48 protein-coding genes are annotated in these 40772 nt (G+C 60.5%); 19 read left to right on the plus strand and 29 right to left on the minus strand.

Annotated features, from left to right (window positions below; translation table 11 throughout):
• The 5 genes from ACIQTW_RS21390 to ACIQTW_RS21410 all read right to left on the minus strand — a co-directional run.
• Window positions 1-930: SCO6880 family protein (locus ACIQTW_RS21390; protein ID WP_402941410.1), on the minus strand; the 930-nt coding region annotated here is incomplete at its 3' end.
• A 1-nt stretch (window position 931) separates the two neighbouring features.
• A complete protein-coding gene (locus tag ACIQTW_RS21395) occupies window positions 932-2296 on the minus strand; it encodes a hypothetical protein (protein WP_402941413.1) in 1365 nt (454 codons plus the stop codon).
• Window positions 2296-3021, minus strand: a complete 726-nt coding sequence (locus tag ACIQTW_RS21400; RefSeq protein WP_402941415.1) for a hypothetical protein — start codon at window positions 3019-3021, stop codon at window positions 2296-2298. Before ACIQTW_RS21400 ends, ACIQTW_RS21395 begins: the two co-directional genes overlap by 1 nt.
• Window positions 3022-3036: 15 nt before the next feature.
• Window positions 3037-3336, minus strand: a complete 300-nt coding sequence (locus ACIQTW_RS21405) for a hypothetical protein (protein WP_402941418.1) — start codon at window positions 3334-3336, stop codon at window positions 3037-3039.
• A 13-nt stretch (window positions 3337-3349) separates the two neighbouring features.
• Complete coding sequence (locus ACIQTW_RS21410; protein WP_402941420.1) at window positions 3350-3967, minus strand: DUF6668 family protein; 618 nt, start codon at window positions 3965-3967, stop codon at window positions 3350-3352.
• 143 nt (window positions 3968-4110) lie between these two features.
• On the opposite strand from ACIQTW_RS21410, the gene ACIQTW_RS21415 reads away from it, so the two are divergent.
• From ACIQTW_RS21415 to ACIQTW_RS21450, 8 genes are all read left to right on the plus strand, one after another.
• Window positions 4111-4386 carry a helix-turn-helix domain-containing protein gene (locus ACIQTW_RS21415; protein WP_402941423.1) on the plus strand — a complete coding sequence of 92 codons (276 nt, stop codon included), beginning with the start codon at window positions 4111-4113 and terminating at the stop codon, window positions 4384-4386.
• Between the two features lie 24 nt (window positions 4387-4410).
• Entirely contained in the window at window positions 4411-5490 is a 1080-nt protein-coding gene (locus ACIQTW_RS21420; protein WP_402941425.1) for a CHAP domain-containing protein, read from the plus strand.
• An 11-nt stretch (window positions 5491-5501) separates the two neighbouring features.
• Window positions 5502-6017 (plus strand): hypothetical protein, encoded by a 516-nt coding sequence (locus ACIQTW_RS21425; RefSeq protein WP_402941428.1) that lies wholly within the window; start codon window positions 5502-5504, stop codon window positions 6015-6017.
• A gap of 6 nt (window positions 6018-6023) precedes the next feature.
• Window positions 6024-7439 carry a chromosome partitioning protein ParA gene (locus tag ACIQTW_RS21430; protein WP_402941430.1) on the plus strand — a complete coding sequence of 472 codons (1416 nt, stop codon included), beginning with the start codon at window positions 6024-6026 and terminating at the stop codon, window positions 7437-7439.
• Between the two features lie 69 nt (window positions 7440-7508).
• The gene (locus tag ACIQTW_RS21435; protein WP_402941433.1) at window positions 7509-7739 is read left to right on the plus strand and encodes a hypothetical protein; all 231 of its coding nucleotides are present in this window, start codon (window positions 7509-7511) and stop codon (window positions 7737-7739) included.
• Window positions 7740-7908: 169 nt separating this feature from the next.
• Window positions 7909-9054: a hypothetical protein gene (locus tag ACIQTW_RS21440; protein WP_402941436.1), complete on the plus strand. Its 1146-nt coding sequence runs from the start codon at window positions 7909-7911 to the stop codon at window positions 9052-9054.
• A 309-nt stretch (window positions 9055-9363) separates the two neighbouring features.
• Entirely contained in the window at window positions 9364-10287 is a 924-nt protein-coding gene (locus ACIQTW_RS21445) for a ParA family protein (protein ID WP_402941439.1), read from the plus strand.
• 155 nt (window positions 10288-10442) lie between these two features.
• A complete protein-coding gene (locus tag ACIQTW_RS21450; protein ID WP_402941535.1) occupies window positions 10443-10640 on the plus strand; it encodes a hypothetical protein in 198 nt (65 codons plus the stop codon).
• Between the two features lie 81 nt (window positions 10641-10721).
• Here the strand turns inward: ACIQTW_RS21450 and ACIQTW_RS21455 are convergent, their stop codons facing one another.
• The 3 genes from ACIQTW_RS21455 to ACIQTW_RS21465 all read right to left on the minus strand — a co-directional run bounded on the left by ACIQTW_RS21455 (window position 10722) and on the right by ACIQTW_RS21465 (window position 12274).
• Window positions 10722-11384 (minus strand): hypothetical protein, encoded by a 663-nt coding sequence (locus tag ACIQTW_RS21455; protein ID WP_402941441.1) that lies wholly within the window; start codon window positions 11382-11384, stop codon window positions 10722-10724.
• 248 nt (window positions 11385-11632) lie between these two features.
• On the minus strand, window positions 11633-11977 hold the full coding sequence (locus tag ACIQTW_RS21460; protein WP_402941444.1) for a hypothetical protein: 345 nt from the start codon (window positions 11975-11977) through the stop codon (window positions 11633-11635).
• Window positions 11978-12274: a hypothetical protein gene (locus tag ACIQTW_RS21465; RefSeq protein WP_402941447.1), complete on the minus strand. Its 297-nt coding sequence runs from the start codon at window positions 12272-12274 to the stop codon at window positions 11978-11980. It abuts the gene before it with no gap.
• A gap of 310 nt (window positions 12275-12584) precedes the next feature.
• On the opposite strand from ACIQTW_RS21465, the gene ACIQTW_RS21470 reads away from it, so the two are divergent.
• Window positions 12585-13181 (plus strand): recombinase family protein, encoded by a 597-nt coding sequence (locus ACIQTW_RS21470; RefSeq protein ID WP_402941449.1) that lies wholly within the window; start codon window positions 12585-12587, stop codon window positions 13179-13181.
• A gap of 305 nt (window positions 13182-13486) precedes the next feature.
• Here the strand turns inward: ACIQTW_RS21470 and ACIQTW_RS21475 are convergent, their stop codons facing one another.
• The 5 genes from ACIQTW_RS21475 to ACIQTW_RS21495 form a co-directional block, all read right to left on the minus strand.
• Window positions 13487-14140, minus strand: a complete 654-nt coding sequence (locus tag ACIQTW_RS21475) for a DUF6308 family protein (RefSeq protein ID WP_402941452.1) — start codon at window positions 14138-14140, stop codon at window positions 13487-13489.
• The gene (locus ACIQTW_RS21480; RefSeq protein ID WP_402941455.1) at window positions 14137-14619 is read right to left on the minus strand and encodes a hypothetical protein; all 483 of its coding nucleotides are present in this window, start codon (window positions 14617-14619) and stop codon (window positions 14137-14139) included. The genes ACIQTW_RS21475 and ACIQTW_RS21480 overlap by 4 nt, the downstream gene beginning before the upstream one ends.
• Window positions 14620-14632: 13 nt before the next feature.
• The gene (locus ACIQTW_RS21485) at window positions 14633-15166 is read right to left on the minus strand and encodes a type II toxin-antitoxin system VapC family toxin (RefSeq protein ID WP_402941458.1); all 534 of its coding nucleotides are present in this window, start codon (window positions 15164-15166) and stop codon (window positions 14633-14635) included.
• Window positions 15159-15827, minus strand: coding sequence for a hypothetical protein (locus tag ACIQTW_RS21490; protein WP_402941461.1), 669 nt, complete (start codon window positions 15825-15827; stop codon window positions 15159-15161). The genes ACIQTW_RS21485 and ACIQTW_RS21490 overlap by 8 nt, the downstream gene beginning before the upstream one ends.
• Window positions 15828-16047: 220 nt before the next feature.
• Window positions 16048-17163 carry a hypothetical protein gene (locus ACIQTW_RS21495; protein ID WP_402941464.1) on the minus strand — a complete coding sequence of 372 codons (1116 nt, stop codon included), beginning with the start codon at window positions 17161-17163 and terminating at the stop codon, window positions 16048-16050.
• A gap of 162 nt (window positions 17164-17325) precedes the next feature.
• Here ACIQTW_RS21495 and ACIQTW_RS21500 point away from each other — a divergent pair, with 162 nt between their 5' ends.
• The gene (locus ACIQTW_RS21500; RefSeq protein WP_402941467.1) at window positions 17326-18075 is read left to right on the plus strand and encodes a hypothetical protein; all 750 of its coding nucleotides are present in this window, start codon (window positions 17326-17328) and stop codon (window positions 18073-18075) included.
• 23 nt (window positions 18076-18098) lie between these two features.
• On the opposite strand, the gene ACIQTW_RS21505 is transcribed toward ACIQTW_RS21500, so the two are convergent.
• The 4 genes from ACIQTW_RS21505 to ACIQTW_RS21520 all read right to left on the minus strand — a co-directional run bounded on the left by ACIQTW_RS21505 (window position 18099) and on the right by ACIQTW_RS21520 (window position 21296).
• Window positions 18099-19649, minus strand: a complete 1551-nt coding sequence (locus ACIQTW_RS21505; RefSeq protein WP_402941469.1) for a hypothetical protein — start codon at window positions 19647-19649, stop codon at window positions 18099-18101.
• A gap of 62 nt (window positions 19650-19711) precedes the next feature.
• Window positions 19712-19906 carry a hypothetical protein gene (locus ACIQTW_RS21510; RefSeq protein ID WP_402941472.1) on the minus strand — a complete coding sequence of 65 codons (195 nt, stop codon included), beginning with the start codon at window positions 19904-19906 and terminating at the stop codon, window positions 19712-19714.
• An 87-nt stretch (window positions 19907-19993) separates the two neighbouring features.
• The gene (locus ACIQTW_RS21515; RefSeq protein WP_402941475.1) at window positions 19994-20275 is read right to left on the minus strand and encodes a multiprotein-bridging factor 1 family protein; all 282 of its coding nucleotides are present in this window, start codon (window positions 20273-20275) and stop codon (window positions 19994-19996) included.
• Between the two features lie 88 nt (window positions 20276-20363).
• Entirely contained in the window at window positions 20364-21296 is a 933-nt protein-coding gene (locus ACIQTW_RS21520; RefSeq protein ID WP_402941478.1) for a restriction endonuclease, read from the minus strand.
• A 114-nt stretch (window positions 21297-21410) separates the two neighbouring features.
• Between ACIQTW_RS21520 and ACIQTW_RS21525 the strand changes: the two genes are divergently transcribed.
• Both ACIQTW_RS21525 and ACIQTW_RS21530 read left to right on the plus strand, forming a co-directional pair.
• On the plus strand, window positions 21411-21890 hold the full coding sequence (locus ACIQTW_RS21525; protein ID WP_402941480.1) for a LysR family transcriptional regulator: 480 nt from the start codon (window positions 21411-21413) through the stop codon (window positions 21888-21890).
• Window positions 21891-21907: 17 nt separating this feature from the next.
• Window positions 21908-22927, plus strand: a complete 1020-nt coding sequence (locus ACIQTW_RS21530; RefSeq protein WP_402941482.1) for a zeta toxin family protein — start codon at window positions 21908-21910, stop codon at window positions 22925-22927.
• Window positions 22928-22936: 9 nt separating this feature from the next.
• Here the strand turns inward: ACIQTW_RS21530 and ACIQTW_RS21535 are convergent, their stop codons facing one another.
• From ACIQTW_RS21535 to ACIQTW_RS21545, 3 genes are all read right to left on the minus strand, one after another.
• Window positions 22937-23668, minus strand: coding sequence for an adenylate/guanylate cyclase domain-containing protein (locus ACIQTW_RS21535; protein ID WP_402941485.1), 732 nt, complete (start codon window positions 23666-23668; stop codon window positions 22937-22939).
• Window position 23669: 1 nt separating this feature from the next.
• Window positions 23670-24194, minus strand: coding sequence for a Pycsar system effector family protein (locus ACIQTW_RS21540; protein ID WP_402941487.1), 525 nt, complete (start codon window positions 24192-24194; stop codon window positions 23670-23672).
• Between the two features lie 445 nt (window positions 24195-24639).
• Window positions 24640-24957: a hypothetical protein gene (locus tag ACIQTW_RS21545; RefSeq protein WP_402941489.1), complete on the minus strand. Its 318-nt coding sequence runs from the start codon at window positions 24955-24957 to the stop codon at window positions 24640-24642.
• A gap of 164 nt (window positions 24958-25121) precedes the next feature.
• On the opposite strand from ACIQTW_RS21545, the gene mobC reads away from it, so the two are divergent.
• From mobC to ACIQTW_RS21565, 4 genes are all read left to right on the plus strand, one after another.
• Window positions 25122-25574, plus strand: coding sequence for a plasmid mobilization relaxosome protein MobC (gene mobC / locus ACIQTW_RS21550; protein ID WP_402941492.1), 453 nt, complete (start codon window positions 25122-25124; stop codon window positions 25572-25574).
• Window positions 25574-27133 (plus strand): relaxase/mobilization nuclease domain-containing protein, encoded by a 1560-nt coding sequence (locus ACIQTW_RS21555; RefSeq protein ID WP_402941495.1) that lies wholly within the window; start codon window positions 25574-25576, stop codon window positions 27131-27133. Before mobC ends, ACIQTW_RS21555 begins: the two co-directional genes overlap by 1 nt.
• A gap of 17 nt (window positions 27134-27150) precedes the next feature.
• Window positions 27151-27939 carry a hypothetical protein gene (locus tag ACIQTW_RS21560; RefSeq protein ID WP_402941498.1) on the plus strand — a complete coding sequence of 263 codons (789 nt, stop codon included), beginning with the start codon at window positions 27151-27153 and terminating at the stop codon, window positions 27937-27939.
• Between the two features lie 113 nt (window positions 27940-28052).
• The gene (locus ACIQTW_RS21565) at window positions 28053-28355 is read left to right on the plus strand and encodes a hypothetical protein (RefSeq protein WP_402941501.1); all 303 of its coding nucleotides are present in this window, start codon (window positions 28053-28055) and stop codon (window positions 28353-28355) included.
• Here the strand turns inward: ACIQTW_RS21565 and ACIQTW_RS21570 are convergent.
• Both ACIQTW_RS21570 and ACIQTW_RS21575 read right to left on the minus strand, forming a co-directional pair.
• Window positions 28352-31651 carry a type ISP restriction/modification enzyme gene (locus ACIQTW_RS21570; protein WP_402941504.1) on the minus strand — a complete coding sequence of 1100 codons (3300 nt, stop codon included), beginning with the start codon at window positions 31649-31651 and terminating at the stop codon, window positions 28352-28354. The two genes, ACIQTW_RS21565 and ACIQTW_RS21570, sit on opposite strands and share 4 nt — an antisense overlap.
• A gap of 66 nt (window positions 31652-31717) precedes the next feature.
• Window positions 31718-31846, minus strand: a complete 129-nt coding sequence (locus ACIQTW_RS21575; protein WP_402941507.1) for a hypothetical protein — start codon at window positions 31844-31846, stop codon at window positions 31718-31720.
• 285 nt (window positions 31847-32131) lie between these two features.
• Here ACIQTW_RS21575 and ACIQTW_RS21580 point away from each other — a divergent pair, with 285 nt between their 5' ends.
• From ACIQTW_RS21580 to ACIQTW_RS21590, 3 genes are all read left to right on the plus strand, one after another.
• A complete protein-coding gene (locus ACIQTW_RS21580) occupies window positions 32132-32341 on the plus strand; it encodes a hypothetical protein (protein ID WP_402941510.1) in 210 nt (69 codons plus the stop codon).
• A 122-nt stretch (window positions 32342-32463) separates the two neighbouring features.
• Entirely contained in the window at window positions 32464-33150 is a 687-nt protein-coding gene (locus ACIQTW_RS21585; protein WP_402941512.1) for a hypothetical protein, read from the plus strand.
• Between the two features lie 140 nt (window positions 33151-33290).
• Window positions 33291-33596, plus strand: a complete 306-nt coding sequence (locus ACIQTW_RS21590; protein ID WP_402941515.1) for a hypothetical protein — start codon at window positions 33291-33293, stop codon at window positions 33594-33596.
• A gap of 24 nt (window positions 33597-33620) precedes the next feature.
• Here ACIQTW_RS21590 and ACIQTW_RS21595 read toward each other — a convergent pair whose 3' ends face one another.
• From ACIQTW_RS21595 to ACIQTW_RS21625, 7 genes are all read right to left on the minus strand, one after another.
• Window positions 33621-34418, minus strand: a complete 798-nt coding sequence (locus ACIQTW_RS21595; RefSeq protein ID WP_402941518.1) for a GIY-YIG nuclease family protein — start codon at window positions 34416-34418, stop codon at window positions 33621-33623.
• 472 nt (window positions 34419-34890) lie between these two features.
• Entirely contained in the window at window positions 34891-36099 is a 1209-nt protein-coding gene (locus tag ACIQTW_RS21600; protein ID WP_402941520.1) for a restriction endonuclease, read from the minus strand.
• Entirely contained in the window at window positions 36065-36232 is a 168-nt protein-coding gene (locus tag ACIQTW_RS21605) for a hypothetical protein (RefSeq protein ID WP_402941523.1), read from the minus strand. Before ACIQTW_RS21605 ends, ACIQTW_RS21600 begins: the two co-directional genes overlap by 35 nt.
• 96 nt (window positions 36233-36328) lie before the next feature.
• Window positions 36329-36742 carry a DUF4913 domain-containing protein gene (locus ACIQTW_RS21610; protein WP_402941525.1) on the minus strand — a complete coding sequence of 138 codons (414 nt, stop codon included), beginning with the start codon at window positions 36740-36742 and terminating at the stop codon, window positions 36329-36331.
• Window positions 36735-38504, minus strand: coding sequence for a type IV secretory system conjugative DNA transfer family protein (locus ACIQTW_RS21615; protein ID WP_402941528.1), 1770 nt, complete (start codon window positions 38502-38504; stop codon window positions 36735-36737). Before ACIQTW_RS21615 ends, ACIQTW_RS21610 begins: the two co-directional genes overlap by 8 nt.
• Window positions 38504-40096 (minus strand): ATP/GTP-binding protein, encoded by a 1593-nt coding sequence (locus tag ACIQTW_RS21620; RefSeq protein ID WP_402941531.1) that lies wholly within the window; start codon window positions 40094-40096, stop codon window positions 38504-38506. Before ACIQTW_RS21620 ends, ACIQTW_RS21615 begins: the two co-directional genes overlap by 1 nt.
• A partial coding sequence (locus tag ACIQTW_RS21625; protein WP_402941532.1) for an SCO6880 family protein occupies window positions 40096-40772 on the minus strand: 677 nt, incomplete at its 5' end. The genes ACIQTW_RS21620 and ACIQTW_RS21625, both read right to left, overlap by 1 nt.

Consider the following 40772-nt stretch of genomic DNA (forward strand, 5'->3'; position numbering starts at 1 on the left):
GTGGGCTTCATCGATCAGGCGCGCGGCGGCAGGATCGTAAGCGACCCGCACGACTTCGCACAGCTCCTGAGCATTCAGCGGCGCGCACGCGCCGGCTCCGGTGGATTCCAGACGTTCCGTCAGGCCGGGAAGACGGGAAGCGAGATCACGTGCGATCTCATCGGCAGTGCGGCGCTTGCCGCCGGCCCTGGCTGCTGCGCTGAACGTCAGTGCAACCCAGGCACGGATCGTGGCCGATCCCTGCGGGTACGTCTCCAGGGCTTCTCTTAGCATTGCCTTGGCAATGGCCGGTGCATCTTCATGGATATTCGACTCGACTTCCCGGCGCAGGCGCGCCCCGGAGTCCGGCGCGGTCTCTACCGTGACCGATGCGGCCACGACGGCCGGCTCATTCGACAGGGACGCCAGCCAGCCGCCCCAGTTGGCCACCCAGGCATCAATCTGCTCAGGATCGACCAGAGACGCACCGTCAGGCTGCGTGCCAAAGACCACCGTGTAGTGAGCGGTGGACGGAAGATGGATCAACGCGAATGGCCGGCCGTAGGAGTCCGCGAACTCGTAGAGCTTTGAGCCGGCAGCGATACCGGGCAGCTGATACTCGCCCCAGGGGGTCAGACCCAACGGCCCGGAACGGTAGAGGTTCGCCTTCTTCCGTCGCGCCGAGCGGAACGCCAGGCGTGCAAAGACTCTTTCGCCCACGGACTTGTTGTGCTTGTCCGTCACCGAGACAATGGCCAGCGCCATGCCTAGGACGAGCAAAGACACCAGGCCGGCGGACCAACCACCGACGAAGAAGCAGATCACCGTGACGATAAGGCCGATGAAAAGGCCCGCCGTGGCAAGGCCGCCCAGAGTGCCGATACCGGCCTTGCGCGGGCGACGCCAGTTGCCATAGGTCGGTTCCACGTATGTGTTTTCGATAGCCGCCATGTCAGGCACCCCCCGTTGATTCTTCGCTTATGTTCCTGACGGCCCCGGCGGCTGCCTGGCCAGCCTCAAGGCCTTTCTGTGCAGCCATGACGCCGACGCCCATCGGGCCGGCGGCCGCCGCCGCGCCACCAGCCGCCGCGCCACCAGCTGCGGCGCCACCGCCGGCAGCCGCGCCACCGGCCGCAGTTCCACCACTGCCAGCCGTAGCCGCTCCGGTTCCCGCCTGTGCGCCGCTTGCGGCGGGCGCTGTAGCGGAGGCGCCCTGCCCGCCCGTCTTACCAGCCGTGCCGGACGTCCCTGCTGTGCCCTGGTTCCCGGTGCCGGAAGGCCCCTGGGAGGCAGAAGACTGATTCGATGAGCTATTCGGCGTTGTGCTGGCTGTTCCACCGCCACCACGACCGGCGCTGCCCATGTTGATAGCACCAGAAGCCAGGCCACCGACAGCACCAGCTGCTAGGGCACCGCCGCCGCCGGCAACTGCTCCAACCATCGGCGTCACGAACCGCATGAGTGCTGGCATAGCGAACAGTGCAATGACCATCAGCGCAAGACCCGTAACTGTCGTCAACAGTGCAGAGCCGAAGTCCTTGCCGTCGCCACCGTTTCCGAAGATCTTTGCCCCGCTAAGACGAAACGCTGTTGCGTAGATGATTGCTGCCGCTGGCTTGTAGAGGATGAAGGCGATTAGCCAGGCCGTGCACTTCTGGAACCAGCTTTTGCCGGCCTCAGTGTTAGTGAAGGCTGCGGCCGTGGGGAATATCCCCGTGAGGACCACGAGCAGTCCGCCACGCACGATCATGAGCACGATCTGTAGGACGGAGGCCAGAATCGCAATCAGGCCCAGGAGGATGATCATAATTGAGCCGATAGGGCTGGTGGCCGAGAGTGCCAACATCCCAGTGATGTTCTGGTTGAACGATGTTCCATTCGTGGAGTTGGTGATGATCCAGGCAGAGAACTGATCTGCCGAGACGGTCAGCAGTCCGACCGCTGCCACGCCGGCCCCGGAGACGACGATCAGCGTTGCGAGCGAACGGGCGAGATCCCGCAAGGGCGCGCCCCGCCGTTCAATGATCATTTTGGCTGCGCCCACCAGTACAGATAGCACAGCAAGAGCAGCCGTCCAGAAGTAGAGGCTGTTTTGCAGGAACAACACGGGATCGCTTGCCGTGTAGCCACCTGGCACCGTCGTCAAGCTAGGCGTCCCCACATTTACCCAGAACGTCCCGAGTGTCTGAACGGTCTGTCCTACGGCATCGGCAATCGCCTTGGCCATGTTCTTGACCGAATCGTTCGCGGCATCCTCGATTGCCGCTCCCGCATGGCATAGAGGATTGAATGCGTTCCATCCTGAGCAGTCCGCCATTACACACCGGCCCACTCGATGTAGCCGCTCAGATCCGCGATCTGCCGCGCCCCAGTGTCCCCCGTGGCAGGAACGACGATCTTCCAATCCCCGCCGAACCATTGCAACGGAACGGGAATGGACACGAAAGCCCCGTTGGCTCCCTTGAATGCAAGATCAATGACGGCCCGGTCACCGTCATAGGAGCGAACCGTGAAGCCCGCGAGCTGCGCAGGAACAGATGCCGGCGCGGCGGTAGGAGACGACTTCAAAACGGCGTCACGTTCCGGTCCCGGAACAGCAAGCTGTTCGTAGACCACATTCGCTTTGCCTGATCCTGAGAGCGCAGCTACGTTTACAGCTGCGTACAAGGCCCCAGTGGGTGAGTGTGCAAAGCACGACCGAAGGCCGTTCGGTTCAGTCTTTCCAGGACCGAACTGCTTAGGCGACGTCGGTGCAGCAATCTTTCCTACCAGTTCCCACTTGGTGTCGGCCGGCGCGGTGGCCGGCTTAGCCTGGTCACCGGAGGGCAGGCCGCACACGCTGGCGGACGACGTAGCGCTGGGCTGGCTACTACCGGTACTAGCTCCGGCGTTGCTCGGCTCAGCTGACGGCGTGCCGCCACCTTTGGGAATCACGGCCAGAATGATCCCAAGCGCGACAATGATCGCCACGACAACAGCCGAGATGATGAACTTAGGCTTGGTCAACGGGCTTTGTTCTTCGTTCACTGTCGGTTCCGTCATGGCTTGGATTCCTCCTTAGACCAGGGCGCCGACGACGCCACCGGCGGAAGCTGCGAGGATGCAGCCACCCAGGACCCAGGCAAGGCGGCCGGCGTGCTCGCCGCCCTCACCACGACGGTTGTTGACCATCATCGTTCCGGCCGTGATCAGGATGCCGGCAACGGCCAGGCCGAAGACGATCCACGCGACCCACTTGAGGATCGTCAGCAGGCCCTCAGAACCTGGAGGAGCTGTGCCGGTGCCCGGGTTAGGGATCGTCGACGCTGGGATCTGGGCCATAACATCGCCCGCAATGTTGAGAAGTTCGAAGTGCATCCTTTTCCTCTTTCTAGTTAGCCGGGAGTCCGGCAGCGGTGTTTATTGCGATACGCACCTGGTCAAGCACGGTGCGAGCTTCCTTGGGAAGATCCTCAGGCAGGACGTCTTGATCCAAGCGCCACGCCTCGATCCACGGGAAATGCCACAGATGCGGTACTCCCCCGCCGACGACCCGGGCGAACTCACGGATCTCCTTCGGGAGGCGGCCAGGAGCGTCGGCCAGAACAACAAGGCCGGCAATGTGGATTCCTGGAACGGTGCCCGACGCCCATTCGGTGGCGGCCAGCTGGGCGGCGCGCAGTCCCGACATGTTGGACCTGGCCACGAGGACGACGGTGGAGCCAGCCCCTGTGATGGGCCAGTGGTGTTCGGCCGCCCTGGTGTTCTTGTCCAATCGTGCAAGCGACGTTTCGCCCGCTCCGCCGTGAACGCCCAGCCACCAGTAGTCCGGGGCGATTCCCGAGACGTTCCAGCGGGGAAGCCTATCCGCGAGGTCTGGCTGCGGAACGCTGAGCTGGGGCCTGGTGGCCCCAGTGGGGGTGAAGGCCGGCGGATCTTCAACGGCGGAAGTTGGTTCCTCCACAGTCTCGGCGCCGAAGGTCACCCATCGATTTTTAGAGATTGACATTTCACATCCCCCTGTCATGTCCGCAAAGATCGTATCTGTACCATCCGACACGAAAGGCCAAGAGTGACCCCCAACTACAACTTTAGTACCTTTCAATCACCTTTAGTACATCACAGTACCAATATCTGGGCTACGATGAACCTATGCTGTGGGACGGACTGAGCGTGGACCCTAAATATCTAGAAGCACTCTTCGCCAAGTACCCGGAGCGACTTACGCCCCAGGACCTCGAAGAGATCTTCGGGCTGTCCCGAAACACGGTCTATCGGTGGCTCCAGACGGGCGTGATTCCGGCCTACCAAGTTGAGAAGACATGGCTAATCGCCAGAGATCAAGTCAAAGACTGGGTGTGGGAGAACCGGAACACGCTTCGCGACGGTAAGACACCACGTGCTGGCGAGGACCAAGCCCAGGCATAGCAGCCGTAAATGTGAGGGGGACACATGCAGTATCAAAAGACCGGGCCGGTACTGGTCATTGGGGCGATTCTCGCCCCGATTGTGCTGGTTCTGTCCATCATCCTGTTCGGCGGCGGCTCCCAAGCTGCCGCCGACGTCTGTTCGCCCAGCGGCGGCAGCGTCAGCGTTGACGAAAGCAAGCTGCCCAAGGTTGCCGTTGCCGGATACCAGGGCGAACAGCTCAAGAACGCCGCCCTGGTCATCAACGCCGGCAAAGCCCTGGGTTTATCTGCCCGAGGCCAAACCATCGGCGTTATGACAGCCATGGGAGAGTCAGGCCTGCGCGTCCTGGACTACGGCGACGGCCCTGGCCCGGACTCCCGAGGCTTGTTCCAGCAGCGTGACAACGGCGCGTGGGGTTCCTACCAAGACCGAATGAACCCAACGGCCTCCGCAACGAACTTCTTCAAGGCCCTGCAGAAGGTCAGCGGATGGGAACAACTCGAACCCACCACCGCCGCGCACAGGGTCCAGCGCAACGCAGACCCCTTCCATTACCAGTCCTACTGGCCGGCAGCCGTGGAAGTCGTGGCCGCCCTGGGCGACGTCAAGACCACCGATGCCGGCGGCGAAAGCTCCTGCGGCATCCCAGGTGAATCCGGCAAGGGTGACGACCTGCCGTGGCGGACAGCCCAGATCTACCAGCCCTCTCCCCTGGGCATGTACAACCGCGAATGCGTCGACTTCGCCCTCTGGCGCGTGAACCAGCAGCTGGGCAGCAACAGCGCCCCCTACAAGGTGCTCAACGGCACCTTCCGGCCTGATGGTGCCGTGCTCGGCTCCGCGCTCACCTGGAAGGACGGCTGGGACGCCAAGGGCTGGCAAACCGGCAAGACGCCCCGCGTCGGCGCTGTCGTTTGGTACGCCCCCGGCGCAGGCGGCGCGGACAGCACCTACGGCCACGTCGCTATCGTGAAGGCCGTCAACGGCGACGGCAGCTACCTGGAAGAGGGCTACAACGGCAACCCCGCACCGAACGACCACACCTACTACACACGCAAGGTCCAGAACGGCACTCCCAGCGCCTTCCTGTACCTGCCAGGCCTACGGGCCAGCACCAACTAACCGGAGGAACCATGAAACGCGCTCTGACAGCCCTTGCGGCCGTGCTCGTGTGCACGGCCTGCGCCCCAGTGTCCAACACAACACCCGCGGAACCGTCCCAAAGCACGTCAGCCACCGCCCCGGCAACGCTCAGCGCTGGCGGCAAGTCCCAAGCTCCCGGAGGCACCGCCCCGGCCACCCTGGGCATTGCCTGGGACGAGCAAAGCAAGGCCGCCGCCCTGGAAACCGCAACCAAAGCCATGACGCTCTACGCCCGCCCCACCGTCACCGACAAGGTCTGGATCCAGGAACTGGGACAGCTCCTAACGGCCCAGGCTGCAGCTGATTACCAGTATGTTGACCCGGCCAACATCCCAGCCAAGAAGATCACCGGGGCCGGGCAACTCAAGATCGACGAAAGCAACGGCTTCGGCTGCCATGTCGTGTTCCCGACCAATGCCGGCGACTACGACGTGCAGCTGCTGCGCAGCGCGGCCGACAAGCCCTGGCAGGTCAACCGCTTCACACCCCCGAACGGCACCAAGTAAGGACAGATGATGGAAACCCAAGCACTCGACTTCCCCAAGATCGACGCCGTTCTGCGCGCCAACGGAACCGGCGAGGTCACAATCAACGGCACTTCCCACGCGATCCAGGCCGAGGATGAGGCGGCCGTTCTCAGTCAGGCGCTGCGGCTCATCACGGATACCGCCGCGCAGCTTGGCCGGCCTGTAAGGGTCAGTACCACTGATCCGGACGGCCAGGGCCTCATCGTCGTCTCCCCCGAGGGCATTGTCAGCGAGGCTGCCCCGGCCAAGCCCAGCGCCAGGAGGCAGAAAGACCCGGCGCCGGCCGCCAAGGAAAGGCCGGCACCGACTCCCGTAGTGCCTGCCGCCAAGGAAACGCCGGCGCCGACTCCGGTAGAGCCGGTCCCCGCTGCCCCTGTCACTTTTAACGAAGCTGTCAATCGCGGCCAGGAACCTTCGACGGCTGCAGCTGCCCCGGAACCTGTCACGCGCCGGAGCCTCAAAGAGACTTCGTTCCTGGTCAGCGCGCCCGTGCTGGAGCCGGCTACGCGCGGCTGGCGCGGCGCGCTCACCCGCCTGGGCTTTCGTATGGAACCGTCCCCCGACGAACTGGCCGAGCGCGAGGATATCCGCACGGTGAGCCAGCACTGGCCCGGCCCCCGCACGGTTGCCGTCGTCAACCGTAAGGGCGGAGCTAACAAGACTCCCACCGTCGTCATGCTCAGCGCGATCCTTGCTCGCTACAGCGGTGCGGCCACTGTCGCCTGGGACAACAACGAGTCCCAGGGGACACTCGGCTGGCGGACCGAGCAGGGCAGCCATGACAACAGCGTCCTTGACCTCATCGACTCATCCCAAACGCTGCTCTCCCCCAGCACCAACGCGGCCGAGATCGCCCGATTCGTTCACCACCAGACCGCCGACAAGTTCGACGTCCTGCGCTCGGACGAGAACGAGGAAGGCGACCACGAGGTGACCGCCGAGGAAGTGGACATCGCCCACCAGGTACTCACGCGCTACTACCGGCTGATCGTCATGGACTCAGGCAACACCGCCCGCTCTGCGAATTGGCGGCGGATGATTCACCACACAAACCAGCTCGTGGTCCCCGTGACAGCCATTGAGGATCGCGCCGAAGCGGCGCGCCTGACCCTCCAGACGCTGGAATCCCGGGGCGGCCACGACGCAGAGCTGGCCCGCAACGCTGTGGTGATCGTCTCCGAGTCCACCGACGCCAAGCGCAGCATGAGCGGCGACGCGCTCAAGCGCGCCAAGGACGAGGCTCGCCGGATCGCTGACGGATTCGCCCCGCATGTCCGCGCAGTCGTCCGTATTCCCTACGACCCCGCCCTGGTCAACGGCCCTATCCGCTATGACGCGCTCCAGCCGGCCACACAGCGGGCGTGGCTGGCCGCAGCCGCCGCTGTTGCAAAAGGTTTCTAAATGCTCTTCAAAGCGACACGCCGCACAGTATGCCCAGTTCACAGCGTTTCAGAAACTAACGTGATGGACATGGCAATTCAGAAACGCGCACGCGGAGGACGACCTTCTAAAGGGGACCGTCACGTTCTGACTACCCGACTCCCCGTGGCAGACGCAGAAAAGCTTTTCGCCGTAGCGGACCACCAAGGGCAGTCAGCTAGTGAGTTCATAGCTCACGCCGTTGCTGAAAAGCTCGCAGCCATTGACATGACTAAGCTAACGGGCCCGGAGGAACTGCCTATCGGCCGCATCGCCTCTTAAATGTTGAAGGCCCGCACTAGGCGGGCCTTCGTATCAAGTTATTCAGCTCTTCACCATCAGATCTTGGCGGGTCCTGGTGAAAGGCTCCAACTTCCACACCCTCTAGGAGGGTCCTTCTGCTATGCCCATAAGTGTACACGCACGTCCTCTCCCGTCCACGGAAACGGCCGTGTCCCCCGTTCGCCGCCGCCGTGTCAATCGCGGCCAAGAGACCGCCTCAGCGGTGGTCTTGGCGGCCGTGCCAGCCGGTATGGTCCGTGCCGCACACGGCCGGCAGACCATGGCTGCGCTCTTCACACATGAGAAGTTCGTGCTGCGGAATCGCAACGGCCGCGCGACCATCGTCGCCGTGCTCCGTGCGCTCATCGAGCGAGCCGACTACGAGAGCATGACGGCACGGCCGGGCTGGGAAGCCCTCATCGAGGCCACAGGGACGTCCAGGACGACCGTGGCGCGCGTTCTGCGTCTGTTGGCCGCCTGGGGCCTGATCGGCCGCGTAGCGTCCGGCAGGCAGGCTAAATACGCCGCCGCAGGCCCGGACGGCGAACGCATCAACGAAGCAGCCGTCTACGTTCTGTGCGCACCGTCGCCGCTGGCGCTTGTGAACAAAATTGGCACCCCTCCCGCCCTAGGCGGTTCTCACCTTAAAGAAAAAGAGTTAACCCATACACGCGCACGAGGAAAAAGCTCTCAACCCGACGTGGCTCAGCCACGGCTCATTCCTGCAGGCGCCGCAAGCGGCGCACCTGCCGCCCAAGTGCCATGGCGTCCAGAACTGCAGTGGCCAGCTCACCGGACGCCAAAACGCCATGGACAGCGTGTGGCCGCCGCGTCCGAGATCCGCTACCGGAGCTTTCCCCTGCGTTGCATGACGGCCAAGGACATCGCCAGCTCCTGCCGGGACTTCTTCCTGGCAGGCTGGACCGTTGCGGACATTTTGCACGCTCTCGACTGGCGGCCTGACGGCACGCTGTGGCCGCACAGCGGCGCACCAGACACCAAAGAGGCCTGGCGGATGCGCGGCTGGCTCAGGCACCGCCTGAGCGCCTGGCGCACCGAGGCCGGCGAGCCGCTGCGCTCCCGCGATCAGCAGACGGCGACCCGCGCAGCTGCTCTCCGCCGCGAACAGGAAGCCGAGCGCCGGCAGATCCTGGAACGCCAGGCCGAGCGCGCGGCCCAGCTCGACGCCAGCGACTCCCCCACCAAGGTCACCGCCATTGCGAAGATCCGCGCCATGTTCGACGCCAACAAGCGCCAGCACACCAGCCGGCGCGCGGCCGCACAGCCCAAGGGGCCAGGTTCCCTCGATGGGTAGCCTCTCGCCCACATGTGCACAGCAAAAGCTCTATCCTTCGGGCTTTTCCTGCACACATGATGGACGACAGGAACCAGCTGACCGCCTGCCCACAACCGCCAGGTCACCACACGAAGGAACCCCGCCCTACGCAACCGGCGGACATGCACAGGCTCCGCCGCGTCTTGCAGGCCTGCAAGCATTACTGTCAAAGACTTCAAAAAAAGCAATAGCGCTTTTGACAGTAATGCAGGCAATGCGTGTAAAGACTTTTTAGACACGACTGCTTTTAACGAAGGTAATGACAGTAAAGACAGTATGGTAGAGCCCATGACTATGAATCAGCCGTTCGACCGCACCGGGTTGGATAGAGTCTGCGCCTTCGTGAACGGCAAAGGCGGGGTCCTGAAGACTACCTTGACGGCAAACTTGGGTGGACTTTTGGCAGTTTCGGGGTGGCGAGTCCTCCTGGTTGACTTCGACCCGCAAGGAAACCTGGGCTTAGACCTTGGGTACCGTCACACAAGAACGGACGACGATGGCCTAGGCATGGCCCAGAGCCTCATGTTCGGAGCACCTCTCAACCCAGTAAAAGATGTTCGCCCTAATCTTGACGTGGTGCCCGGGGGATCGCACCTCGACCAAGCTGCTGCCGGTCTTGTTTCCCTTGCCGGCAAGGACGGTCGGAAAGCGAAGCTCGCTTTGGCGGCCGCGTTGTCACCTCTGGCTGAGCAATACGACATCATCTTTATCGACTGCCCCCCTGGAAATGAGCCCCTGCAGCTGGCAGCCCTGGGAGCGGCCTCGCAAATTATCGTCCCGACGAAAACCGACCGAGGTGGACGTGAAGGACTGTTGGGCGTCGCGAAGCGCCTCGACTCCGTGATCGATGTAAACCCCGGGATCGACCTCTTGGGCGTAATCATCGCGGCCACGTCATCTTCGGCCAGGTCTGTGCAACGGACCGTAAGAGAAGCCATTACAGAGGCCTTCGGCAGCGGGGATGTGCTGTTCGAGAACATGGTCCGCCACGCGGAATCTCCCGCCCAAGCTGTTCGAGAACGCGGAGTCCTCCTTCACGAACTCGAGGAACAGGTTAACTCCGGCCCGAAATGGTACGAAGTCCTGCGCGGCACGGCAAAGGGAGTACCAACCCAGCCACGGTCCGCGGGAAACGTCGCAGAAGACCTTCACCGCGTCGCACAAGAACTGGTAGCTCGACTTGAAGCCGCAGAACAAAGGAACGCATCATGACTACCCGCGAACCCATTGGCCCCCCGCCACGCCGACCATCCGCTGGCGTGCAAAACCTAATAAAAGCCAACCGCGAATCCGGCAACGAGGCCACCCAGACTCCTGCGACGCCAGCACCAGCGCGGACCTCGACTCGGGAACAGGTCACTTACTACATGCCTGGAGACTCTCGGAAACGGGCAAAAGCCGCATTCAACGCAACCCGGGGCCAGGAAGAGGACGCCAGCTGGTCAGAATTTGTCACCCGCGCCGTCATGAATGAGGTTTACCGCCGGGAGCGCCTCTACAACCAAGGCGAGCCATTTCCCGGCGGCACAAGGAATCTGTCTCCTGGAAGATCTCTCTCCTCGTAAAAATACTGTCATTGCTGGTAATGACAGTATTGCTATCGGAGTGCCGCACGTCGGCTAGGAAAGAGAGGACGGCGGTTTCCTTCAATGCAAGTCAGGATCCATTGAATCAAGCATTCTGCGCCGATCATCAGGGCCGGCCACACGCCACTCCTTAATAAAAAGCATCAGACCGTCGAGCCGATGTACCTGGAGCCGCAGATTTGCTTCGCGGGCAGCCGGCGAATCCATTTTTGGCTCAAGCTCTGCTTCTTCCGCGGCCGAGATCACTACCGCCGCACCGATCTCCAGCAGCTCTTCTTCTTCATCGCTACTGGCATCCAGCGCCGCGGCCGCGAACAGGGCGAGGAGCGAGGAGAGTGGAGGTTTGCTGGCCAACGCCACTTCGGGCTTGCCTGAAGAGGCAAGATTGAAAGCCACAGTTCTAACTACGGCGTCCTGTTCGACCAGAGCCTCAATACGGGCAGCGATCCCAAGATAAAGGCTTTTGAGAGCGGCATCGAATCTTAACGTGCGCTCGAAATCTTCTCTATGTGACTGGTCCTCGCGTCGGGCGGTTTCTGAATCCTCAGCGATTCGCTTCGCCCTAGACGCAATGCGGACCGAAATCGCCGCCACCAAGACGGATGCGACTGCAGCAGCAGCAGGAATGACTATGCCGGTCCAAGCGAGAAAAACGTCATCGTCAGAGAGCTTCAGAAAAACGGTCCCGGCAGCAAAAGCGGGAACAGTAGCCAGAACATGCATGCTGGCAACACTACCCAAGCCTGCTAAGTAGGGGGTTGTGAGGGCATCGTGGTTCCGTGGAACAGCGACCGTTGCTTCCGCATGTTCAGATGAAGGAAGTCCCCGGCGAGTTCCTCGCGGACCTCCTCCCTGCCTTCTGGTGAGAAGCGGGTAGTGGACAGGCCCAGCCAGACAGCAGTGCTTAGGAAGATGCCGCTGTTCACTCCGCGGGCAAACTTTTCCGCACGCAGTGGACCCGCGCCTTCGAATTACCTCGGTTCGTGGGCAGGAAGGATGTCCAAGACGAAGATCCCTCCCTTCCGTGCAACACGCTCCTCGAAACCTTGCTTCATCAGTTCCTCCGGGGACAAATCCCGGTACACGGCACGCAAGTCCCCTGACTTGAAGGACTTGTATCCCTGCTCACCGAGAGAGCCGGTAAGTAAGTGCGTTCCCTGTAGCGTTCCGGCCGCGAGACGCTTTAGTTTGGCCACCAATGACTTCTTCGCGCGCTCTTCAAGGTTGGCAAAATCATCGACAGCGGCACTGCTGAGCATCACAGGTCGTCGACGTCCCTCAGCAATGGACGTGCCTGGCACTCGGTGGTCCATCATTTAGATCACGTCCTCGATTTCGGGTAGTCGTTGAGTCTTCACTTCGATCTCAGCTTCCTTTATGGTCTCTGGGAGTGAAGCAAGGTTGAACTCGGCTCCGGTCAGACCCACTTTCTGACCGCCCTCCATGCGCGGGGCCATGACTCCGGCGACGCACAGGAAGATCCCACCAATAAGAAAGCCGCCCGCGAGAGCTTCCGAGCGCTCCAGGAAGAGGCCGATCCCAGCCACTACAAGGCAGACGACACCGAGCACAGCTAGGAACAGGTTGAAGGGCTGCCCTCCGTGGTTTGCCATGTGACCTTTCCCGGCGCGAGTTCACCCGCTCGCGCCAAAGACAATGGTAGACGGGAACAGCTCGAGGATTTCAGCGCCACCCGCTCTTACGCGACTTTGGACGCTCGGAGAGAACCGCGGCGGGTGTCACCCTGCCTCGAAACCCTTAGGATATGAGACGTCTCACTGGAGGTGTCCTCTAAGATCCTGCTGTTCGTGAATTTTCGCGACTAGCTCTGTGACCGGAGATTCTCAGAAGTATGTCTCGAAACCTCATGCTTGAATTGGCTTACTAATCATCAGTTATGAGACACATTTGGAGGAGGCAAGCGTGTCGAAACTTATTGGCTATGCACGGGTTTCGACCCGTCAGCAGTCCACGGACCGGCAGCAGGCGGACCTGCTGGCCGCCGGCGTTCGGCGCGATGACCTGTACGTTGACCAGGGTGTGTCCGGTGCGCGCGCGTCGCGACCCCAGTTCGATCGGGCACTCGACGCTCTCCTGCAGGGTGACACCCTCGTCATCACGACTTTGGACCGGCTCGGGCGCTCCACTCAGAACATGCTTGCCTTCGCCGACGAACTCCGCAATAGGGGCGCCGGCCTGCGCGTCCTGAACTTGGGCGGAGGCGACGTCGATACGGCAACTCCGATGGGCTCCATGTTGTTCACCATCATGGCCGCGCTCGCCCAGATGGAACACGAGATCAAGCGCGAACGCATCACTGATTCCATAATCAAGCGAAGAGAAGCGGGCAAGGACCTTGGTGGCCGACCCCGCCGGGTCACTGACAGTCAGATCAAAAGCGCCGTTCGCTTGGTCAAAGGCGGCGAGCCGGCTGCCCAGGTTGCCCGGGATCTCGGTATGTCCCGAGCGACCTTCTACAGGCGGTCACGAGCGCTTGCCACCTGGCAGGACGAAATCTAGCGGTGCTAGAAAGAACGCAGTGTATGGGAGGCGGTATTCGTTTTGCTTCCAAGAAGATGGCTAACTCGGCGTCAGTCGGCTCTCGGATTTTGACCGGAGTTATGGCCGGTGTTGCGGTGAGATGGTCATTGATGGACGTCTGCCCGTCTAGTTCGGTGGGCTGCTGGTGCTAAAAATCGGGGTACATGATGGCGTTTCGGTTGTTCTCCAGGGAAATCTAGCCCTGGGTGCAGACAGCGGTCCGGAAGCGACAAATGACCACTTTCAGTACTGGGCCGAGGGCGGGGCGACTCTGGCCCCTGTTCCTACCAAACCAAAATGTCCAGAATTCGTAGATCAGTTAGCCCGTCCATTAGCCGAACCTCCTGCTGTTTCTTCGTGTCAGCCGACGTGTAGGAGCGGATTCGGCCACGCAGTTCGTCCAGTGCACCGGAGGTTCTCGCAGCGAGTAGGTCCTTCCGCACAGCAAGCCAGGTGCGGCGCCGCCATCCAAGCTCGGGATGGTCCTTTCGAAGCATCTTCGCTACAGGTGCATAAGCGTGCGCTATGTGGCTGTCTAGGATCGGGAAAAGGCTTGGGTGCTTCAGATGCAGGACCTTCGATATCTTCGCGAAACTCACGCCCTTGGGAGCGCCTTCAGCGAAGTGCCAGTAAAGGTCTGTCATGGCGGTGAACAATTCGCCATCCGGGTCAGCGTCCGCCAAGTCGGCTGCGGTCCAAATCCACGGGGCCGTTTCAGAAGCCCCCAGGAAGTACGCCACTTCCTTGTTCGAGATTCGAGAACTGATTTTGCGTGTGCGGATCACTTCCTGGGCAGTGAGCTTTCCCACGTCCCCGGGGCCCAAGTAATCGAAAGCGGCCGGCGTCTTCCTTGGATATTGTTCAAGAACTCCCAGAGCCTCTTCTACAGTGCGCACGTGACCGCCCACAGTAAGTGCTTGATCCGTTCCTGGGGTCATTCGTCACCCTTCTTTCCGCCGATCCGGTTCGCGAACGGCCGCCGCCCACCATAGAGCTCTTTAAAAGCTTCGATCAGCCGGCTTTCCTCGATCTGCGGGTCTCGGTCCTGGGTGACCAGCCAACAGACCTTGAGGTCTTGAGCATCCTCCAGTTGCCATATGGCACGACCGCCGCTGTGCCCGCTGCTCTTGCCATCGCCGAAGCGACGGTATTTGTTGAGCCGTTCAAATACGCCTTGCTTGCATTGGGCTTTGCCGAAATAGAGAACTGCTGCCTCGGGAATCCAGGCATCCTGCAACATGCCTAGAGGGTAGTGGCTTCCCTTCCGCCCGGTGCCGGGCGTTACAAACTGCGGCTCATCGAAGCCTTCACGGATAACTGCGTAAACGCCGTGTTCTGTGGGCACTTTTTCGACCCGGATCGCGTCGAAGCGAATAAACCCGTGAAAACCATTGTCTCTAAGCCACTGAGGCGTCACACGCCACTTCTTCCTACGCAGATGCCTGATCAAATAGCGACTCTTGCCAAACGACTCGCGGCGTTTGAACCTGGACTTCCCGCACCTTGTGGTCCAAGGGAAATCCTCCATCGTGACTGAAGAAATAATCACAGCCCAGACGAACTGCGGCTGCAAGATGCAAGGCATCCGCGGAACCCAGTTTCTTGGCACGGTTGAACCTTAGGTGTCCGAAGTCCTTCAACAGGCCCACGGCGTCCCGTGTGAGGAACCTGTCGATGTCCGTCCATGCAGTGGACTCAGCTTGGAACCAGCCGCGAAGCAAAGTGCGAATTCGGTCTGTTTCTTTACGCGAGTTGCCGTTGCACAGGACCTCTGCTTCCAGAAGGGGCGAAGCAGCAAGGCGGATTTGTCCGCTTTTTGCTGCCTCGAATACGGACTTAGCGGCCGCCCACCTCGGCTGTCCGTTTACCGGCTCCGTATCCTCATTGCGGGTAAGGAGGTCTAAGTAAACGCAGGAGTCCACATAGATCAGTGGAACTGGAGCGCTTCGATTGTTCCTAGGCATCTCTGACACCTCGCATGTATTCGTCCACTGTCATTCCGTCCAGCCAATCCGAGCCAGCGCCCAGCAGTTCAAGAGGGGAGGGCATACCGAGATCATTCTCAGGAAGGCGTTCTATTCGGGTTATCTCGATGCGTATCGCTTGTCCGCGGGCATTACGGGTTACCAAACCACCGACTAGAACCCGATGGTTCCAGTGCTCCCGCAGCGATTCTGAAAGGGACGGAGCTGCGTTTCCGCTCACAGCGCGTTCCGTCTGGGAGTCGTACAACCGAACGCGCAGGATATTTCTTCGCGGTGTGGCCCCGACTGTATCCAGGATGCCGGAAATAGAACCATGAGTGACATCTTTGCCACGTACGGCTGAAGCGGCGTTTTCTTTTACTTCAGGGGAAAGGACCGCTACGGAGTTGACCTTGCCGTTGTACGTGGCCATCGAAATTTGACTGTATTCATCGCCGGCGGTGGCGATGCGTTGAATCCGTTCCACGGTTTCAGGGCTATACAACTTCGGGATTTCGGGTCGCTCAGACAGGCTGGCAATGCCGTCCACGAAAGCCTCTACAGGGCGAAGCATGTCTGCCACGTCCCGGGTGCGTGAGGAGGCCCGGGGTTCAAGCCGTATGACGGCGTCATTGGCTTCGTGCTTTAAAGACTCAATCACCCAGTCTGGCCGCGTCCCTCTTTGAAGGTAGAGGCGGTCAATCTCTTTTAGTGAAAGGACAACATCGTCCAAGGTTCTAGTGAACCGGTGAACTACGGCCTTTTCCCTGCCCTCTCGGAGCCGTACTTCTAGGCCGGTAGTTGTCATGAGTACAAGCTATCGGATGACAATGACTGTTGCGTGATCATGTCTGAGGATTTGAGGCGTGCAAATGGGCAATCTACACCTGCGAGGTGTCGACGGGCCAGATCTCCCATCTGTTCGCGCGGCCTCGCTTGACGATGGCGTCTGGGTGTTTGTTCTGCAGTTCGCTCAGCTTGGTAATTACTTCGGCGATGGGAAGCCCTGAGGGCAGGACAGCGATGGGACGCGGCTTCAGCTGATCTAGTTCCCTTTTCGCTTTTGGGCGTTCGGTTGCGGTGAAAAGGAGCGCCCGAGCGTGCTTCAACCGTTCTGCCCAGACGGGCCATGCTGGGCAGGGGCCGACGTAGGGTGGTGAGACCCAGCCGTGGTGTGATGCTGGTTGTGCGCATTCGGAACACATGTCGTCCCTGGTCAGCTGAGGTACTGACAGGATCGTTTCCAGGTTTGACTCGGTCGCTTGCAGCTCCCTTTGGAGTCTTGTGCGTTCAGTTCTATCTTCAGATTTCGCTGTTGCGTCCTTCAGTTCGGGGATTCGTGCGCGTAGCTCGCGTACTTTGTTTTCGCGGTGTAGTCGGTAGCGGAGAAGGTTCGCCTCCCGCCGGTCCCTTGGCAAGCGTCCGTACTTGTCGACAACGTCTTCGCGGTCCTCAACGATCGATGCCAGGGCTGTGATATGTGTCTCTCGGTCGTTGGTTGCGCGTCCGAGCTCTGCGATTTTCACTGCCCGACGGTCTTCGCTCATCGAGGGGTAACGGCCGGTCTGAAGCTCCACCATTTCTTCGTGTTGGTGACTCAGTATGGATTCCTGTTCAAGAAGTGAGAGACGAGCCTGTTCACGCTCCGGGTCGTACCGCTTCTTGTCCTGCTCCTGGCGGATAGCAGCGGCCGCGTGCTTCTCCTCGCTGCGCCGGCCAACCTCGTCTAGCCACTCCTCCATTTCCGGGACTGTCAGCTGACGGAAACCGGGCTCCGCTCGTTGCCACTGCTCCATTACTAACAGTGCGGAATGTTTCTCCGAGGCGCGATCGTCGTGGACCCAGGGGTTCCATTGGGCGTCGTTGTTGATATGGATGAGCGTGGCGCGCGCGGCTGCGTACTCCTCAAATGTGGATGTAGCCCCTGGACGCTGGGCTACGAGCATGCCCTCCAGCTCGTATACCTGCTCTGGCTGACAAGATGTCGAATCGGTCATAACCTCCACGATGGTTCATCTACCCGATAACCGCTAGACGGAATCTGGGCATGGACCTGAATTGATGTGGTGCGCCACGGCTGCAGAGCTTTTCAGATTTTCGGTGAGAACCCAGGGCTGCTTCGGGACGATTTTGTCTGTGATGGGTGCGAGCATGTGGGCATGACTGAGATTGCGTATATGGTCCGGGAAGATTGGGCACAGCATGGCACTTCGATGGTGTCTCAAAGCGCTGTTATTAGGGATTGGCTTGGCGAAGCTCCCTACCTCTTTGCTGTGTGCGACCCCAAGAGAGTCCGGGAACCAGGCAGCGCCGACATGGAGTTCATTGATTACGTGGCCGGAGTGCCCGGGTCCCGCAGGATCGTGAACCTTTCAGAGTTAAGGAATCTTGGAGATCAGGGCAAGCGATTGAACCGAACGCTGACGGTTCTCCATCCGTACAAGCTTGAGGATTGCGAAGTGCTCCGAGCCCTGGTCGAGCAGGATTTGGTTGAGCGCCTCTTCGTCATTGTTTGGTCGCCGGTGGATATGGTCAGGACTTGGCTTGAGGGGATGTGTGCCCAAGATTTGGCTACGGGTTTCACTCACGAAGCTCCAGATGCCGTGCAGTTGGAAGCAGCAAGGTGCATGGTTGATGAACAGTACAACGGTCTGTCGACGGGAAATGGGAAAGCTGCCGTCGTTCAGTTGGTCCGCGCCTTCAGCGAGGGCGGCTATCCCCTTGAGAAAAACACCTGGCTGAAAGCTTTCTTCGCTGCAGGAGGGCAGTTTCGGCATGCTGAGTCGATCAGCAAGCTGATTTCTGAGATGAAGAGGGGAACGAAACATAGGGTGCAATCACGGTACCGGCCCAACATCCTTTCCGTACTTCAAAGGCGCGCCGACACATCTTCGGACCGTTCTGATTAGCCCTGCAAGGACGAACGGGGCAGCTAGAACCCCCTGCTTCGGTCTGAACCGTACGGGCTCCAGCTGCCGAGGAAGGGTTTGAGGTCCTCCGGCGTGGGTTCGGGCACCTTGGGAAGGATGAGTGAAAGGTCGCGGAGCGGATCTATGGTGTCCAAGGTCTGACCCGCTTGATCGAGCTGCTGCAGAATTGCATCGCTGTCTCCGCCTGTGTAGGACTCTGCAGCAACCCTCGCAGCGTCAAGAAAGGATCGGTGCTGTTTGATTGCGGCCCAGGTACGCGAGTTCTCTTTGAAGTGTTCCCATCGGACGTGTTCAGAGTATTGTTCCTTGGCGGATGCCATCGCGGTCTCCCACCGGTGATGTCGTTCCTCTTTTTCGCGCTGGCGTTTCTGTTCCTTTGATGCAGTCCGGAGCTGATAGATCTCCAGCGATCGGATCAAGTCTGGGAGTTTGTCTTCGACGGTGCCTGATTTGGTGTCCCGGTATTGTGCGCCGTTGTACGGGGTTTCTGGTCCGTTGACAATTAGCTCGAGCTTTCCGGTGCCAACGAATTCCCAGCCGCGAGCCTCAACCCAGGCAGGTTTCGTTTTGGGCTCATCCCACCGTCGCGGTCTTGTCTTACTTGTCCCAGGTCCGGAGATTTCCTTGATCTTTACGGAGTACACGCCAGCAGTTGTCCGTAGGGCTAGGTGGCTTCTGGTCGCATATCTGGAATCTTTGGTGGCTTCTTGCGCTGTCAGCAGTTCCATCCCGCGTTTTGAAGCCTCTGCTGCAATAGCTTGGAGGATGCGGGCAGCACGAGATACGTGCTCGCTGCTGACGTAGTGCCACTCTTTGTTGCTGACGTACGCCTTCACGATCGGATGGTAGCGGGATATGCGTCCGGGCACCGGGACAGGTGACGCAGTGACGTAGTCGTCAAAGTGCTCAGTGAACACGATCGTCTTGGGGCCTTGATTCCAGGGGCCCGTCAGAACGACCTCTAGCTTCTTACCTTTGGGGCGGAGCGGTGATTTCAGGCTAAGACGTACCAACTGTTCATAGTTCTTCTCGAGGGCTGAGTCTTTCGGCAGGACGAGATTGCCCCCTGCATTAAGTACCTGCCGGATCAATGTGTCTGGTTCGGCTTCGACCGGAAGCCCGTCGGCGTCTTCGCGCGGCGGCTCTTCCCATGTATTCCCTGCTGCAGTTGCTACCGCCTTCCAGGAAGGACCGGTGCCGGTGATCGCTACTAGGCCGCGTCGTTCCAGAGCCCGGGCAATAATCCTGTGCTCATAACCCTTAGTGAAGATGCCATCCGGGCATCCATCCCGGATCCATCGCAGCACTTTGACTTGCCTATTGTTCAAATGAACGAGCTTCTCGGCCATGTACCCATCATCCTCAAACGAACATCCCCTTACGTAGATTGCTACGTGGGGGAGTGTCCCACCAAGGTGTTCCAGTCCTAAGTAAGTGGAACGGCGATTCGAGTTTCTTCGAAGCCCTTCGACTGCTCCATCATTGGAATTAGTTATATGGAAGATGTCGTACTGATCAAGGAACCCAGCCGATGACCAAAACCAACAACCCAACTGATTCGGTCCTTCTCTCCGCGGATGACCATCTCTCAAGGCCCGAGGTCAACGAATATGCACTACGCTGCCCCGAATGCAGCGAGGCGACCGGACTGCACATCGACGGAGTTGTAGTTGAGAATGCGGGAGGCCAACGTCTCCATGTGGGCACAGATGGCGAGGACAATGGGGCTCGCTTGGACATCCAGTTGGAGAATGATGTGCCTCATGATGGGCGCCGGCACCATGTATCGCTGGCCGGATGGTGTGAACACTGTAGAAACCGTTTCAATCTCAAGTTCAAACAGCACAAGGGGTTCACCTACTACTCGAAAACCCTGGCGGGCCAGGTCTAAGGTGCTTTAGCGGTTCCGTGGGTCCCTAACCCAGATCAGTTTGATGAACTCGATGTCGGCGTAGTCATATTCCTCCCGGATCTGTCGGGTGATACCTATTTGCCATCCCAGCGCTTCTTCTATGAGTTCCATCGACTCATCGGGCATCCATTGTTCTCCGGACTCCAACAGGGCCAGAGGTTCGAGGAAAATGCCGGTCTCCTTTGACAATTGAAGCTGAGACCAGCCCAGTTCTTCTCGTGCTTCGATCACTATTCGACCGACTGCAGCGATGATCTCATCAGCCATGGGAACTCCTAGGGCCCGACAGCGCCTCTCGCGCCGTAGTATCACCAGCCTGTCATACGCCTCCGACCGTCAGGGTGTCTGTTTGCTTTTAGAGTTGTCCAAGAATGGTCCACGCAGAGAGCTGGATGTCGCCTGTCTCGGCGGCGTGCCGTTTTTTGCGTGTAATCAGTTCATCGAGAGCTATTCTGCGGTCCAGTACGGCCATAAGGTCGCCTCCGTCCATGAGGAGTACAGAGTGCCTGCCCGTCCTGGCAACAAGATCAGGGACTGACTTTTGAAACCCTGACATGGAGATAAACAAGCCGAGGGTGTTATCCAGGCGGCGGGTTACCTTGCCCGCGAACTCTGTAACATCACCTGCCGCGATGGGCTTCGCCTGCCATTTTGCCTCAAGAATGTAGTCAGTCCCGGACAAGGTGAAAGAGCCATCAATCTGCTCTCCGTACGCCGTAAAGGGCCGGCGCGATTCGAGGTTAAAGACCTCGAACAGTTCATTGAGAATGCCCTCTAGGGCATAGCCGCGAGGTTGCGCTGCCATCTTCTCTGATTCGAGGAACTTCACTTTGAGATCGTCGATCATCTGGTTAGTGTGTCGACGGAACTCGTCGATGTCCTTCTGGGTCTGGAGTCGACGCTGGAACTCTGTGATCTCTTCCTGCTCTTTGCGATAAGGCTCCACCATTGGGTGGAAAACGTCGATTGCCTCGCGTGCCATTTGGTACTTCCTGGCGCCGTCCTCCAGATGCTTCAGCGATACCGGATCTGGCATATCCGCAGCAGTAAGGATCAACTGGACCAACACATCGCGGTACTTGTCCTGGTTCTGGGTCAAGTCATGCACCAAGGCCGTAGCCAAGTCCCGCTTAGACATTGACTTGTCCTGCCAGGGATAGCGGAAGACCAACGAACGATCGCCGGTTGCAACGATGAGGAAGTCGCGGAGTTCGTTTCTGTACCAATAGGCCGTGGACAAAACACGAATCAACGGATTAATAAGGGCGGGGTTTACCTGCTGGGCCATCTGCCCAGTTTAGTTTTGGTGGTCGACATTCCCTGGCCACCGTTCCTCTTAGTTGCAGGACATGACCAGGGGACAGCTCCTGATAACATTGGTTATATCGAAGGAGGTTTGGATATGACGATCACCAGCCCGGAGAATGCCATTGCCAATGCCCGGCGCGCCCGCGCACGCCGTGAGCTGGGCGGCTTGGACTACATCAGGAATGTCCGCGCGGCCGTGGAGACTGCCGACCAGCGCGTAGTCGCCCGTGCGCTGGGCGTTAGTCAGCCGGCCATTAGCCGGTTGCTCTCGCAGGCCGAGGTCAGGGGAGTGAAGCCCGTTCCCGAGGGATTCAGCGGTGCCAGCCCCTACGAGATCGCAGAGCGCTACGCGGCCGGCGACATCGACCGCGACGCCATGATCCGCGAGCTGTCCGCATGGCCTTACCCGAAGAATGAAGGCGCGGCCGCTGCGGCGGCCGAGTGGGAGTCCACGCCGTACATGGACACCCCGGGATCGTTCGCGGAAGTCGGCCGGGCGTTTGATGAAGGACTGATCGACGGGGACGCCTACGACCAGATTCTGGATGCTTCTGACGAGGCTCCCGAAGTCTGATGACTACTCTGTAAAGCGTGACTACCGAAGACCAGGCAGCAGCGCACCGCGCCACCTTGGAGCGCCTGGGCGCAGACGGGGGACCGCTGACCGCCCAGAGTAAGACCGCAAGCGCCCAGAATCCTGAGTGGTTCAACGTCCGTCGAGGCGAGCCACGCCAGGACCGCCGGCGGCTGCACAACGAGATCCTTGCACGCTTCGTTGAGTCACGCCCCGAGGTCCGCCGCGACAAGAAGGCGATTGTCCTTGCCGGCCCTCCCGGTGCCGGCAAGTCCACCGCGCAGGCTGCACTCATCCAGGCAACCCGGACGCAGCCGGAGCACTGGCTACCGATCAACGCGGACGACTTCAAGGACGAGCTGCTGCAGCAGGCCCGCCAGGATGGAAGCTACGACAGTTACCTGGTGCCGGAGGAAGTGCGCACACTGGAAGCTGCGGGGGAGAAGTTCTACCCGCGCGAGCTGGCAGCCCTGGTCCACACGGAGTCCTCGATCCTCGCCAAGAAGGCACGCAACGAGGCGCTTGAGTCAGGGATGAATGTCATCATCGACGGCACCCTGGGCAACGAGAAGCAGGCCAGGATTCTGCTGGACCGACTGCAGGCGGCGGGCTATGACGTCCTGGTTGCCGACGTCGAGACAACGCAGAACGTCAGCGAGGCGCGCACCATGGGCCGCTGGGAGCGCGGCTACCTCGATGCCGAAAACGGAACGGCCGCCGGCCTCGACGCCGAGCTGGGCGGGCGCTGGGTTCCGCAATCGTTCCCGGCATCACTGTTCAACGAACCAAGTGACACGGAATCCATCTGCGCAGCCAACGCAGCGGCGATCGCCGAAGACTATGGATGCGTCAGTGAGTACCAGGTTTACCGCGTCGCGGACAAGGACGCCGGCCCCAAACTGGAGACAACACAGGGCCGCGCCAAGGCCGGCGGTCCACTCGTTGACAGCGAGACTCTGCAGGCTGTTCGGGCGTCCTCAACAGCACGTCCAACCAGAAATAACGCGCCGCGAACAGGCAAGGACTTTGGTCGCTGAGAGCTTCTCTCAGCCGAAGTTCTCATCAATCCACTTGTTCATGCCGATCTGGACAACACTGCCTTTACGGACGTAGCCAACGCCGGTCTCGTAGCTTTCAGTCAGCAACTTGGCATTGTCATCCTTCAGGTTCTGCGCGAACGTCTCTCCCGCCCAGATTGCGTCATTGTATGAGCGCCCTGCCTTATGGGCCAGATGGGCGGCGCGGTTAACAACATCACCCATGTAGATAACATCGTTGATTCCACTCCCGTTGAACCCTGCCTTGATCATCAGCGCCCGTCCATACTCAACGCCGATTCCGAAGTTCAAAGGGGTGAATTCCTTCTTCTGCAGTTTGACGTTCAGAAGCCTTTTCAGTGTGTTGGCCGTGTAGACCAGGTAGAACACTTCATCAATGCTGGTTTTTGTTGGAGTGTTGTAGACGGCCCATACACAGTCCCCAACGATGTTCACTTCCCTCACATATTCGGACCCGTTGAGGACTGCCACCATTTCAGAGATGAAGGACCGATAGATCTTGGCCAGTGTCGGGCGCGTGTGCTTCTCGGTTAGTCCGGATGAGTCTCGTATATCTACAAAGACCGCGCTGCAATAGCTGTAGAAGCCGTTGGTGTAGGTCAGCTGATCCCGGTCAGGAAGACTCTTCGTTTCTTCGAACTGTCCGCTTGGTTGGTCGAGGATGTCACTGATGCGCGCGGCACTATCGATATAGGAATATGCCTTGAAGTTTCCGTCCACGTCACCATCCTGCCGTAGCGGCCACGGCGACGAAGACTGCCACGCCAACGGCGACCATTTCAGCCATGATCGCTCGGTTTACGTACTTGAACTTGGTAGTCGCGATATGGGAGTTTTCGTGGATCTGTGCAGCTACTTGCCGCGTGAGCCTGGCCGGGTCCGTTGTCAGCGTTGAGAGCACCTGGAGGTAGGTCGGACGGTCCTTTGAGTAGTGACTGGAGACATGTCCAAAGAACAGCAGGTTTACCGCATCTTCGTCAGGTTCGTCTCCAGCTGGCGGTCGTCCCTTTACACGCGGAAACAACGCCAGCCATGCGCAGACCACTGAAACAAACAACGCAGCCGCACATACGGCAACCGCCCAGACGAGCAGGCATGTCCAATGGTCTTCATCTTTGACCAGGTTGAACAGGACTGTAGTGGTAGCTCCAACGAAGGCCAGGGTCACCCCGGTCTTGGTGTCAGCATGCCGAACCCATTCGTTGGTGATGGACAGTGCCTTCCATGCGTGGTCGGGCTGTGGCACAGCGGGGGAGTCCTTGGGACGCTTACTAAATGGCCAGGGCACTACGCTTCCATTCGCTAGGGCGAGATAATATCGGTTATCGGCAGTTAACTATCACTTGCGGAAGTGGCTCCGAAAGGGGTTTTTCTGTAACCCAAGTCCGCAGTTCCCCCCATCCCGATAAAGGCCGAAATGCTGCGCAGGGTGCACCGTCAAGGGTGGGCCGAGGGCTCATCGCGAAGCGACGCGCAGCGCCCTTTACGATGCGCCAGGAGCAGCAAAAATAAGAGGCCGGGATGTGGGAGTTTCCGGAGGCTGTGCACATCCGCCGGTTGTGGTGGGCGAGATTCCTGGGCGTGGTGACCTGGCGGTTGTGTGCAGGCGGTCAGCTGGTTCCTGTCGTCCATCATGTGTGCAGGAAAAGCCCGAAGGATAGAGCTTTTGCTGTGCACACGTGGGCGAGAGGCTACCCCAGGTGTTGCGGCTGTTCAGTCTGTTCCGGCGTCGCCGGCGTCGGAGTGGATCGGCGCGTTGCGCGCTTGCGTACGCGCAGCTTCTTTTCGGGTTCGCTGAGGCCGGCGGAGCGCAGTTCGTCGACGGTCCAGCCTGCCGTAAGTGCCGCTTGATAGCGGCGTGCATCCTCATCTTCGGCTGCGCCGAGAGCGTCACGTGCGTCTGCAACCTTTTGCCGTGATTTGACCAGCTCCCGCACGGAATCCATGCGGTTACTTAGCCGCTGCTGCAATTCGTTTTCGATCTTCTCTGCATCAATGTGAATAGCCATGGCACCCAGTCTAGCGGGGCAGTTTTTCAGCCCGTCAAGGCTGCCGAGACTCACCTTCTGCAAAGGTGAGTCTCCCTGTATGGATTAACCACGCGGAGCAAGCTATAGACTTATGTGCCATAAGTGGGCTTGATCCTCGACTTCGTACCGAGGATGCGTCACACTTGACGTGTGATCCCGGAGATTCCGGGGCGCTGCGCTGGGCATGGAAGGGCGGTACTGCAATGGCAGAGGAACGGAGTTCCAGCCGTCGCCTGAACCGTCGTCGCCGTGCGAACATCGACGGAGAAACCCAGTACGTGCGTGTCTCCATGTCGGAGCAGGAGCGGACCCGTCTCTACGTACTGGAAGAACAAACGGGGCGCAGCCCGTCCGAGATCCTGGTCAGTGCTGCGCTTTACTCCCAGTCTTCCGATTCGCTGGCCGAGCGCCGCGCCCTGGCCACCGAGTTCATGGCTGCACGTCGCTACCTGGCTGCACTGTCCAACAACGTGAACCAGCTGGCGAAGCATGCCAATGCCACGGATGAGTTTCCCGAGGAAGCCCGCGTGGCCCTGGGACGTGTGCGTGCGATTGCCGAACGCATGAATGGCATCATCGACGGACTGGCCGGCTGATGATCCCGAACATCACCAAGGGTGACCGCATGGCTGGTCTGTTGGTTTACCTGGCAGGTCCTGGCCGGTCCAACGAACACACCGACCCACATTTGGTGACCGGCTCCGCGCCCATCATCGCGTGGCACAACGACGACCAGCTGAACCGTGACGCAGCCCTCTCGATTGCACATCATCTCGACCAGGCAAAGAACGTTCTCGGTGTGGACATCAAGGGCGGACATGTCTGGCATTGCTCGCTGAGTTTGCGCGCGGAAGAAGGCGACCTTACCGACCAGAGATGGGCCGATATCGCCAACGAGTTCATGGATGAAATGGGCTTCACCGAAGCCAGTGGAAAGGCCCCCGTGTCATGGGTGGCGATCCGCCACGGCCACAGCAAGGCCGGCAATGACCACATTCATATTGCGGCTTCCATGGTGCGCGAGGACGGCACCAAATGGAGCAGTCACCTGGACTACAAGCGCGCCCAGGACGCGGCCCGTGCGCTTGAGAAGAAGCACGGACTGGAAGAGCTGTCTCCCGTCTACGCCATGCGTGGACTGCGGCCAGGTGAGCGCGAAGCAGCCGAGCGTCGCGGCGTGGAGGAACCGGAACGCCGTTCACTCGCTCGCAAGGTCCGGGCGTGCGCCACCGCCGCTCAGGACGAGGCTGAGTTTGTCCGTCGCTTCCGGCGCACGGGCGCCATGATCAAACCGCGCTACGCAGCTGGCCGTGATGACGTCGTGGTTGGCTATTCGGTTGCTGAACGTCCGTCCAAGGGAGGCCGGCCCGTATGGTTCGGCGGTGGCCACCTGGCCAAGGACTTGACCCTTCCCCGACTACGCGGAGCGTGGGCCGACAGTCCCGAGCTGGCAGACGGAGCTGTGGCCGAATGGGGAGCAGCCGCTCGTGGCCGACGGCCCGTTAACATCGGCCGTGAGGCGCACGAACCAGATCCCCAGATGTGGGAGCAGTACAGCAACGAAGTCGCCCGACTGCGGGAGAGCTTGCGAGCTGTCCCGATGGATGACCACGCGACCTGGGCGCAGGTGGCCAGGGAGACGTCCGGGGCGTTCGCAGCCTGGTCAACCGCCACGGAATCGACACCGGGACCGCTGGCAGCTGCGGCCGATGAATTGTCCAAGACGGCACAGCTGCGGCGATACCCGGCCCGACCGGTCCGCAGCGTCGGCCCGTCTGCAAGGGGCGCATCCCTGGTTCTTATGGCGGCCACCATGGGAGGCGCCGGAACGGCTGCGCAAGCGATCATGCTGCGCCAGCTGCTGAACGTGGCAAAGGCCGTCCATGACATGCACAAGGCGTCCAACGACCTGCGCAGGGCACGCCAGATCAGTGACCTGGTGAAGACGCAGCTGAGTCAGGTGGCGGCCGCGCTGCCGAGCGTCCCAGCGACGGTGCCGGCGGTAGACAGCGAGGCGGCAGAGGCAATGCGGACGAGCGCGGCCGGCCAGACTCCGGCACGTTCCGCCGGCTCGGTGCTGCCGCCGAAGTACGAGCAGGCACGCACCCACGCAACCACCCGTGGCGGGACCACCCGCCCGGATATCGAGAGATAACACCAAGAGGGGGAACCGTGAGTGAATCTGACGGCATCGACGAGGCTATCGAGGGAATGTCACGCGTCGGGCTGACTGTCGCCGGCCGGCTTGGTGAGCAGGTGGCCAGGGCACGCGAGCAGGCCCTGCGCCGTGACCAGGCGACCGAGGAGCAGCAGACCCGTGAGTTGCAGGCCAGGTTCGACGCAGAGCGCGCAGCAGCCCGTGCACAGCTTGCACCAGTGATGGACAACCGTTGGTGGGACACGGCCAGTGGCCGCGACGTGGAGAGGGTGCACGAGGCGGCTACCGCGTGGAAAGACCACGATCCGGCGGCGCGCAGCGCGGCCGAGGTAATCCGGGACCAAGTGCAGCGCCGCTACGGCTTGGACGTGGACAACCTGGGCGCCGACGATGCGTCGGTGGCTGCTGCTCTGGCGAAGGCCGCAAGGGATCGTGAGCAGGCAGAGCAGGAGCGCGGCGCAGGCCGTGACGAGAACACTGAGGCCACGCAGCTGCTGGCTGAGGCCGCCAGGGAGGACCAGGACCGCGAACAGGACGCGACGGAAGAGAACCAGCGGCCCGAGGCGTTGGCCGAAGAGGCAGGCATCAAGTACGACTCAGCCGAACGTCGCCAGGAGTTGGCCGCCAGTCTGGAGGGCGTGGCCGACAGGGAGGCCGTTCAGGCGCGGCTAAGCGCTGACCAGGACCAGGGCACCCCGCCCAGCGCGGCCGTTGCCAGCGCACCAGGGCGCAGCCCGAAGGCCCGCAAAACGCGGGGAGCCGACGGCCAGACAAAGCTCCTGCAGAAGGGCATGAGCCGCTAGGAGTTCAGGACGGGAAGGGGCCGGCCAGTCAGAGCGCTATCTCCGGCCCGCCCCGAGCTGGACCCTGCCGAGGTAGAAATACGCGCACACGTTCCCCCGTTTAGGCTGGAACCATGGGTCTGAGAAGTCTTTTCCGTCGTAAGCGTGCCGCAGCAGCTCCGGCGCAAACCACCCCTGGCACGGGGGTGGTTCTAACCTCCCAGGAACCGCTTTCCGCGGAAGTGCTGGAGGAACTGAGAGACGCATGGGCCGACCTGGACGCGGCTGCCAGCGAATCGGGTGTAAAGGGCATTCACGCATGCTCCCGTGGCGGGCAGCCATGGCAGAAAGACCCCGCCGTCGTGCGGACTATCGCAACGATCATTCGGGGTCATCTGAAGGATGAACCAGACGGAGAGTTCAAAACGGAGAGCTAAAACAAATGCCCACTGTCGGCAGCGGATTCAAGGCTCAGGCTCGCCGTCCTGTCTGCTCGTTCCGGCCACTTCACGCCCGCTGCTTCCAGATCGGTGCGTGTGATGTGGTCGGCTGCGATGATCTTTCCCAGAAGTTCTTCCTGGCGCGTTTCCAAGCTCACCAAGCGAGCCAGAACGGTCAGCAGTTCGGCCAGCTCCGTGGACCAATCGGCTTCCCAGTAGGTGGCACTGATGTTGTCGAGGGGTGAGGTTTTCTTCCCGACAGGTGATTTTTTCCGGTAGGAGAACCAGGCATTGACGGTCTTCTTGCTATCTGTGTTGTAGTCCATGACCTGGGGAGGGACCGGTCCCCAGGAGCCGCCGCCAAAGCTCAATGTCTGGGTAATTGGGTTGTAGGTGTATTCATCATCGAGCTGCTTCACGGCGGTCAGGTATTTGACCTGGTGGGCGCTGCCGGTGAGGACGTTATTTCCTCGTTCGTTGGCGAAGGCTAGCCCAAAGGTGTGAAGCCAGAGCACTTCTTGGCCCAGTTCGACGCTCTGACGCCAAAGTTCAGCATCTTTGGTCAGCGGCACCCGTACGCCAGGGGTTTGAAGCTCTTCCGCGAATGTCGCGGTGTATCCGCTGTGGGAGACTGTGCAGGCGATGTAGGCCATGAGGTCTTCAACGGTCACTTCGATTCCGAGTTCTGAGGACAGGGCTTCCAAGAGTCCCCTAGTGGTGTTGGGACTCCCGTCCGGGTGGTACATAGCGGCCACACGGCCACCTTGGCTGCCTCGGAAATGGTGCTGGCTGGGGATGAGTCCCGAGAAGGTAACGCCAGGGCCGGTTCTCAACGAAGTTGTGTGCAGCTCCGAGAGGAAAATCTGACCAGGGATGCGGGCTCGCCAGAGATCCGGTCGCGGCATGTCCAGAAGCCGATGATCGGCTATGACGTATTGGCGATCAAATGAACGGTGTCCGACTTGGACGACGGTGGGTTCAAGGCGGATTTCATCAGCAAACCGCTTTGTGGTTTCTTGCTCAACGTCGTTGCCGGGCAGAGGGAGTTTGCTCTTATCGAGGGATGAGTCCCTGGACTTCTTGAATAGTTCTTCTTTCCTGGTGCGGTCGTCACAGGAGACGAGTTCCAGCCAACGCGAACTGAGGGTTTCTACGGTTGGCGCGGCAACCCAGTTGCGGTTCGGATTGACTCCAGGTGTCAGCCACAAGAACAGGTCATGGATAGTCGGGTAGGAGTCCCAATCACCAGCAGCAGCGGCAGTGAATGGCGCTGTCCAGTCGGTCCGTACAGGGAGCCACCCAGGCCCATCTATCGCAATGTCACGCAGTTGCTGGAATTTCTGGCCTTGCCGGCCATGCAGGGAGGTGTAGTGCAGGACCGCCGGAACCTCGAGATTGTTGTCTGGCTTCCGAACAAAGATGGAGATGGCAAGCTGTTGCTGCACCCCAGGGAAGATGCGAGTGTTTACGGGCGGGCGCAGCCCTTCCGGGGAACAATCAATGAGCCAGCCCTCAGAGCAGTTTTTTCTGATGTACTCGCGCATTCCCTTGAACGCGGCTCCCGAAAGGAAGCTGGAGGGGGTAATGAAGCAGATAATGCCAGCGTCGCCGTCCAGTGCTCCGGGCGGTGGGGTGGACTCAAAGACCTTCCAGAACGCCCAGCGCCAGAAGTATACGTAGAGATTTTTCAGGTCATACTCAACAACGCCGTTTCCTTCCATGCGGAAGTCGGCAAGGATGCCTTCACCTTCGCTGCCTGCCGGGCCGTTCTCAACCCAGCCGCCTTTACCCCCAGCATTGTTCTTATAGGGCGGGTTGCCGATGCACACGGTGACGTTGGTTGTGGATTTGATGTGATTGGCCCGTTGGCGTTGCTGCGCAACGAGTTGAGTCATGTAAGACATCTGGCCGACGGCAATGTGCGGGTCTTCTAAAGTGTCGGCAACAAAGAGGTTCAGGCCATTGTCTGGAACTTTGGCGTCGTGGGCACGGATGAGGTCGGACAAGCGCAGTTCCGCAACTGAGAAGGGGCCGGTCTGGAGTTCAAATCCGTAGAGCCGCCTGGCGATTGAATTGATGGCTTCGGTAGCTGCGCCCGGGCCGATTTCCGCACCGGCCTGCTCGGCTGCCCGTTCCATGATGTGCACCGGGAACGTCCCGGTACCCATGGCAGGGTCAATTACCCGCACATCGGGGTCGCGCAAACGCAGCGACTTGCCCAATCTGCCAGCAAGAACTTCCTCGGTGAGTCGGGTCATTTCCTCAACAACAGGGCCCGGCGTGTAGTAACTGCCGGACAGTTTTCTTAGCTCGTTGTCATATACGGCCAGGAAGTGTTCGTAGAGGTGCAGGTACATGTCGCTGACACCCGATCGCACCCACTTCCAGTTGACGGCGTTTATTGTGCGGATCATCAGATCAAGGGTGATGCGGAATTTCTTGGAAACCGTGTCAGTCAGAAGTTGAAGGGCTTTCGCCATCAACCCATGGGATTCCCCAAGATCGCTTGCGCTGTCATGAAGACCCTTCTCGTTCAGGTCAATACCTTCGGACTTCGCCAGCAGCAAAGCGAACGTCACCGTTTGTGCATAACCGTCCGCGAACTCCGCGTCTGTGGCCCCTGGAAACAGAAGATGCTTCCACTCCTTAGCCATGCCAAGAAAAACCTGGTCAGCAAGCTTTCCCCCAGGGCTGCTAAGAGCCCGCCTCTCCGATGCCAAAGTGTCGAGGACTTCCCCACGCAACAAGCGAGTGAGAGGGGCGATAGTCGTGACAAGTTTCTTTACCGACGTAATCTCTACCGGCTCCCAGCGAAGGAAGTCTGTTAATAAACCCTCAAAGCGCTGGCCGGGTGAGAGCTTCGTTCCCGCCGTGGTGAGTGTTCCACCAACCAAGTGGACCGGTTCGCCTATCAGTTCACCGCCGCGCCAGAGTCGCCATTCAATTCCATTGGTGTAGAGCAGGTTCGGTAGGTCTTTGAGGCGATTCCACTGAGTAAGGTTGTGGCCCTTAAACGCTGTGGGGTCGAGGTTTTCGCCCGGAGCCTTGACTTCGACATAGCCAGTAACCGCGCCGTTTACCTGAACCGCGTAGTCAGGGCGGACGCTGCGTTCGGTGTCGGCGGCTTCGTCAAAAGCAACGACTTCCAGGCCCAGCTTCGCCCCAATTGACGTGATGAGTACATCAAGTGGTTTCCGGATTGACGCCTCGGCCTGCCCAATATTGCCTTGCAGTTTGCTCTTGCAGTCAGCGCCGAACGCAGACACGTACTCTTGCAGCCATGTATTTGGCACCAACAACCCCACTTTTCGCACTTAGATGCGAATACTCTACGGCTATAAGCAGGGCAACAAGAGCACCTAGTAACGAACCTGAACGCCGAAATCGCTCTCCGACCTGCCGGTAAGCGCGGCGGCAGACTTGGAAACGACGGCGGGGATCTCGTGGATATTCGCGGCCTCAACGGTGAGGACGGGAAACTCGACCATGCACACGGTTAGGCGTCCGTCCGTTGCTTCCTCGATATGGGCCGTGAGTTGAATCCCCCGATAGTTGAGCAAACTACCCGGCCAGCCTACTAACGGGCGGTGGCCGGAAACAGCGTTGGGCGGGCCGCCAGAAGCCTTGGGGGTAGCCTCCAGCGGCCCGCTCGGTCAGCGTACCAATGACACCCGGGAAGGGCCGATGCGATATCAAAGTCTTCAGGAAATAGGTTACACATGTAACTAATTTCTGTTATGCTGGGTACATAACGACTAACAAGGGGGGTGAAGATGGCACAAGACAAGCGGCTCAAATGGCTTTTGGAAGAACTGGAAGCACAAGGCTTCCGGCTCAAACCAATCAAGTCAGGCTGGATAGCGTTACCACCGGACAGAACCAAACCGGGGGTGACGATCCACAAGACTCCGAGCGACGTGAGGGCATGGGAAAACATGCTGGCTCAGTTGCGAAAGTCGGGATTTATCCAGAAAGCCAAGTGAGGCCTTCCGTCCCGCATCCGAGGATGCGGGGCAAAGGGCTTCAAATTGAACCGCTAGAACGCCGCTTCACCCCCCGGCACACAACACAAAAAGAAAGACCTTTGGCGAAAGGACCACCAACCATGACTGACCAGACATGGTTTGTCGACTTGGATTTAAAGCTGGAATCACCCATTAGTGATGCACTGCTTGACGATCTGATTGACGTTGTTATCCCCTTGCACGGCGCTGTCTCCTCTGGAGACGAACCCAAGCTTGGACTGTCTCTTGCATTCGAAGCACTCGACGCCTGGCACGCCTCTTCCTTGGCCCGTAACTTCTTGGAACTCGACCTTGGACCCATCATGCCCAATGTCGAAATCGCATCAGTTCGGATCCTTGACGAGGAAACCAGGACAGCAGAGAACGAGGAACCGACGTTCCCTCCGATGATGGCCATCCCGGACATTGGGGATTTGCTCGGCGTAACCCGTCAGCAGGCACACCGCTTGACCAAACGGGAAGACTTCCCGACCCCTGCCCTGGAGCCCCGTACAGGGCCTCTGTGGATTCGCGCTGCCGTCGAGTCCTGGAACGAACACACGGAGCGCCAGGCAGGCCGCCCGGCCACAAAGAAGATGGCAGCGGCAGAAGAAGCACCCGGCGAAGGTGAGTGGAATATCAGCGTTACAAGCGTGAAGAAAGCGCCTAGTAGCTCGCAGCGCACCGTCAAGAACCCAACCGATTCTCACCGGATCGTGAAAGACCCGAGTGACAGCACAAGGAGAACATCAACCCTGGGCAGCGAACACCGCACAATCCGCGGATAGCCCTATAACCCGGTCGCCACCTGGCAACCTCTTTTTTGTTCTGCTTGTGTTGGTAGAAGGTCCGGCCTCCCCCATGGGAAGCCGGTCCTTTTCATTTACTGCTAGCGCTTCGCCGTTACGGCCTAAACGACGATAGGACTATGGAAGCACTGACATTTGAGGAAGCCCGGACAACAGTCCGTGAATCGCGGGAGTCCCTTTGGGAAGGACTAGGCACGTACACGGTTGCGGATTACGGGTGGGAAGACGAAACCTCCTACCTAGTCGTTGAAGGTGCACGCGAGTATCTGGAAGACAACAACGATGAGTTCGTGGTTATGGATGCCCCCGCCATTTTCGTGGACAAGGCGACCGGAATTGTCCTAGAAGCCGATTTCCTGGCTGTTGCTGGCCGCGTGCAAGCCATGACGCCCGTTCCAGGGCATGAGTACCGAGACGCAGGATGATCGCCCAGGAGACGGGGCACCGGACTAGTTACGGTTGTAACCGAACTGCCGCGTCAGAAGTGCCCTTTTGTAGTGGGCTTCGGCAGCATCTACCTGAGAGGCCGGCGCACTCGGGGAGAAGACTTGAAGGATGCTGAACTGGAAATACTGTGGGTGTAAGAGGTCGAGAGCCGCTAGTTCTCTCAGAGCCACGTTTCCTCCATGGCCGGTTCGGGCATAAGCGCTCCAGCGTCCAAGGAATCTTTCGTTCCCGTCCGCTTTGCCTACGTACAGTTGGCCGCTCTTAGTGTCGGCGATCAGGTAGATACCCTGCACAGAACTGAGCGCGGTCTGCCACTGACTGTACGAGTCGTCTTCGAGAATCGACTGCAGCTCGTCGAAGTCCACCAACAACCGGTCATAGCCAGGGAACGGTTTTACCCTGGGGTCAGCGATCTCTACGACATCCAACGAACTGGCAGCCTTTCCCGACTTGGCCCAATTCACCGTGTCACCTGGCCACTCAATGACCAGGCGGCGGCGTAGAGACTCAAACGCGGCAGAGGGGCGGAGGTCAAAGAATCGCAGTGTTGGCGTGCGTTCCTCGGCCACTTCCCCGTGGTTCTCAAAAACTGTCAGGAACCTAGCTCGCCGCCCAGTAGTTGCGAGAAAGTTAAGCCAGATTTTCGGCGGGTTCTTGCCGAGCTTGTTACCGTGCCCTTGCTCGCGGGTGTAGCTAAGCAACTTAGGACCATTGGCTTCGGCCTGCGTGGTCAGGCCCCCAGGGGTGAGGGTGTGACGGATAGCCACCACGTCTTCGATATCCAAGCCAGCAGCAAGCACGAGGTGCCCCAACTGGAGCCGTCCAGATATATCCGTCAACATAAGGCCCCGGGTTCTCTTTCTCCTGTTTTTGGCCAACGGGAAAGATTCTAATCGAGGCTCTTACGACGGCTATTTTTGGTTTGTCACCGGAGGGCAATTGCACGGGAAATCTGGGGTCCAGTCGACAGTTCGACGCCTTGCGGCTTCTGTCCAGGAGCAGGACGAGGCATGCTCACCTTTGTTCCATACGCCTATGGACCAGGGTTCAGCCTCGCACTCCACGCACACGGGGGCTGTTGCCTCTTTCCATTCGATGTAGTCAAGGGGCATTTCGGACTTGAGCTGAACCGTTCCGCAACCGTGGCACCAGCCAACGGCTTCGCGTTCCAAGGCATTTCCCGTCATTTGGCAAGCCTACGGCTCTTAGGTCTGCCGTGGCCCCAGCGTCTGTGTTTCTGTGTTGGAGGGTTTCCCCTGGGCTTTGAGGGGATCATCTTTGAGGGGATACCAGGCTCACAAGGCCGTTCTTTAGAGCCTGCGCTGCGGCTGGAGACTTCGCGTTGAGAGTGCCATGGCTGTAGTCGTAGACGAACAGGGCTATGCCGGTCTGCGTGGCAAATTCGATTGCCGCAGTCGAGTACCCCGACAGCGAAAAGAATAGAGCCCGTTTCTGCTCAGCAGCGGCGACCCCAAAAATTTGCCGTACCAGGCTGGGTGGGACGGGGGAGGAATGGTGCTTGACCTCAGCAACGAACTGGGCGGAAACAACGTCCATGCCGCCGTCCCGTGTCGCACTCGAAACCGTGGAACCGCCTGCGCCCAAATAAAGCATCCAATCGCGGGCCAGGAACTCCGCTTCCCGGTCAGTACACGAAGCTCGCGGTCGTGGGCGCTCCCCCTGTGGCGTCCAAGGCAGGGGAGCCCTAGGAACGGCCGTAACCTCCCGAGGGGTTACGGTCGCTATCGGGCGTAGATAGTCGTCCCAGGCCTCGCGGATGGCCGTTTCTAGAAACCTGTGCAAATCCCTCTCTAAAGGGTCGCGGTCCTTATGGCGTGGGTCGTACTTGGCCCAATACCGGCGCACAGCTTCTCGGTGCATCTTCGACCAGACACCGGCCAAAATCCAAACGAAAATATAAGCCGCCCAAAAGACCACGCCAGCGGTGATGATCCCGCTGTTCTTAGCGGGATTGCCCGATGCGGGCCCCAAGATGAATGCCGAAAGCATCACGCAGGGGGCGGCAAGAAAAGCCATTGCCAGGGGATTTATGAATGGCTCGCGGGGCAACGGCGGGAGCTTCCCGGGGCTGGGAAGAATCTGCTGCGTCTTGTCCTTGGCCCATTGCAGAGCCGCATCCCGTTCTGATTCAGGGCGCCTGCCAGCCCGCACGCAATAGTCAGCGATAGATTTCACTTCACGGTCTAGCTCTGCTGCGTCAACCCCCGAAGAAGCCAAAAGGGGCGTCCAAATCATCCACATGGCCGAGTACATGGAAGTTTGCATATCACGGAGCCCAGACCCTATCCCTCTTTGTGTCACAGAGACCCACCGTTTTGCGATCCAAGGGTGGCTCCGGCCCCGGCGTTCCGCGCTGGTCTGTGTTTCTGTGTCCAAGGGGCAGCAAAAAAGCCCCTCACGGCAAACGTGAGAGGCCTTTGCGAGGCTAGTCGTCGGAGTTACGTTCCAGCGCTTCCCCATATGTTTCGTCCGGAATCGGTGCAGCGTCGATGATGTCTTGACGTTCGGAGGGGCTCAGTTCCTCCCGCGCCTCAACAGCCTCTACCCAAGCTTGGTATTCCTCGTAGTTCTTGTAGTCGTAAACTTCGGACACATCAGGCCTCTCGTCAGTGATGGAGGAACTGATGGAGACAGTTCCAGATCAAAACTTTATCTGCCCATGACCTCTCCCCGTCCCAGTGGAGAGGTCCTAGAAAAGGCCGGCGGGGGGCTTCTCGCAGGGCAACGGGACGAGTTTGGCACGGTGCCCGTCGTCCGGGCTGCAGCCCTTGAACGGCCCATCGGCTGAGAGCAGCACGGACATGTGGTGGTCAGCGTGGTCGCGCCACCACACGCTCATTCCCGTGGTTCCGTCAAGGCGCAGAAACTCCCACGCCCGCCAGAGTGCTTCCAGGCGGCTGATCGCTTCGGCGTGTTTCCACCACTGCGGGCACCAGGTCACTCCGCCCTGCACGTTCAGCTGTCGGCGGTAAGTGGTGGCCAGTTTGCCGCTGACGAACTCGGCGACGTTGGGGTAGAACAGCTCAGGCTCATCCTCAGCCGGCTCCGTGTCGGTTCCTGAGTCCTCCAGTTCGTCGTCCCACTCCCCCAGGCCCTCACTCATCTGGGGCACCCGCAGCGATCCACCGGTTGCCGGCAGGGGGAGCCGGCCGGTTGGCCGGATCGTGCGCGGCGATTGAGGCCCGCACTGCTTCTGCGTGCGGGCCGCTCATCCAGGGCACGGTTTCCAGCAGAGCAGCGGGGGCACCGGAAGCGAACATGATTGCGCGGCCCCGAGGGAACGAGGCCAGGTCCGAAACGTCCAGGGTGCGTTCCTTGCGGTCATCGTCGTGGCTGTAGGAAGTGCCCTGTTTGGAGCGGCTTTTGGTCATGTTGGAGTACCGGTACTCCCCCACCAGCTGCGCGAGCTCGTTCAGGAATTCGGCTTCGGCAACGCCGCCGCCGTAGACCTTGATGTTGGCTGCGCTCCACAGCTTGCGCATCCCATCACGGCCCCAAACCTCCACGCCCTGGGACCAGGACTGGAGGATGGTCATCAGAACGATGCCCCGAGATCCGTAGTGGCTGTAGAGGTTCGGCAGTTCGCGCCAGCGGCAGACGTTGGCTGCTTCGTCCAAGACTCCGATCATGGGCGTAGCCAGCCGGCCGCCAGGTGAGTAAACGGCCAGCTCTTCGGCGGCCTCGACGGTGGCCACGGTCAGCGCTGTCACCAGCGGGCCGGCGGTGCCCTTGCCCTCCTTGGAGAGGCTGTACAGCGTGCCCTTGGACCGGACGAACTCTGCCGGATCGAACTGCGGCCGCTCGTCGTTTTCGCCCAGCGGAGTCACCCACCGGGCGACCTGCCGGTTGGTAAGGCACGATGCCATTTGCAGCGCCGTACCGTACACGCCCCCGCGCTGCTTCTCAGGCGCGTTGACGACACCGCCGACGGCATTGGAGGTCTGGAGGAATCCATGGGCCTTGAGAATATCCACCGCTTCGTCGTCCGCCGGCCTGGTCAGCCAGGTATGAACCTGCGTGATCGGCCGGCCGTCGAGAGCCGCCGCGAGCAGGAGACCGGCCAAGAGATCCTGGCCGGCAGGATCGAAATAGGCATCCGTTTTGGCGTCCGGGCCACGGGAGCCGGCGGCGAAGTGGTCAGCCAGGCGGGCCGCCCGCACTTCGTCCGTGACGTAGCTGAGAGGGTTCCACCACCAGGTGGGTTCCTCGAGTGCAACCGCTTGGGGATCAAAGACCCACACCGGCCCCTCGGCTGCCCGGACGTCGCGTGTGCCGTCAACGATGTCCCGCTTGTTTGAGGTCACCAGCGCAGCCCCCGGGGCGGCCAGGATTGCCGGGATGGCCCGGGAAGTCGTCTTACCCGTCCGAGGCCCCCACACGTCGATGTGCATGTCTTCCCAGGAGCCGTAGACCATCTGCCCGCCAAGGACTGTTTTGCCGACCGGGACACCGGGCGAGCCTTTGACGCCCAGGCGCTCGGCTGTGGCGGTCGCGCCGCGTAGGCTCAGCGCCCGCAGATCCTTGCCCTTGGCCATGTGCTGGGCGGCGACGTCCACACGGGAACGTCTGGAACGGCGACGCAGCATGCCGCGCACCACCAGCACAGCCAGAGCCAAGACGACGACGCCGAAGCCGATCAGAACGGCTGTGGCCGCTGCCGGCCAGGTGACCTTGTGGGAGAAGAGGCTAAAGACCAGCTCAAAGGGGTTAGCCGGCAGTTTCTGGCCGTCACCGGCAATCATCGACCCCAGGTGAACGGCTCCGGTCACGGAGCCGACCCCCAGCACCACGACGGTGATGAAGATCCAGAGCAGGATCGTCTCACCGCCGAGCTGGGAACGTTTGCCGTTGTTTGGTGCACCCATCAGTTTTCCCCCTCGTCGTGCCAGCGCTTGTTCGTGTCGTGCAGGGATTCCTCCACGCTTGTCAGCTTCAGTGCCACCGGGACACCCGGGCGGCCGCCGACTTTGAAGAGGAACTTTCCCAGGCCCGGACGGACGCGTTTGCGCGAGCCGCCGACGTCCGTCCAAGACCCCGGATCGGCCCAGGAGATGAGACGGGCCTGTTCGGCACGCGAGAGCGTGACGGCCTTGTTCAGCTTCTCCATTTCGCCACCGGGCAATGCCCCACAGACGACCATGCCCGAGCGTTCCACGAAGCCGCGGGCTTTCATCCGCTCCGACTCGGTGGGCAGGGCTTCCAGATCACTCATGGTGTGCGTGATCATGGCCTGGCCAACGCCCTCGGTCCGGTTGAGGCGCGTCAGCGAGTCAACGCGGTCCACCATGCCTTCACCGGAGCGCAGCGCCCGCCACAGCTCATCCATGACGACGAAGTAGTTGCGGCGCGGCTCCAGGGCGGCGTCGGCCAGAGTATGTGCCACCTGGACGGTGGCGAACCCGGTTGACCAGCAAGCCAGGAGCGAAGCTGCCTGAATGTCCCGCTGCGTGTCAGAGATTCCTGACAGATCAAAGACGACCGGCTTGGTAAGGTCCATCGGCTGATCGGTGGGCTTGGAGAACATATCAGAGAACCGGCCGGAGCCGTCGAGGGAGTACAGCGACTGGCGCAGCTGGTCAGTCGCGTCCAGGTATCGGCCCATGTCGCCACGGTCAAGGGCAATGGCCCGCAGCTCGTTGGGCGCATCTTTGATGACGTCGATGAGATCCCCGATCAGGGGCACCCGGTCCAGGCGCTCATCCAGGATGTGCAGTGCCCGGTCGATCAGAGATTCTTCGTGCGCGCTGGGCTTGGCGTTGCGCACGATCGTGATCAGCGCAGTGATCATGTTGAGGCGCCGGTTGTGCGAGTCCGCCATGAGCTGTTCGGCCAGTTTCTCGGCCTTCACCGCTGCAGCGAGCAGCTGCGCGGCCGCTTCCTGGTCCGGGGCCCGGTTGGCTTTTGCCCGGTGTTCTTCGGCTGAGGCAAGCAGCCGGACAGCCGCGCCCGTTGCTTCGCCCGGGTCCAAGACGTTCAGGTGGCCACGTCCCGGCCCCAGGCTGATGACCTGGCCGCCCAGCGCGCGGATGAGATCAACATAGTCAGGCTTCAAATCGCCCAGGATCAACGGGTTGATCCCCCGGCCGGCAAGACCCAGGACAATGTGCCGGACCAGCGTGGACTTGCCGTAGTGCGGCAGTCCGAGGACGAACATCGACGGGTTGTTGATCATCCCGTGCATGAACCAGCTGATGGGATCTCCGCCGAAGGGCGCTCCGGTGTCGGTGTGAACGCCGATCGGCACACCCACAATCGGGGTGCCGGACCCGCCTACGAAGGGCCACAGCCCGCAGACCTGGACGGAGGTGCCGCGCCACTCGTCGGCGGCCGTGACGTAGACGGCTTCACCCTGCCCGCGTCCACGCCAGCCCCGAAGGCCCGGCCGCCGTGCAACAGCAGCCGCAAGCCTGGTTGTGCTGGAAGGATTGCGCTTGTGCTTGGTTTTGCTACCGAACATCACATGGCCTCACGGATCTCTTCGGGCACCTTCAAGTGCTTGGGCAGAACCAGGCCAAGCGGCAGGGATGCAGCAAAAGCCGAATCCTGGGAGCCGTAGACCCGTCGCAGCAGCAGGCGGGCTGACGGGCCGAGGTTGCCCTCCACGACAGCCACAGCGTCATCCAGAGCGTTGGAGGAAAGCACCGTGGCCGTGACGACCATGCCGAAATTCACCAGCCCTGCCCCCTTTGCTTCTTCCGCAGCCGTGGCCGTCGCTGCGCGGGCGTCCACGAGGGCGCGCGCCGTAGGTCGGCTGGTCGATGAAGCCCGTGTGAGGGCGTTGGTCTGGTCAGACTCCACAATGGCGGCCGCACGGCCCGATTCAATGGGCCGGTACAGCAACGTGACGCGCTTGCGGGCGATCTCCCCGTGCGGGGCGACGAGACGAGCGAGCACGGACGCCAGGACGTGGCCGCGCGGTGCGCCGGTCATCGTCCAGGACACCGAGTGCCCGGAGTCGTGGCGGTAGCTGTCCCAGCTGGCCTGATGTGCCGAAGGCCCGACCTCGCCCCAAGACAGGTCAACAGGAGTGCCCTGGTAGTGGGCTTCATCGATCAGGCGCGCGGCGGCAGGATCGTAAGCGACCCGCACGACTTCGCACAGCTCCTGAGCATTCAGCGGCGCGCACGCGCCGG

It is taken from the genome of Paenarthrobacter sp. NPDC090517 (genome assembly GCF_044769165.1).
In the GTDB taxonomy this organism is placed as follows: domain Bacteria; phylum Actinomycetota; class Actinomycetes; order Actinomycetales; family Micrococcaceae; genus Arthrobacter.

What these genes read in the sequence shown, in the direction of transcription:
- ACIQTW_RS21395 (WP_402941413.1), bottom strand. Translation starts at nt 2,296, where the DNA reads ATGGCGGACTGCTCAGGATGGAACGCATTCAATCCTCTATGCCATGCG.
- ACIQTW_RS21400 (WP_402941415.1), bottom strand. Translation starts at nt 3,021, where the DNA reads ATGACGGAACCGACAGTGAACGAAGAACAAAGCCCGTTGACCAAGCCT.
- ACIQTW_RS21405 (WP_402941418.1), bottom strand. Translation starts at nt 3,336, where the DNA reads ATGCACTTCGAACTTCTCAACATTGCGGGCGATGTTATGGCCCAGATC.
- ACIQTW_RS21410 (WP_402941420.1), bottom strand. Translation starts at nt 3,967, where the DNA reads ATGTCAATCTCTAAAAATCGATGGGTGACCTTCGGCGCCGAGACTGTG.
- ACIQTW_RS21415 (WP_402941423.1), top strand. Translation starts at nt 4,111, where the DNA reads ATGCTGTGGGACGGACTGAGCGTGGACCCTAAATATCTAGAAGCACTC.
- ACIQTW_RS21420 (WP_402941425.1), top strand. Translation starts at nt 4,411, where the DNA reads ATGCAGTATCAAAAGACCGGGCCGGTACTGGTCATTGGGGCGATTCTC.
- ACIQTW_RS21425 (WP_402941428.1), top strand. Translation starts at nt 5,502, where the DNA reads ATGAAACGCGCTCTGACAGCCCTTGCGGCCGTGCTCGTGTGCACGGCC.
- ACIQTW_RS21430 (WP_402941430.1), top strand. Translation starts at nt 6,024, where the DNA reads ATGATGGAAACCCAAGCACTCGACTTCCCCAAGATCGACGCCGTTCTG.
- ACIQTW_RS21435 (WP_402941433.1), top strand. Translation starts at nt 7,509, where the DNA reads ATGGCAATTCAGAAACGCGCACGCGGAGGACGACCTTCTAAAGGGGAC.
- ACIQTW_RS21445 (WP_402941439.1), top strand. Translation starts at nt 9,364, where the DNA reads ATGACTATGAATCAGCCGTTCGACCGCACCGGGTTGGATAGAGTCTGC.
- ACIQTW_RS21450 (WP_402941535.1), top strand. Translation starts at nt 10,443, where the DNA reads ATGCCTGGAGACTCTCGGAAACGGGCAAAAGCCGCATTCAACGCAACC.
- ACIQTW_RS21455 (WP_402941441.1), bottom strand. Translation starts at nt 11,384, where the DNA reads ATGCATGTTCTGGCTACTGTTCCCGCTTTTGCTGCCGGGACCGTTTTT.
- ACIQTW_RS21460 (WP_402941444.1), bottom strand. Translation starts at nt 11,977, where the DNA reads ATGATGGACCACCGAGTGCCAGGCACGTCCATTGCTGAGGGACGTCGA.
- ACIQTW_RS21465 (WP_402941447.1), bottom strand. Translation starts at nt 12,274, where the DNA reads ATGGCAAACCACGGAGGGCAGCCCTTCAACCTGTTCCTAGCTGTGCTC.
- ACIQTW_RS21475 (WP_402941452.1), bottom strand. Translation starts at nt 14,140, where the DNA reads ATGACCCCAGGAACGGATCAAGCACTTACTGTGGGCGGTCACGTGCGC.
- ACIQTW_RS21485 (WP_402941458.1), bottom strand. Translation starts at nt 15,166, where the DNA reads ATGCCTAGGAACAATCGAAGCGCTCCAGTTCCACTGATCTATGTGGAC.
- ACIQTW_RS21495 (WP_402941464.1), bottom strand. Translation starts at nt 17,163, where the DNA reads ATGACCGATTCGACATCTTGTCAGCCAGAGCAGGTATACGAGCTGGAG.
- ACIQTW_RS21500 (WP_402941467.1), top strand. Translation starts at nt 17,326, where the DNA reads ATGACTGAGATTGCGTATATGGTCCGGGAAGATTGGGCACAGCATGGC.
- ACIQTW_RS21515 (WP_402941475.1), bottom strand. Translation starts at nt 20,275, where the DNA reads ATGGCTGATGAGATCATCGCTGCAGTCGGTCGAATAGTGATCGAAGCA.
- ACIQTW_RS21520 (WP_402941478.1), bottom strand. Translation starts at nt 21,296, where the DNA reads ATGGCCCAGCAGGTAAACCCCGCCCTTATTAATCCGTTGATTCGTGTT.
- ACIQTW_RS21525 (WP_402941480.1), top strand. Translation starts at nt 21,411, where the DNA reads ATGACGATCACCAGCCCGGAGAATGCCATTGCCAATGCCCGGCGCGCC.
- ACIQTW_RS21545 (WP_402941489.1), bottom strand. Translation starts at nt 24,957, where the DNA reads ATGGCTATTCACATTGATGCAGAGAAGATCGAAAACGAATTGCAGCAG.
- ACIQTW_RS21555 (WP_402941495.1), top strand. Translation starts at nt 25,574, where the DNA reads ATGATCCCGAACATCACCAAGGGTGACCGCATGGCTGGTCTGTTGGTT.
- ACIQTW_RS21565 (WP_402941501.1), top strand. Translation starts at nt 28,053, where the DNA reads ATGGGTCTGAGAAGTCTTTTCCGTCGTAAGCGTGCCGCAGCAGCTCCG.
- ACIQTW_RS21575 (WP_402941507.1), bottom strand. Translation starts at nt 31,846, where the DNA reads ATGGTCGAGTTTCCCGTCCTCACCGTTGAGGCCGCGAATATCCACGAG.
- ACIQTW_RS21580 (WP_402941510.1), top strand. Translation starts at nt 32,132, where the DNA reads ATGGCACAAGACAAGCGGCTCAAATGGCTTTTGGAAGAACTGGAAGCA.
- ACIQTW_RS21585 (WP_402941512.1), top strand. Translation starts at nt 32,464, where the DNA reads ATGACTGACCAGACATGGTTTGTCGACTTGGATTTAAAGCTGGAATCA.
- ACIQTW_RS21590 (WP_402941515.1), top strand. Translation starts at nt 33,291, where the DNA reads ATGGAAGCACTGACATTTGAGGAAGCCCGGACAACAGTCCGTGAATCG.
- ACIQTW_RS21600 (WP_402941520.1), bottom strand. Translation starts at nt 36,099, where the DNA reads ATGGGGAAGCGCTGGAACGTAACTCCGACGACTAGCCTCGCAAAGGCC.
- ACIQTW_RS21610 (WP_402941525.1), bottom strand. Translation starts at nt 36,742, where the DNA reads ATGAGTGAGGGCCTGGGGGAGTGGGACGACGAACTGGAGGACTCAGGA.
- ACIQTW_RS21615 (WP_402941528.1), bottom strand. Translation starts at nt 38,504, where the DNA reads ATGGGTGCACCAAACAACGGCAAACGTTCCCAGCTCGGCGGTGAGACG.
- ACIQTW_RS21620 (WP_402941531.1), bottom strand. Translation starts at nt 40,096, where the DNA reads ATGTTCGGTAGCAAAACCAAGCACAAGCGCAATCCTTCCAGCACAACC.